Source organism: Saccharopolyspora hattusasensis, assembly GCF_050972075.1.
GTDB classification, from domain to species: Bacteria; Actinomycetota; Actinomycetes; order Mycobacteriales; family Pseudonocardiaceae; genus Saccharopolyspora; species Saccharopolyspora hattusasensis.
Map to the genome: position 1 here is coordinate 4608212 of NZ_JBPCDC010000001.1, position 53787 is coordinate 4661998.

A 53787-nucleotide genomic window follows, 5' to 3' on the forward strand; every position below is an offset into this window, starting at 1 on the left:
GCACCTGACCTTCACCAAGCCCCGGCAGCTCATCGTGGGCGGCTTGGCCGCGGCCGTCGTGGTCTACGTGCTCGCCAGGCTGGTGTACGGCGAGCTGCCGCCGCTGCCGCTGCTGGCCGGGGCGACGCTGCTGGTGATCGCGCTCATCGACCTGCTCCTGGCGTTGAACATGCGGCCGCGGGTCAAGCGCAAGCCGGGCACCGAACCGGTCGACGGGCTGACCGCCGCGCGCGCGGTCGCGTTGGCCAAGGCGTCGTCGCTGGCTGGCGCGATCATGGCCGGTGCGTGGGTGGGGCTGATCGCCTTCCTGCTGCCGCGGCTCGGCACCGTCGAGGCCGCCCGGGCGGACACCTTCGCCGCGATGATCGGGGCGATCAGCGCGGGCGCGTTGATCGCGGCCGGGCTCTGGCTGGAGAGCTGCCTGCGCAATCCGGACGAGCCGGAAGAGCCTTACGACGACGAGGAATGAGCCGAGTCGTTCGGCCGTTCGGTCGGCGGTGCGCTGCGCCACACCGACCAAAGTGGAGACCGGTCTCTTCCCTTGAGGTCTCGACTTGATAACCGCCCGGTACCGTGGTGGCTATGTCCGAACGCGGCAGCACCGAATCCGGATCCCGCAGGGCGCGATCGACAGCCTTGTGGGTGCTCGTGCTAGTGCTCGCCGCGGCCGCCACGGCGGTCCTCGTGCTCACCAACGACGCCCGCCTGCTGCGCCTCGGGCTCGTCGCCGCGCTGTGGTCGGCGCTGACCGGGGCCTTCGCGGTCGCCAAGTTGCGCAACCGCATGGTGGAGGGCGAGCAGCATGCGGCGGACAGCCAGCGCATCTACGAGCTCGAACTGGAGCGGGAGATCGCGGCCCGCAGGGAGTTCGAGCTGGAGGCCGAGGCCGAGGCGCGGCGCAAGGCCGCCGAGGAGTCCGAGAGCGAGATGCAGGCGCTGCAGGCGGAGCTGCGCCGACTGCGCGAGAGCCTGGAGAAGGTGCTCGGCGGCGACGTGCTGTTCGAGCGGGTCGCGCTGCGCGCCGAATCCACCCGGGTCCGCTCGCTGCCCGACCGCGGCAAGGTGGAGGGCCAGCTCGTGCCGCCGCCGGCGCGCGAACTTCCCGCCGCACCAACGCCTTCCAACGGTGCCCAGCCCAACACCGAGCTGATCACCAGGTTGTCCGGGGAGCAGCCGGAGCGCCGGCCCAAGCAGCGGCAGCGGCCCAAGCCGCAGCCGGCCCAAGTGCAGCCGGCCCAGGTGCACCCGGCCCGCCCCGCCGCGGCCAAGCGCCCGGACAAGCGGCCGGACAAGGCGCACTACGAGCGCGCGGAGGCGCCACGTCGCGCCGAGCCGTCGGCGCCGTCGAAGGCCAAGCCCGAACCGGTCGCCCCGCTGCCGGAGCCCGATCCGGCGGGCGCGCACGCCGAGGGGACCTCGGTGAACGACTTGCTAGCCGCGTACGGGGGTACCTCCGATGCGCAACGCCGACGCCGCCGACGCGCCTGAGAAGGTGACTATCCGGGCACCGGTCCGAGCCGTTATCTAGGGTTTTGTCCGTGTCGAGTCCTGATCTCCACAGACAGCCCGCCGATCTGTCCGGCGCGCGCAGGCTCCAGAGCCGCAAGCACCACGCCGTCGGATGGCCCGTCGCCGGCCTGATCGTGCTCGGAATCTGCGGGTTGGTGATGGTCGGCGTCACCACCTCGAAGGTCGGGGTGGCGCCGGCGCTGGTCGGGGCGGTGGCCGCCCTGCTGCCGGTGGGCGTGGTGTTCGCCGCGATCATCTGGATCGACCGCTGGGAGCCGGAACCGCCGATGCTGCTGCTCGGCGCGTTCCTGTGGGGCGCTGGCGGGGCGACCGCGTGTTCGCTGCTGCTCAACGACGCCATCACCGACCTCGGCAACGTCCTGTTCGGCCCGGACAACCGGTTTTTCCTCACGGCGGTGGCGGGCCCGCTGGTGGAGGAGGCGGCGAAGGCGCTGTTCGTCGTGGCGCTGTGGTTCCGCCGCCGGTCGGAGTTCAACGGGCTGGTCGACGGCATCGTCTACGCGTCGCTGACCGCGGCGGGCTTCGCCTTCACCGAAAACATCCTGTACTTCGGCAAGGCTTTCGCCGCCGGCGGGCTGGGCAGCGTAGGCGGCGGTGTCGTGGCGGTGTTCATCCTGCGCGGGGTGCTCGCGCCGTTCTCGCACCCGCTGTTCAGCTCGATGTTCGGCATCGGCGCCGGGTTGGCCTCGCGGACCGACAGCAAGCGGCTGCGGCTGCTGTACCTGCTGGTCGGGTTCGCCGGCGCGGTGCTGCTGCACGCGGTGTGGAACACGTCGACGCTGCTCGGCGGCACGGAGTTCCTGAACGTCTACTTCCTGATCATGGTGCCGATCTTCCTGGGCACCTTCTGGCTGGTGGTGTGGCAGCGCAAGCGGGAGCAGCGGATCGTCATCCAGCAGCTGCCGGTGCTGGAGCGGGCCGGGTTGATCGTGCGCAGCGAGATGGAGATGCTCGCGACGCTCGCGGGTCGGCGCGGCTGGCTGCGCAAGGTGCGGCGCAGCGCCGGGAACGAGGCGGCGAAGGCGGTGCGGGACTACCAGATCGCGGTCACCGAGCTGGCGTTCCTGCAGCACCGGGCCGCGCAGGGGCAGACCACCAGCGCGGCGCGCCGGGCTCGTCGCGAGAAGTTGATCGAGGACCTGAAGCAGGCGCGGCGGTCGGCGGCGGGCACCCACCAGGCGATCCAGACGGCCCGCATCAAGCTCACGGAGCTGACCAAGCACAACCTCCGGCGCCCGCCAGGCCCCAGGAACCCGAGGCCGCCGATCCAACGCTCCCGGGACTGACCGCGATTTCAATGGAAATCGGACCTTCGATTTCCATTGAAATCGCGGTCCTCCGGCGTGTCGGGCCACGACACGCCGGAGGATGTGGACAACTCCGTGCGATTTCAATGGAAATTGGATCTTCGATTTCAATGGAAATTGCGGACCCAGGGGTGTGTCAGGACCTGGATTGCGTGGTTCTCGCCACCTGGGGGGCACGGTGGCGGGATCGGCGGGCTAGTCTCGCGCTGCTGTCTGGTACCCGGTGGTTGGGACTGGAACGGTAGGGGAGGACGAGGTGGTAATGGCTGCTGGTCGCACGGGCCCTCGGCTGCGGGTCGGAGTCATCTCGGCCGGCCGGGTCGGTGCCGTCCTGGGCGCGGCGCTGCAACGCGCGGGTCACCAGGTCGTCGCGGTCTCCGCGGTCTCCGAGGCATCGCTGCGCCGGGCCGGGGAACTGCTCCCCGGGGTCGCCGTGCTGCCGCCCGACGAGGTGGCCCTGCAGGCCGACCTGGTGCTGCTGGCGGTGCCGGACGACGCGATCGCCGGGCTGGCCCGCGGTCTGGTCGCCACCGAATCCCTGCGCGCCGGGCAGATCCTCGCGCACACCTGCGGCGCGCACGGCGTGGACGTCCTCGCCCCGGCCGCCGACGTCGGCGTGCTGACCATGGCGCTGCACCCAGCCATGACCTTCACCGGCCGCGCGGAAGACGTCGAACGCCTCGCCAACGCCTGCATGGCCGTCACGGCGTCCGGTGTGGACGACGCGGGTTGGCACGTCGCGGAGGCGCTGGCGCTGGAGCTCGGGATGGAGCCGGTGCGGGTGCCGGCGGAGTCGCGCCGCCTCTACCACGCCGCGCTCACCCACGGCGCCAACCACCTGATCACCCTGGTCAACGAGTGCGCCGAACTGCTGCGCGGCGCGGGCATCGAAATCCCCGACCGGGTCATGGCACCGATCCTATCCGCCTCGCTGGACAATGCGCTGCGCCTCGGAGACCGCGCTATCACCGGTCCGGTGATGCGCGGCGACGCGGGCACGGTCCGCGCGCACCTGGCCGCGCTGAGCGGGGAGAACCCCGAAACCGTGGCCAGCTACCGCGAGCTGGCGAAGCGGACCGCGGAGCGAGCCGAGCAGGCCGGGATCCTGCGTGCGGACGGGGCCGCGGCGGTCCGCGAAGCGCTGGACGAGGAGCCGTCATGAGCAGCCCTGTGCAACCAAGGTCCTCCTCAACCGCACCCAAGGGGACCGTGACGCAAGCCAGCCACAAGAAACCACGAAACGCGAGGTTCGGGCTGGACGCAACCACCACTGCAAATCGCGGAGAGGCGGACCGGTCATGAGCGAAAGCCCGGGTTTCACGCGGGGCGAGCTGACCGTGCACCGCGAGCCCACCGAACTGGCCAGGGTCACCCGCGCCCTGCGGGCCACCGGCCGCCGGATCCACCTGGTGCCGACGATGGGCGCGCTGCACCGCGGCCACCTGGAGCTGATCCGCCGGGCCCGGGACATCAACGCCGTCACCGTCGTGTCGATCTTCGTGAACCCGCTGCAGTTCGGGCCGAACGAGGACTTCGACCGCTACCCGCGCACCTTCGAGGCCGATCTGGAAGCGTGCCGGGCAGCCGGGGTGGAGCTGGTCTTCGCGCCGTCGGTCGACACGATGTACGGCCCCGATCCGCAGATCACCGTCCACTCCGGACCGCTGGGCGTGCAGCTGGAGGGCGCCTCCAGGCAGGGGCACTTCGACGGGATGCTCACCGTGGTCCTGAAGCTGCTCAACATCGTGCGGCCGGACCTGGCGTTCTTCGGCGAGAAGGACTACCAGCAGCTCGTGCTGCTCCGCCGGATGGCGCGGGAGCTGAACCTGGACGCCCGGATCCAGGGCATCCCCACCGTGCGGGAAGCGGACGGCTTGGCGCTGTCCTCCCGCAACGCCTACCTCAACGCCGAGCAGCGCGAGGCGGCGCTGGTGCTCTCCGCGTCGCTGACGGCCGCGGCGCACGCCGCGGCGGCGGGAGCGGATGCGGCGCTCAAGGCCGCCGGTGCGGTGCTGGCCACGGAGCCGTCGGTGGATGTCGACTACCTGGAGCTGCGCGACACCGAGCTGGGCCCGGTCCCGGCAGAGGGTGAGGCGCGGCTGCTGGTGGCGGCCAAGGTCGGATCGACGAGGTTGATCGACAACGCGCTGGTGCTGCTGGGCAGCCCCGGCGTGTCCGAACAGAGGTGAAGCGGCGAACGCGCGGGTGCCCGTCGAGACGGATCGGGCGTCGCGCAAGATACGTCGGCAAACCGCGGTATCAGCAGTAGGAGGTCTGCGATGTTCCGCACCATGCTGAAGTCCAAGATCCACCGCGCCACGGTGACCCAGGCCGATCTGCACTACGTCGGTTCGGTGACCGTCGACGCCGACCTGATGGATGCCGCGGACCTGCTGGAAGGCGAGCAGGTCGCCATCGTCGACGTCACCAACGGCGCGCGGCTGGAGACCTACGTGATCACCGGCGAGCGTGGCTCGGGGGTGATCGGCATCAACGGCGCCGCCGCGCACCTGATCGAGCCCGGCGACATCGTGATCCTGCTGTCCTACGGCGTGATGGACGAGATGGAGGCGCGTTCGGTGCGGCCGAAGGTGATCTTCGTCGACGCGGACAACCGGATCCTGGAGCGGGGCGAGGACCCGGGCAGCGCCCCGGCGGGTTCGGGTCTTACCAGCGCGGCGGTGCTCGCCGACCCGACGGCCGAGACGGACGACGCCGCGAAGCTCGACGCCCTCCTGCAACAGCCGGAGCACTGAGCTTTGCGGGGCGGGTTCGTGGTCGGTTTGCGTGGCGATGCGGGTCGGGGAACCGTCCCGTGAGTGTTTTTGGGTGCTATGGCACCCAAAAACACTCACGGGCCCTCTCGACTACGGGATACCCGGTGTCCAATAACGCGGCTTCGGGGCTGCCCGCGTGATCGCTGACAACCGAAGGGACCAACGACGGTGCTGCTCGCCATCGACGTCGGAAACACCAACATCGTGCTCGGCCTCTACGCCGACCGGCCCGAGGTCGCGGACGCCGACGTCGCCACCACGCTGGTGCGGGACTGGCGGATGCGTACCGAGCCGCGGATGACCGCCGACGAGATGGCGCTGACGATGCGCGGGCTGCTCGGGGACTACGCGGACGAGATCACCGGCATCGCGGCGCTGTCCACAGTGCCCGCCCTGCTGCGCGAACTCCGCGTCATGCTGGGCCGCTACTGGGGTGACGTGCCGCGCGTGGTCGTCGAGCCGGGCGTGCGCACCGGGGTGCCGCTGCTGGTGGACAACCCGAAGGAGGTCGGCGCGGACCGGGTGATCAACACCCTGGCGGCGCACCACCTGCACGCCACCAACTGCGCGGTGGTCGACTTCGGCACTTCCACGAACATCGACGTCATCTCGGCCAAGGGCGAGTTCCTGGGTGGCGCGTTCGCCCCGGGCATCGAGATCTCGCTGGACGCGCTGGCCTCGCGGGCCGCGCAGCTGCGCAAGGTCGAGTTGGTCCGGCCGCGATCGGTGATCGGCAAGAACACCGTGGAGTGCCTGCAGTCCGGAATCCTGTTCGGCTTCGCGGGTCAGGTCGACGGCCTGGTGCGCCGCATCGTCGCGGAGCTGGAATCCACCCACGGCGGCCCCACCACTGTCATCGCCACCGGCGGCCTGGCCCCGCTGGTGGTGACCGAGTCGACGACGATCACCCACCACGTTCCGGACCTGACCCTCCTCGGCCTCCGCCTCGTCTTCGACCGGAACTTCCGCTGACACCGGAGGTCCCGGCTCGTCGGGATCCGCGAGGACTGGTCGTGCGCGAATCGGGGAGCCCAGAGCCGGGAAGGCGTCCGAGGTTCCAGCGCTCGCACCGCAGCGGGGCCGAGCGGAAACAGGTCAACTGCTGAAAGGGCTCCTGGTGGCGGGTGGTGGGAGGGCGAAACGTACCCTTGGAGGCCGTGACTGACCAGGACCTTCCCACCTCCCCGGCAACCAGCGCTGACGGCGTCGACGACCTGCCGGAACAGATGCGGATCCGGCGGGAGAAGCGGGAGCGCCTGCTCGCCGCCGGAGTCGACCCGTACCCGGTCAACCTGCCGATCACGCACAGCCTGTCCCAGGTGCGCGCCGCCCACCAGGACCTGGCGTCCGACACCGCCACCGGCGAGCAGGTCGGCGTCGCGGGCCGCGTGATGTTCTTGCGCAACACCGGAAAGCTCTGCTTCGCCACGCTGCGCGCCGGCGACGGCACCGAGCTGCAGGCGATGCTCAGCCTCAAACAGATCGGCGAGGATGCCCTGGCGTCCTGGAAGAGCGACGTGGACCTCGGCGACCACGTCTTCGTGCACGGCGAGGTGATCACCTCCCGGCGCGGCGAGCTGTCCGTGATGGCCGACGAGTGGCGGCTGGCGGCCAAGACGCTGCGCCCGCTGCCGGTGATGCACAAGGACCTCGGCGAGGAGACGCGGGTCCGGCAGCGCTACGTCGACCTGATCGTCCGCAAGCAGGCCGCCGACACGGTGCGCACTCGCGCCGCGATGCAGCGTTCGCTGCGCGATTCGTTCAATCGGCGCGGTTTCGTCGAGGTGGAAACCCCGATGTTGCAGACGTTGCAAGGCGGTGCCGCCGCGCGTCCGTTCACGACGCATTCCAACGCCTTCGACATGGACTTGTTCCTGCGGATCGCGCCGGAGTTGTATCTGAAGCGATGCGTCGTCGGCGGGATCGAGAAGGTTTTCGAGATCAACCGGAACTTTCGCAACGAGGGTAGTGATTCTTCCCACTCACCCGAGTTCGCGATGTTGGAGTTCTACCAGGCCTATGCGGATTACGACGACATGGCCGCGCTCACCAGGTCGCTGATCCAGGAAGCGGCCGAAGCGGTCGCGGGTTCGCAGGCGGTCACCTGGTTCGACGGGACCGAGTACGACTTGTCCGGCGAGTGGGCGTCGATCAGGATGTACGACTCCTTGTCGGAAGCGCTGGATTCGGAGATCACTCCGGAAACTTCGGTCGAGGCGTTGCGCAAGCACGCGGACTCCTACGGATTGCAGACCGATCCCGCGCACGGTCACGGAAAGCTCGTCGAGGAGCTGTGGGAACACCTGGTAGGGGATCATTTGACCGCGCCCACCTTCGTTCGCGACTTCCCGGTGGAGACCTCGCCGTTGACCCGGCAACACCGCAGCGAGCCGGGGTTGGCGGAGAAATGGGACCTGTATGTTCGCGGGTTCGAGCTGGCCACCGGATACTCCGAACTCGTCGACCCGGTCGTGGAACGCGCCCGGCTCGAGGAGCAGGCCGCTCTCGCGGCCGCGGGTGATGACGAGGCCATGCCGATCGACGAGGACTTTCTCCGCGCGCTGGAGTACGGAATGCCACCCAGCGGTGGGGTCGGAATGGGTATCGACCGGTTGTTGATGGCGTTGACCGGGCTGGGTATCCGGGAGACGATCCTCTTCCCGCTGGTCCGCCCGGAATGACCCGATCAGGGCGGACACCGGTGAATTTTCTGGCCCGGGTGAGTGCAATAAGGCAGTTACTGCGCTAACCTGAGCTCAGAATGTTCCGGTGACGGCTATTGACGTACTCGCAAGGGAGTTGCGCTCCTGGCGGATGGTCGCCGTCCCGCTATTGCACAATTTTGGCTCCGGGGAGGACTTCGAAGATGGCGCAGAAGGTCACTGTCACTCTTGTCGACGATCTGGACGGCGGGCAGGCCGACGAAACCGTTGAGTTCGGATTGGACGGCGTCGCCTACCAGATCGACCTTTCCGTCGACAATGCCGGCGAGTTGCGGGATGCCCTGGCGAACTACGTCACCAACGCGCGTCGGGCCGGCGGCCGCAAGAAGCCGGGGCCGCGCCCGAGTGCCGCGGCGCGTTCCGTCAGCGGTTCCACGAGTGCCGATCGCGAGCAGAACCAGGCCATTCGGGAATGGGCTCGCAAGCGCGGCCTGAAGGTGTCGGACCGGGGTCGTATCCCCGCCGACATCGTGGAGCAGTACCACCAGGCGAACTGAAGTAACCGCCGAGGGGCGTTTGCCGGGCTCACCAGCCGGTAAACGCCCCTCGTTGCGTTCGGATAACTCTATTCACCGCTTAGCGGGCGGAAAAGCGCGCGAGATCCTGTCCGATTGTCGCCGCCGTTGCCCTTTTTCCCGGATGCTCCCGGCGTCGGTCGGCGTCGGTCGGCGTCGGTCGGGCGCCGAGATGTGACATCGGACAATCCGCACCACCCTGTTGGTTCAGCCTTAGGTGGGCCTAACCTAAGTGCGGTCCGGACGAGTGGCAGAGGGAGTGGGACGTGAGTCGCAGCGTGGCCGTCGGCAGCCCTCGCGCATCCGGGCACGGTGCGGCACCCACGTCCGCCGACGGCACCCGCCTGCGACAACGCCGGCGCCGCCGGGTCATCGGCATCGCGGTCCTGCTGGTCGTGCTGGCGGTCGCCTGCGTGCTCAGCGTGGTGATCGGGGCCAAGACGATCCCGCTGCAGGAGGTGTGGGCCGGGCTGTTCGCGCCCACCGGTACCGAGAACGACCTGATCATCCGCGAGCTGCGGGTGCCGCGCACGATCGTCGGCGTCCTCGCGGGCGCGGCGCTGGGCCTGGCGGGCGCGCTGATGCAGGGCCACACCCGCAACCCGATCGCCGACCCCGGCATCCTCGGCATCACGCAGGGCGCGGCGCTGGCCGTCGTCCTCGCGGTCTACACCTTCGGCGTCACCACGCTGCTCGGCTTCATCTGGTTCGGCTTCGCCGGCGCGCTGCTGGGCGCGCTCGCGGTGTTCGCGATCGGCTCCCTCGGCCGCGGCGGCCCGACACCGGTGGCGCTGGCGCTGGCCGGCACCGCGATCAGCCACCTGCTGCAGGCCATCGCCTCGGCGCTGGTGATCTCCGACCAGCAGACCATGGACACCTACCGGTTCTGGAAGGTCGGATCCATCGCGATCACCGACACCACGGTGATCCCGCAGGTGCTGCCGTTCCTGGTGGTGGGCGTCGGGCTGGCGCTGGCCAACGCGTCCAGCCTCAACGCCCTGTCGCTGGGCGACGACGTGGCCCGCTCGCTCGGCCACCGCGTCGAGTGGGCGCGCCGGGCGGGCATCGCCGGGATCGCGATCCTGGTGGGCGGGGCGGTCGCGATCTGCGGGCCGATCGGGTTCGTCGGGCTGATCGTGCCGCACGTGGCCCGCTTCTTCACCGGTGCCGACTACCGCTGGCTGCTCCCATTCGCCGGGCTGCTGGGCGCGTCGCTGGTGCTGCTCGCCGACGTGCTCGGCCGGATCGTGGCGCGGCCGTCCGAGGTGCAGGTCGGGGTGATGCTGGCGATGGTCGGCGCGCCGTTCTTCATAGCGCTCGTGCGCCGCCGGAAGTTGGTGCGGTTGTGACCCGGGTTCTCGACAACGAGCAGTCAGGCATCGCCGGTCGCCGACCGGTCCGGCTCGGCCCGTTCTCCGGGGTGCTGCGCTGGCGGCCCCTGGTGGCGCTGCTGGGCGGCCTGGTCGTGCTGCTCGCGGCCTTCGTGCTCAACGTCGGCCTCGGCGAGTACCAGATCAGCCCGCCGGAGGTGCTCAACACGCTGGTCGGCGGCGGCGACCGGGCGCAGCAGATCATCATCTGGGAGCTGCGCTTGCCGAGGTCGCTGACCGGTCTGCTGGTCGGCGCCGCGCTCGGCCTCTCCGGGGCGATCATGCAGGCGCTCGCCCGCAACCCGCTGGCCAGCCCGGACATGCTCGGCATCACCTGGGGCGCGGGCACCGCCGCGACCCTGGTGATCGTGCTCGGCGGCACGGCGGGCAGCCTCGCGGGCGCGCTGGCGAACTACGGCCTGCCGCTGGTGGCGCTGGCGGGCGGGCTGATCACCGGCATCGCGGTTTACGCGCTGGCCTACCGCCGCGGCGTGGACTCCTTCCGGCTGGTGCTGGTCGGCGTCGGTGTCAGCGCGCTGGCGGGCAACGCGACCTACTGGCTGCTGACCGTCGGCGACGTCACCGACGCGAGCCGGGCCATGGTGTGGCTGACGGGCAGCCTCAACGCGCGCGGCTGGGAGCACGCGATCCCGGTGGCTATCGCCCTCGTCGTGCTGATCCCGCTGACGCTGATCGGCACGCACGTGCTCGGGGCGCTGCAGTTCGACGACGACACTGTGCGCGGGCTGGGCGTCCGGATGGACTTCTCGCGCGGCGCGCTGCTGCTGGCCTCGGTCGCGCTGGCGTCGATCGCCACCGCCGCGGCCGGGCCGATCCAGTTCGTCGCGCTGGCCACCCCGCAGATCGCGCTGCGCGTCGCGCGCACCTCGCGCCCGCCGCTGCTCACCTCGGCGGTGCTGGGCGCCGCGCTGGTCGTCGGCTCCGACGTGATCTCCCGGACCGCCTTCGGCGGCATGGAGCTTCCGGTCGGCATCATCACCGCCATCCTCGGCGCTCCGTACCTGATCTACCTGCTCGTCCGTCGGTATCGGGAGGTCCGCGCATGACCGCATCCGCCACGTCCAGCGAGAAGGCCGAGGACCAGCGCGCCGTGTCGACCAACGGGGAACGGCAGCGGCTGCACGGCAGCGACCTGCAGCTGGCCTACGGCGACCGCGTCATCGTCGACGGCCTGGACTTCGACGTCGTGGACGGCACCATCACCGCGGTGATCGGCCCGAACGGCTGTGGCAAGTCGACGCTGCTGCGCGCGCTGGGGCGCCTGCTGCACCCGAAGCGCGGCAGCGTGCTGCTGGACGGCAAGCAGATCCACAAGCTGTCCACCAAGGAGGTCGCCAAGGTGCTCGGGGTGCTGCCGCAGTCGCCGGTGGCGCCCGAGGGCCTGACCGTTGCCGACCTGGTCGCCCGCGGTCGGCACCCGCACCAGTCCTGGTACCGGCAGTGGTCCTCGGACGACGAGTCGGCGGTGGCCGAGGCGCTGGGCATGACCGGCATCGAGGACCTCGCCGACCGCACCCTGGACGAGCTTTCCGGCGGCCAGCGGCAGCGCGCCTGGCTGTCCATGGCGTTGGCGCAGGGCACCGACCTGCTGCTGCTCGACGAGCCGACCACCTACCTCGACCTGTCCCACCAGGTGGACGTGCTGGAGCTCGTCGGGCGGCTGCACGACGAGAGCGGCCGTACGGTCGTGATGGTGCTGCACGACCTGAACCTGGCCGCCCGCTACGCCGACCGGCTGGTGGCGATGAAGGGCGGCGCGATCGTCGCCGAGGGCGAGCCGGGTGACGTGCTCACCGAGGAGTTGTTGGCCAAGGTTTTCGAGCTGAACGCGCGGGTGATTGCTGATCCCGTGGCGGGTACCCCGATGGTGGTCCCGATCGGCGGCCGACGTGGTGCGTCCGCCGATCAGTCCGGCTAGTACCGGCTAGTACGGTCTGTTCGCGCTGAGCGGACAGGGCCATCCAATCGGTCGAAATCCGGAATCCCGCAGGCCAGCGGGTCGTTGGCCAGGGTGCCGGACAAGAATGTGGGCAGTAGGCCGTAGCGGGCACGGACCGCGACCGGGTGGGGCTACTACAGTGGTCCCCAAGAGTGCTGAACCCGTCGTGGGCATCGGCGATGCAGGAGCCGTGTCCCGGAACGAGACCGCCGGCGCAGCAGTCAGGGAGTGCGAATGTTCGAGAGGTTCACCGACCGCGCGAGGCGGGTGGTCGTCCTGGCCCAGGAAGAGGCCCGGATGCTCAACCACAACTACATCGGCACCGAGCACATTCTCCTGGGCTTGATCCACGAGGGTGAGGGTGTCGCCGCCAAGGCGTTGGAGTCGCTGGGTATCGCGCTTGAGGGCGTGCGCCAACAGGTCGAGGAGATCATCGGCCAGGGGCAGCAGGCCCCCAGCGGACACATCCCGTTCACCCCACGGGCCAAGAAGGTGCTGGAGCTGTCGCTGCGCGAGGCGCTGCAGCTCGGCCACAACTACATCGGCACGGAGCACATCCTGCTCGGGCTGATCCGCGAGGGCGAAGGCGTGGCCGCGCAGGTGCTCGTCAAGCTTGGTGCGGATTTGAACCGGGTGCGTCAGCAGGTGCTGCAGTTGCTGTCGGGTTACCAGGGCAAGGAGCCTGCTGAGGCCGGTGGCCGCGGTGAGGGCACGCCGTCGTCGTCGCTGGTGCTCGACCAGTTCGGGCGGAACCTGACGCAGAGCGCCCGCGAGGGCAAGCTGGACCCGGTGATCGGCCGGGAGAAGGAAATCGAGCGGATCATGCAGGTCCTCTCGCGGCGCACCAAGAACAACCCGGTGCTCATCGGGGAGGCCGGTGTCGGTAAGACGGCGGTCGTGGAGGGCTTGGCGCAGAAGGTCGTCAAGGGCGAGGTGCCCGAGACGCTGAAGGACAAGCAGCTCTACACCCTGGATCTGGGGTCGCTGGTCGCTGGTTCGCGTTACCGCGGTGATTTCGAAGAGCGCTTGAAGAAGGTGCTCAAGGAGATCAAGACCCGCGGCGACATCATCTTGTTCATCGACGAGATCCACACTCTGGTGGGTGCGGGTGCCGCCGAGGGCGCGATTGATGCGGCGAGCATCCTCAAGCCGATGCTGGCCCGTGGTGAGTTGCAGACCATTGGTGCCACCACGCTGGAGGAGTACCGCAAGTACGTGGAGAAGGACCCGGCGTTGGAGCGCCGGTTCCAGCCGATCCAGGTCGGTGAGCCGTCGTTGCAGCACACGGTGGAGATCCTCAAGGGTCTGCGGGACCGCTACGAGGCGCACCACCGGGTGTCGATCACGGATTCGGCGCTGGTGGCGGCGGCGAGTCTGGCCGACCGCTACATCAACGACCGGTTCCTGCCGGACAAGGCGATCGACTTGATCGACGAGGCCGGTGCCCGGATGCGGATCCGCCGGATGACCGCGCCGCCGGACCTGCGGGAGTTCGACGAGAAGATCGCTGATGTGCGTCGGGAGAAGGAGTCCGCGATCGACGCGCAGGACTTCGAGCGGGCCGCCCGCCTGCGGGACGAGGAGAAGCAGCTCCTCGGCCAGAAGGAGGAGCGGGAGAAGCAGTGGAAGGCCGGTGACCTGGACGTGGTCGCCGAGGTCGACGACGAGCAGATCGCCGAGGTGCTGGCGAACTGGACGGGTATCCCGGTGTTCAAGCTCACCGAGGAGGAGACGACCCGGCTGCTGCGCATGGAGGACGAGCTCCACAAGCGCATCATCGGCCAGGACGACGCGGTCAAGGCCGTGTCGCAGGCGATCCGCCGTACCCGTGCGGGCCTGAAGGACCCGAAGCGTCCGTCGGGGTCGTTCATCTTCGCCGGTCCCTCGGGTGTCGGGAAGACGGAGCTGTCCAAGGCGTTGGCCGAGTTCCTCTTCGGTGACGACGACGCGCTGGTGCAGATCGACATGGGCGAGTTCCACGACCGGTACACCGCGTCGCGGCTCTTCGGTGCCCCGCCCGGGTACGTCGGTTACGAGGAGGGTGGTCAGCTCACCGAGAAGGTGCGGCGCAAGCCGTTCTCGGTGGTGCTCTTCGACGAGATCGAGAAGGCCCACCAGGAGATCTACAACACGCTGTTGCAGGTGTTGGAGGACGGCCGGCTGACCGACGGTCAGGGCCGGACGGTGGACTTCAAGAACACGGTGCTGATCTTCACCTCGAACCTCGGTACGCAGGACATCTCCAAGGCTGTTGGTCTGGGCTTCTCCAGTGGTCAGGGCGCCGATTCCAACTACGAGCGGATGAAGAACAAGGTCAACGAGGAAATGAAGAAGCATTTCCGGCCGGAGTTCCTCAACCGCATCGATGATGTGATCGTGTTCCACCAGCTCACCGAGGCCCAGATCATCCAGATGGTTGATCTGCTCTCGGGCCGGGTGGAGAAGGCGCTCAAGGCCAAGGACATGGGCCTGGAGCTGACGGACAAGGCGAAGAAGTTGCTGGCCAAGCGCGGATTCGACCCGGTGCTGGGTGCGCGGCCGCTGCGCCGGACGATCCAGCGGGAGATCGAGGACAAGCTGTCCGAGAAGATCCTCTTCGGCGAGGTCCAGCCGGGCCAGATCGTGATCGTCGACGTCGAGGGCTGGGACGGCGAAGGAGCCGACGACAAGGCGCACTTCACCTTCCGCGGTGAGCAGAAGCCGTCGCTGGTCCCGGACGCCCCGCCGGTCGCGGTCTCGGCGAGCTCCGACGACAAGCAGGAGGGCACGGACACCGAGTCCGCCTGACGCACCACCAGAAGGCCCCGCTTCCCGCGCCCGGGAGGCGGGGCCTTCTGGGTCGGGTTCAAACCGATCGGGTGATCATTTCCCGGTTGGCCTCGGCGACGGCGTCGCGAAGCCTGGAGAAGCCGCGGCGGGTGCAGCTGAGCACGAGCTCGTCATTGCCTCGGAAGATCAGGTTCACCTCGTCGACGACCTCGTCGTACTCGTGCGTGACTTCCGCGGTCTCCGAGATCCCGACCAGCGTGGCGGTCTCGACCCCTTGCCCTCGGTACACAGTCGACTCCCCTCCGGGTACAAACCCCGAACTCGGTAAGGTTCACTTGACGGACTTTCTTAGGGGCCTAGGCCCCTTGAATGATTTAAAGGGACTAGGCTGCGTTGTGTAAGTCCCTGAACGGGTGGTTGGAGGCCGCAAGGTGAGCTACGGCCGACCGACGGTGGAGCGGCGACAGCTCGGGCTGATGCTGAAGAAGCTGCGGGAGCATAAGGGCGTCTCGCAGAACGACGCGGCCTGCGAGATAGGCAGGAAGCAGACCCGCATCAGCCGCGCCGAGCTCGGTGTCGGCTCCCTCGCGCCGGAAGAGCTGGCGAAGCTGCTCGACTTCTACGGCGTAGCCCAGGACGAACGAGCCACGGCGCTGGCCCTCGGAACCCAGGCCCGCAAGCGCCAACGCGGCCGGACGTACACCGACCAGCTACCGCGTTCCTTCGAGCGCCTGGCGGATCTCCAAGCCGATGCCAAGGCAATCGGGTTCTACGAGACCGGAATCGTGCCCGGCTTGGCGCAGTCGCCGGACTACGCGCGTGCGGTGATCTCAGCCTTTGACGGTGTGTGGTGGGAAACGTCGATGCAGGAAGTCGAGAGCCGCCTTGCCTTTCGTTTGGGGCAGCAGAGGCGCGTTCTGGAGGCAGATGAGCCGAAGGACATCTCCTTCGTGCTTACCGAAACCGCCCTTGACCAGGTTGTTGGCAGTGTTGCCGTGCTGCGTGGCCAGATCTTGCATCTGCTGCAACTGAGCGAACGTCCGAACGTGGTTGTTCGCGTTCTGCCGAGCAGCACGCCGCGCAACCCTCTCCTCGGCGGAGGGCTCATCACGCTCGATTTCGGGACTGCGGCGCCAAGAATCGTGTTTGTTCCAGTGCTCTACGGGCCATCGACATATCACGATCAAGAGTCAGATACTGCGCCAATGTTTCGAGCGTTCGAAGCAGCCGAGAAGCTTGTGCTACCTGCGGAGTCGTCGCGAACTCTGCTGATCGACAAACTGAAGGAGCTTGGCTCGTGAGCTACGACACCGGTTGGTTCAAGAGCAGCTGGAGTTCAGGCGGCAGTAACGCCTGCGTCGAGGTCCGATTAACGGACCGCACCGTCGCCGTGCGGGACTCGAAGGCACCTGAGGCTGGGCAGCTCGTCCTCGGTCATGCGGCATGGTGGGCGTTCTTGCGCCGCCTCCGCTGACCGGGGCTCTGGTCGTGATTTGCCTGCTGGTCCACTCTGAGGATCTTTCGCGATACGGTTGATGTGCTGGAACGCCCTCGCTAGGGTCTTGATCGCTGGACAGGCGAGGGGGATCACGTGGATGCGCCACAGAACTTAATGGCAGGCCTTGCGGGGGCCAGCGACGCCATGCAGGGCATCATCGACAGCTCGAAGAAGGGCGAGTTCCGGGTTCAGCCCGAGGCAGGCAACGAGCTGATCAGGACTTTCGAGGGCTTCCAAGACGAGCTGGATGGCATGGTCGGCGACATGGACTTCCTCAAGCGGCATACGCCGCTTGGGGACAGTCCGGCTGGTCAGGCGATCGCTGATTTCAACCAGCAGGTCGCGGCTGGTGCTGATGGTCGGTCGTATGAGGAGATGCTGCTCAGGTATCAGGAGCAGGTTCCACATGTTATCGAGGCGATCAAGAAGGGCATCCAGCTCTACCAGGAAGTCGACGAAGGTAATGCTGGCTTCGGCGGACAGGCTTAAGGAATGAGGGTCGTGCAGGTGCGTAGGTTGTTCCTGGGTGTAGGCGTCGCGGCCGTGGCCCTAGCGGTGTCGGCGTGTGGTGGTCCTGGGCGAACAGTGGAGCGATCCGAAACCGAAGGCGGCTCGACTGCGACTTCAGAAGCGCACCCGGGTGTTTTGGCCGGGGTTGATCCTTGCCGCCTACTGACGGAGAGCGAAGCACGCGAGCTTGGCTTGGATGCGCCTGGGGAGCGGCGCGATGTCTCCAAGACTTTGACCTGTCGATTCAAGCGAGCGGGCGAAATGCGGGGCCAGCTAGCAGTCGCGGTTACCCCGGACCGAGCCTTGGACCAGTTGAACTTCACCGGTGGTGATGTGCAGGAGACTGAGGTGTCCGGTCTGCGGGCGAAGATCGTTCGGGGCGCAACTGGTGACATCTGCACGGTGGCAATCGCTGTGTCGCCGACGGAATCATTGAGCACCGATGGGAACATCGGCGGGGATGTCGAAGCTGGGTGCAAGCTGGCGCAGCAGGCCGCACCTTTGGTGCTTGCGCATCTTCCGAAGTAGAAGCGGAGTTTCGATGTCTTCAGCGGGCGGTGGTCAGCATCCGGAGGTTCCGGACCCAGCAACGCGTGATTACAGCCTGCTGATGACTGAGGCGGAGCAGGCCCGGACACTGGGGGTGCTCACCGAGATCGAACACAAGCTGTGCCAGGCACTCCACGAAGCCCAGGCTGGGAACGCCTTTACCCGGTCGCTCCTCGATCAACAGGCGGCGGCGTGGCGTTCCTTCCTCACCTGCACCCGCGAGGCACTGCGCAATATCGTCACTGTGGAGGAGCGCATTGGGCATCTCGACTTCAAGTCCTGATCGCCGCTCAGCGGATGCGGATCACCACGAACGCCGCGACCGTCAGGATCGCCGTGATCAGGACCGCCCGAGAGAGCAACGCCTGCGTCGAGGTTCGATTAACCGACCAGGCTGTCGCCGTGCGGGATTCGAAGGCGCCTGGGGATGGGCAGATCGTGGTCAGCCACGCGGCTTGGCGCGGGTTCCTGAGCAAGGTGGAGCAGGGTTTCGGCTGGTAGGTGCCCGTGAGTGGTTTTAGGCGCTATAGCGCCTAAAACCACTCACGGGGCTTGAGCGGCGGAATGACATGCAACCTCCTCCGGCTTGCACCCACCAACGTCGACGAGGGTCCTGACCGGCCGCGCACAGCTCGCTGACAGGCTGGATGACGCGGACGACAAGGGGTGTCACATGGATCAGACGTTGTTGGCCGCGCCGGAGCAGGAGCACCGGCCGCGCCGAAAGCCCGGTGGGCGTGCGATCACGGTGCTGCTGCTGTTGGCCACGTTCGGCTTCCTGGGGTGGGCGGCGCTGCCGCTGGCCGGATTGGATGGCGACCGGTACACGGTCGCGCTGGTGGCGCTCACCCAGTACGCGTTGCTGACCGGCATCGTGCTGGCGTTGCTCGGCTTCATGCTGCGGCGCTGGTTGACCGCGCTCGTCGTCGGCCTGGTCACCGCGTCCCTGGCGCTTTCGGTCGTGCCCCGGGCGATTCCCAACACGACCCCGGCGCAGGGCGTGGCGCTGCGGGTGCTGTCGCTGAACACCTACTTCGGCGGCGCGGACGCCGCGCAGGTCGTCGGCCTGGTGCGGCAGAACCAGGTCGACGTGCTCAGCCTGCAGGAACTCACGCCCGAGATGGTGGCCGCGCTGGACGCCGCCGGGCTCGCCGAAGTGTTGCCGCACCGGGTGTACCAACCGGGGCCGAAGGCGGACGGCACCGGGATCGCCTCCCGCTATCCGGTGCAGGAACTGGCGCTGGTGCCGCAGACGACGCTGGCCCAGCCTTCGGCGCGGGTGCAGGTGCCGGGGGCGCGGGACTTCGAGATCGTGGCGGTGCACCCGCTGTACCCGATGGGCCGTGACACCGCCGAGCTCTGGGCCCGCGACCTGCGCGCGCTACCAGGCCCGGCCGCCGACGGCACGCCACGGATGCTGGCGGGCGACTTCAACGCGACCCTCGACCACACCCGCCTCAAGTACCTGCTCAACCAGGGCTACACCGACGCCGCCGAGGTCACCGGTGCCGGCCTGCACCCGACCTGGCCGGGTCCGGGCTCCTGGTTCCCGCCGCCGGTCACGATCGACCACGTGCTCACCACCAAGGGCATCGCCGCGCAGTCCTACCGGACCTTCGACGTGGCGGGCGCCGACCATCGCGCGATCCTCGCCACGCTCGTCCTGACGCGCTGACGCGCTGACGCAACCAGCAGGACCAGCGTTCGCTGGGTCAGGCGCCCGGGTGGGACTCCTGGACGACCTCGAACTCCAGGAGGCTGGAGCCGGTTGCCACCGGGTTCTTGGCCTCACCGGCGTGCGCCGCCTTGGCCGGGCCGCTGGCCCACGCCTGGAACGCCTCCTCGGACTCCCACTTCGTGTAGACGAAGTACCGGTTCTCGCCCTTGACCGGGCGCAGCAGCTCGAAGCCGAGGAAGCCGGGAGCGCTGTCCACGGAGCCGTGCCGCGAAGCGAACCGCTTCTCCAACTCCGGACCGGAGCCCTCGGGAACCTCGATAGCATTGATCTTCACAACAGCCATGTAGCCAGCCTACGAGCCTGAAGGGGTGGCCTGCGACCGCGTGGCAAGAGGTCACAGGCGAAAGCTACAACTCGATTTGCGGGTGCAGGCGGGCGATCGTCCAGGACCGCTGGCGTTGCACCGCCAGCGTCGTCAGGGCCAGGAAGACCACCAGGAATCCGGTCAGCACGGCGACGTCGCGCACCAGGTGCTCCGTCATGCCGCCGGAGATCGTCACCCGCAGCCCGTCCACCAGGTAGCTCATCGGCAGGAACGGGTGGATCGCCTGGAACGGCACCGGAGTCGTCTCCATCGGGTACAGGCCGCCGGAGGCGGTGAGCTGGATTATCAGCAGCACCAGCGACAACAGGCCGCCGACCGTGCCGAACGCCGTGCGCAGGAAGTGGTCGATCGCCACGAACGCGACCGCGGCGAGGGTCACCAGTCCGATCGTCCACCAAACGTGCACCGGGTCGAGCCCGAGCCCGAAGTCGACCACTGCGTACAGCACGAGCCCGCCGAGCACGCTCAGCACCGCCGCGGGCAGGAACCCGGCGAACGCGATCGTGAACGGCCCGACGCGGTCCGCGAGCGCGCGCAGGTTCACCGGCTTGAGTAGCAGGTACGCGAACAGGCCGAACACCCAGAGGGCGATCGCGAAGAAGAACGGCGCCAGCCCGCGCCCGTACACGTTGGCCGGGTTGATGTTCTCGGTGTGGATCTCGGTCGGCGACCCGAGGACGTCGGCGGCGTTGGCGACCTCGGTGGGGTTCGTCGGCGGGATCTTGCCCAGCGTGTCGTCGACCAGTCCCAGCAGGTTCTTCGCGCCGTCGTTGAGCTGCCCGGCGCCGGTCTCCAGCACCCCGCTGCTAGCGGCCAGCGTGTTGAGGCCGTTGGTGATGCCGTTGGAACCACCGGCGAGCTCCGCGGCGCCCGCGCGCAGCGTGTCCGCCGGGGCCGTGATCGCGCGGATCTGGTTCTGCAGCGGACCGACGTTGTTCTGCAGGGCCAGCGCTTGGCCGTTGGCGTCCTGCGCGGTCGTCAGGGCCTGCTGGGCGTCCTTTTCGGCGGCGGCCGCCGAGTCGGCGATCTTGCGGGCGTTGTCCAGCGCTCGCTGGTACGCGGAATCCTGCGCGATCTCGGAATGCTTCTGGCCGAGTTCCTCGATGGCCGTGCGGCCTTCTGCCGCGCGCTGGCTGAGGAAACCGGTGGTGGCCTTGATCGTGCTCAGGCTGTTGACCGCCACGTTGCTGGCGTTGACCAGGGCGTTGACCGCGCCCGGCAGCCGTTCGGCGGTGAAGTTGCTGATCGTGCGCAGCTGCTGATCCAGCTGCGCGGTCGCGTCGGAGATGCTCTGCACGCCGCGCGAAACCTCGCCGGTGCCGTCGCGAACCCCGTTGAGGCCCTTGGAAAGCGCCGCGGTGCCCTGCTTGCTCAGATCGGTGCCCTCGACGAGCTGCTTCGACGCTTCCGAAGCGAGCTGCAGCTTCCCGCGCGCCTGGTCGAGCTCGCCGTAGAGCGCGCGGGCGTAGGTGGCGTGCGCGGCGGCGTTGATCTGGTTCTGCAGCTCGGTCTGCACCGTGTCGGCCATAATCCCGGCGATGTAGCCGTTGGCGTCGTTCTTGACGAACTGCAACGAGGCGCGCTCCGGGCCGCGGTCAGCCGCGGTCGCCAGCTTCGTGCTGAAGTCCGACGGGACCTCGATCGTGAAGTAGTACCGGCCCTCCTGCAGCCCGTGCCGGGCCTCGGCGGAGTCCACGAAGTTCCAGTCGAAGATGTCGGTGGCCTTGAGCTGCTGGACGAACTGCTCGCCGGCGTTGATGTGCTCGCCGCGGCTGTCCACCGGCTGGTCCGAGTTGACCACCGCGACCGGTACCCGGTTCAACCGGCCGTAGGGGTCCCAGTTCGACCACAGGTACAGCGACCCGTACAGCAGCGGGACCAGGACCAGCACGAGCGGCACGAAACGGCGCAGCGGTCCGCGGAAGCGCCGCACCTCCAGCCAGGCGAGCTTGAACGCTTTCACCTGATCTCCAATCTGCGGATGCCCCGTCCTTCAGGCTGGGGAGGAGCAGATCTCGCGTGTCGGTCGCGTAGCGACCGCTGATAGTCTTGATTTCGGTAGGTGAGACCTACCACTCCCACGCAAGTGGGAACACCCGAGCAAGTACGTGGGTACCGCTGGTCGAGCGGGAACCCGGACCACCCCGGTCCGAACGCCTGAGTGAGATCGTGTGAGACCGAACCGCCACGGTGGGGACGCTGCGGTCGTTGAAGCAGGAAACTCAGTCCGCGAGGACTGAATCTCCTTCCTTCAGGGAGGAGAGAAGTCAACGGGTGACCTCTTCCTGCAGGTCGAGCACCTTCGTGGGGCGGTCGGGTTCGCGCGCGGGCAGCGGGATCACGTCGACGTCGCCGGACGGCGGATCGGTGGCGCTGGCCAGCACTGTCATCCCGGTGCGGGCCACCTCGCGCAGCCCCGCCCACACCTGCGCCCGCCCAGACATGGGGAGACCGGCGTCCACGTCGTCGACGAGGATCCCGGCGGGCTCGGCGGCGACCGTCAGGGCCACCGCGAGCAGCAGCCGCTCGGCGGGGTGCAGCTCGTTGATCAGCGCGGTGCGGTCCGGGGCGATCCGCACCTTGTCGAGCGCGGCATCGATGGAGCGCTCGGAGACGCCGCTGATCAGGCGGCGTTCCACGATCGCCTCGCGGACCCGGTGTTTGGCCTCCAACTCGTAGCCCGGGCGCAGCCGGGCCGGGCGGATCAGCTGCCGCACCGCCTTGGCCTGCGCGGGCAGCACGTGCCCGGAGACGTCCAGGTGCCCGGTGATCAGCGGGAGGCGGCCGGACAGGGCGAGCAGCAGCGAGGTGCGGCCCGTGCCGGAGGGCCCGGCCACCACGGCGAGTGCGCCGGGTTCGACGCGCAGGTCCAGGTCGGCGAAGATGATGCCCTCGGGGCCCCTGGCGGCGATTCCGCGGGCGAGGATGGCCACACCGTCGACGTCCATTCACCCTCCTGAGCGCATGACTGTGTCCAAAGTGGCGGCTCGCGCGGATCTCGGCAACTCATGTCCAAAGTGGAGCGAGGTCGACATTGCGCCTCGTGCCAGGTGGGTCGGTCTTGCCGGAAATCCGCACCTTCGGCGTGTCCGGTCCGCGGCAGCGGGCTACGCGGAACCTGCGATCAGCGGGTGATGATGGTTTCGGTGTCGCCCGTTCGCGTGTCGACGATGGCGATCTCGCTGATCCCGGCTCGTACCGGCTCCGGCGGTTGCAGGGCCCGGAAGCCCACCGCCAGCTGGTCGTCCGTGATGCCCTGGGCGAGCGTGCAGTGCGGGATCCAGGCACCGGGGAAGTAGTAGGCGGACGGGTGCTGCACGCGCCCGGCCAGTGCGTCGTGCACCGCCGAGTGAACCGCCAGCAGCTCGGTGTCCACGACCGCTCCCAGCAGCAGGACCCGGTCCTCGCCGGGGAACGTCCCCAGGGCGTGCAGCCAGAGGTCCGGAATGGACAGCAGCTCCAGCTCGGTGCGCAGCGCCTTGCGCGCGGCGGTGGGGATCCCGGCTGCCGCCGCGAAGGTCACGTGCGGACGGTGCTTGCCGCCGGATCGGGTGGCGATGCTCGGCACCCCGGCGTCGTCCAAGCGACGCCACAACGCCCGGATCCCGGATTCCGCTGCGTCGTCGAAGAACGACACCAACGCCTGCGCCATCAGTGCTCGCCGGGGAGCGCGAAGCGGCCGTCGTCGGTCTGCTCGACGAGCCCATCTACTAGCAGGGAGTCCAGACACCGGTCCCGCTGCCCGGCGTCCGACCACACCGCGTCCAGCTGCTCGCGCAGCACCGGGCCGGTCGAACCGCGCAGCACGTCCAGCAGCTTGCCGCGAACCTGGCGATCGGTGCCGGCGAACTTCTGCACCTTCTTCGGCGGCCCGGCGTAGGCAGGTCGGCCCGCGTGCTGCCACGCGCAGTCGTGCGCGATCGGGCAGGCCTCGCACCGCGGCGACCGGACGGTGCACACCACCTGGCCGAGCTCCATCAACGCCGCCGACAGCTTCGCGGCGCTGGCGTCGTCGGCCGGGAGCAGGACGTCGACGTCGTCGAGATCGCGCTTGGTCGACGGCGGACCGGCATCACCGGCGCCGTGCACGGCGCGCGCTACCACCCGCCGGACGTTCGTGTCGACCACCGGCGCCCGCTTGCCGTAGGCGAAGGCCGCCACGGCCCGGGCGGTGTAGGCGCCGATGCCCGGCAGCGCCAGCAGGGTGCCGACGTCGGACGGGACGACATCGCCGTGCTCGGCGGCGATGGTCGCGGCCGCCTCGTACAGCCGCAGCGCCCGGCGCGGGTAGCCGAGCTTCCCCCAGGCGCGCAGCACCTCGCCCTGCGACTCGGCGGCGAGGTCGGAGGGACGCGGCCAGCGGCGCATCCACTCCTCCCAGATCGGCTGGACCCGGTTGACCGGGGTCTGCTGCAGCATCGTCTCGCTGACCAGCACGCCCCAACCCGTCGTGCGGGGCGCGCGCCACGGCAGCGGTCGGGCGGTCGCGGCGAACCAGTCGATCAAGTCGACCGGGTCCAGGGGCGGGACGGTGGGATGCACGGCGGTGGTCTTCATGACACGACCGATCCTGCCAGGTCCCCGAACCCTCGCGGAACCGCGTCCGAGCCCGTCACCTGGCGCCGCCCCGCCCGCCGTACGGAGTTCCACTCGACTGGAACCGAACGGCCTTGGCTACCTGCAAAAATGCCCCTCGCGCGCTGCGGGGGGCGCGGTTTCGCGAGAAACCGCCGGGCACGCCGCGCCGCCGCGAAACGGCGTGCTCGGGTGCGAGGCCGGGATCGGTGGTCGGCGGGTCGCGGGATCGGGTGCCGTAGGCATGATCGAATGCGATACGCCCAATTGGGTGATCGCTGGTAACGCTGTTCGGAGTAGTCATCGAGTTACTGTCGTGCCGTGCTTGATCCGACCGGGCCGCTTCCGCCCGCGGTGTACTGGCGTCGCCGCGCGGTGGCGATTGGTGCGGCCGTGCTCGCAGCGGTCCTCATCGGCTGGGGTGCGATCGCCTTGATCGGCGGCGCCTCGGAGCCTCAGGCGGCCCAGGCACCGCCGCCGGGTCCGCCGGTCGCGGTGGCGGCCGACGCCCCGCCGCCGCCGTGCGCGGACCAGGCGATGCGCGTCGTCGCCGAGGTGGCCCGCCCGGAGTTCAAGGTGGGCGAGCGGATCGGCATGAGCATCGTGGTGACCAACGCGGGCGACCGGGCGTGCGTGCGGGACGTCAACCGGATGCTGCGCGAGCTGACCGTGTCGACCCCGGGCGGCAAGCACGTGTGGTCCAGCAACGACTGCTACTCGGAGTCGACCAACGAGCAGCCGCTGCTGCAGCCGGGGCAGTCGGTGCGCAACGACGTCCAGTGGTCCGGCCAGATGTCCACAGCGGGCTGCCGGGACCAGCCGGGGCGCGCACCGGCGGGCGACTACCAGGTGGTGGCCAGGGTCGCGGCGCTCAACAGCTCGCCCACCCCGTTCCGCCTGACCGTCGCCCCCTGACCGGCGGAAGCCCGGAGCCCGGGCGAAATCGGAGAGCCTGCAACGGCTTTAGGGGAACCGGTCCACTATGGATGATTCGGCGAGCCGGGAGAGGCCTTCCCGGACCAGGCTCGCCCGCGTGTCGCCGATCGACTCCACCGCGCGCAGCTCGTCCACCGTCGACGCGAGCAGCCGTTGCAGCGAGCCGAAGTGCTCCACCAGCTGCCGGCGGACGGTGGCGGGCAGCCGCGGCACCCTGGCGAGCAGCCGGTAGCCGCGCGGGGTCAGGTGCTGGTCCAGCGCCTCCGGCGTGTCCGGGTAGCCGAAGGCGCCGGCGATCGCGGTCAGGTCCAGCAGCTCCGTGCCGTCGAGCTTGCGCAGCGCCGTCTCGACCTGCTCCGAGGTCGGCATCGCGCCGCTGGTCGGCAGGTACTCCTGCACGATCAGCTCCCGGTCCAGGTCGATGCCGTCGCGGGCGTGGCCCCGGCGGTCGCGCGCCTCCCGCGAGGAGCCGACCAGCTCGTCCAGCTGCAGCTCGATTAGCCGGCCGTCCTTGCCCAGCTCGACGACGTCGCCCTCGATCTCGTCGGCGATCCGCCGCACCATCTCCATCCGTTGCACGACGGTCATCGCGTCGCGCAACGTCACGTAGTCCTCGATCTCCAGCGCCGACAGCGTCTGCGCGACCTCGGCCAGCCGCGCGGTGTAGCGCTCCAGGGTCGCCAGCGCCTGGTTCGCGCGGGACAGGATCTCCGGCGAGCCGATCAGCACGTGCCGGTGGCCCTGCGTGTAGACGCTGATGATGCTCATCGACTGGCTGACGGACACCACCGGGTAGCCGGTCTGGATCGCGGTGCGCTCCGCCGTGCGGTGCCGGGTGCCGGACTCCTCGGTGGGGGTGCTGGCATCGGGCACCAGGTGCACGTTCGCCCGCATGATCCGCTTGGCGTCCGTGGACAGCACCACCGCGCCGTCCATCTTGGACAGTTCGCGCAGCCGGGTAGCGCTGAACTCGATGTCCAGGTGGAACCCGCCGTCGCAGAGCGCCTCGACCGCCGGGTCGTAACCGAGCACGATCAGGCCGCCGGTGCGTCCGCGCAGGATGCGCTCCAGCCCGTCCCGCAGCGCGGTTCCGGGAGCCAGCCGGGCGAGCGTGCCGCGCAGCTGCTCGTGGCTCATTTGCACCTCACGATCGTGAGCGCTTCGCTGAGGTTCGATACCACCGTGGCGCGCACGCCTTTCGGCAGCGGGCCCGCGTCCGGCGGCACCAGCGCCCGGTCGAAGCCGAGTCTGGCTGCTTCCGCCAGCCGCCGCCCGACGCCGCTGACCCGCCGGATCTCCCCGGCCAGCCCCACCTCACCGACCGCGATCAGGTTCGACGGGAGCGCCTTGCCCTTCTTCGAAGAGGCGATGGCCAGCGCGATCGCGAGGTCCGCGGCGGGTTCGTGCACCTTCGTGCCGCCGACCGTCGCGGCGAACACGTCGCAGTCGCCGGTGTGCACCTGGCCGTGCTTGCCCAGCACCGCGAGCATCATCGACACCCGCGCCGAGTCGAGGCCGCTGACCGAGCGCCGCGGCATGGCCATCTGGGTCTTCATCACCAGCGACTGGACCTCCACCAGCAGCGGGCGCTTGCCCTCCACCATCACGGTCACCGCGGTGCCGTCGACCTGCGTCTCCTGGCGGTTGATGAACAGCCCGGAGGGGTCCGGGACCTCGGCGATGCCGTCGTCGCGCTGCTCGAAGCAGCCGACCTCGTCGGCGGGGCCGAACCGGTTCTTCACGCCGCGCAGCATCCGCAGCGCCGAGTGCCGGTCGCCCTCGAAGTGCAGCACGACGTCGACCAGGTGCTCCAGCACGCGCGGACCGGCCACCGTGCCGTCCTTCGTGACATGCCCCACCAGCACCACCGGCAGGCCGCGCTCCTTGGCGAGCGCCACCAGCGCGGTGGTCACCGCGCGGACCTGCGTGACGCCGCCGGGGCTGCCGTCGGCCTCGGGCGACTGCACGGTCTGCACCGAGTCGACGATCAGCAGGCCCGGTTTCACCGCGTCGACGTGCCCGAGCACGGCGGAGAGGTTGCTCTCGGCGCCGAGGAAGAGCTCCGGGTGCACCGAGCTGGTGCGCTCCGCGCGAAGGCGCACCTGACCTGCGGATTCCTCACCGGTGACGTAGAGCGACGGGCCGGGTGAGGCGCCTGCGGCCCACCGGTGCGCGACCTCCAGCAGCAGTGTGGACTTGCCCACACCTGGCTCGCCGGCCAGCAGCACGACCGCGCCCGGCACGATGCCGCCGCCCAGCACCCGGTCCAGCTCCGCGATGCCGGTGGACACGGCGCGGGCGGAGTCGAGGTCGACCTCGGCGATGGGGCGTGCCGGTGTGGCGGGTGCGCCCGCCGCGACCTTCGTCAGTACCGGGCGGGCGGCGGCCATCTCGTCGATGGTGCCCCACGCCTGGCAGCTCGGGCAGCGGCCGACCCACTTGGCGACCTCGTGGCCGCAGTCGGCGCAGCGGTATGCGGGGCGGGCGGCGCGGGCGTTCTTCGGGGGCACGCCGCGAGGCTATCCGCCCGCGACGACAGGCCCGATCACCGGCATCGCGGCAACCTCGCGGATTCCCCACCTTCGAGTGGATCAAGCGGCGGGCAGGTCCCGTGGCCGACGCAATTTCAATGGAAATCGGACATTCGATTTCCATTGAAATTGCGCCAACCCAGCCGGGCAGCCTGGGGGAGCCAGCGCCGGTATCAGTCGCGCGAGTCGCGGCGCGCAGGACATCTCGCGCAGGGCATCTGAAGTGCGAAATCGGGCCGCCCCTGAGCGGGGACGGCCCGATTCCGGTGAAGCCTGCGGTCAGTGACCGCCGCCCTGCTCGGCACCCGGCAGCGGGCTGCCGTGCTCGGGGCGCGGCGTGTGGTCTGGGCCCACCGGGACCTGCACGGTGACCGAGCCGGCCTTCTCGAAGACGAAGGTCACCGGGACCGTCACGCCCGGCGTGATGTCCTGCTTGAAGCCGTTCAGCGTGATTTGCACCTCGCGGTCCGCGGACGTCTCGCCCTGCTGGACCGCCGCGGACTGGCCGACGGAGTGCAGCGCGGTCCGGCTCGGCACGTCGGTGATCCCGCCGAGGGTGGCCGACGCGGCGTAGGGGCTGGTGACCTGGACCAGCTTGTCGTCCGGGCCCTCGTTGGTAATCACCAGCTGGACCGGGGCGGAGGAACCGGCCGGGTAGCGGGCGTCGGAGGTCGGGAAGGTGAACGTGGCGTTGCGGATCGCGATCTGCTTGAGATCGCCGCTGCCACCGTTGACGGCGGCGACCTGGGTGTCGGTCTCGGTCACCTGACCGGCACTGCACCCAGCGAGGGCGACGACGGCGCCGAGCCCGATAGCGGCCGGGATCAACCGCAGGCGGACGGCCTTGAGATGCTGAGGGCGGCTCACGGTTGCAGCGTCCTTCCTGATTGCCGGACAACCGGGGGAAGCTTAATCCCCGCCTGCACATGCCGTTCCAGGGGCTAGCCGAACTACCTATTTCGGGGTCACCGGGCGCCGCCGCGACAACCCCATCGGAGTGTCCATAGTGGACGGTTTCAGTGGGCCGAAAGGTGCGTCCTTGCACGTCCGGGGCATTGTTGTCAACCCCTGTTCACGGCCTGACCTGCGATTACGGATGGTGAGGTGGTCGAGGTCCAGTTGCCCCACGTGTTAAAGTGGGCGTAGCGAAAGGGGCAGAGGACACATGGTTTTCAAGGTCGGAGAGACCGTCGTCTACCCGCATCACGGTGCCGCGCTCATCGAAGCAATCGAGACTCGTGTGATCAAGGGCGAGGAGAAGCAGTACCTCGTCCTCAAGGTCGCGCAGGGCGACCTGACCGTGCGCGTTCCCGCGGACAACGCCGAGTTCGTCGGCGTCCGGGACGTTGTCGGCCAGGAGGGACTCGATCGGGTCTTCGACGTGCTGCGGGCCCCGCACACCGAAGAGCCCACGAACTGGTCTCGGCGGTACAAGGCCAACCTGGAGAAGCTCGCCTCCGGCGATGTGAACAAGGTGGCCGAAGTGGTGCGCGACCTCTGGCGACGCGAGAAGGATCGCGGACTGTCCGCAGGAGAGAAGCGGATGTTGGCGAAAGCGCGGCAGATCCTGGTCAGCGAGCTGGCATTGGCCGAGGGTACCGACGAAGGCAAAGCGGAAACCCTGCTGGACGAAGTCCTCGCCGCCGCAGTGTGATCATCGGGAACAGACGAGCGTGAGCGTAGTTGCGCTGGTCCCCGCGGCGGGTCGCGGGGTGCGCTTGGGTGCCGGGATGCCGAAGGCGCTGGTCCCGGTGAACGGTGAATCGTTGTTGTTGCGCGCGGTCCGCGGCTTGTTGGCCTCGGGCCGCGTGCACCACGTCGTGGTCGCGGCACCGGCCGATCAGGTCGAGGTCGTGGCCGCGGAGCTGGCCGCGCTGCCGTCCGCGCACGTGGTCCCGGGGGGAGCGGAGCGGACCGACTCCGTGCGGCGCGCGCTGGAGACGGTCGAGCGGGTGGCCCCGGACGCGCGGGTGGTGCTGGTGCACGACGCGGCGCGGGCCTTCACCCCAGCTTCGATGATCCGGGACGTCGTGGCCGCGGTCGAGCGGGGTGCTCCCGCGGTGATCCCGGTGCTGCCGGTCACAGACACGATCAAGCAGGTCGACGAGGCAGGTGACGTCGTTTCGACCGTGGACCGCTCACGGCTGCGGGCGGTGCAGACCCCGCAGGGCTTCGCCATCGACGTGCTGCGGGAGGCCTACGCCGCGGCCGGTGATGTGGCAACCGATGACGCCGGGCTCGTGGAGCGGGTCGGGGGCAAGGTGCACACCGTCGACGGGCACCCGCACGCCTTGAAGATCACCACCGCCTTCGATCTGGCCATCGCCGAGTCGGTGCTGGCCGTGGTCGGCGTGACTTCGGATGCGGGTGTTGCGAACGACACTGGAGAACTCGAGTGACCGAGCTGCTGCCCCGCGTCGGCCAAGGCGTCGACGTCCACCCAGTCGAAGCCGGGCGCGACTGCTGGATCGCGGGCTTGCTCTGGCCGGGCGTGGACGGCTGCGCCGGGCATTCTGACGGCGACGTCGCGGCGCACGCGCTGTGCGACGCGCTGCTGTCGGCGGCTGGGCTCGGCGATCTTGGCGCGGTGTTCGGCACCGATGACGACCGCTGGGCGGGCGCCCATGGGGTGGACTTCCTGGCCGAGGTGCGAGACCGGGTCGCTGCGGCGGGTTTTCGGATCGGCAACGCGACCGTGCAGGTGATCGGCAACGCGCCGCGCATCGGCAGGCGCCGCGAGGAAGCGCAGCAGGTGCTCTCGGCGGCGATCGGCGCGCCGGTCTCGGTTTCCGGCACGACCTCCGACGGCCTGGGCCTCACCGGTCGCGGCGAAGGCGTCGCCGCTGTCGCCACCGCCCTGGTCGTCCCGACTGCCTGAGTCCGTGAGTGCTTTTCGGCGCTACAGCACCGAAAAGCACTCACGGGCACCGATCAGCGGCTTCTGGAGTAACGGACATGTACCGGGGTGTAACGGGTAGGCGGAGTCGGGGAAAACTCAGGGCTCGCGGTCTGGAATGCCAGGGTCGGTGCGCGCCATGCTCGACACATGGAGATCGAGCGGAACCGGTGGGTGCGTCGGCTGCTCATAGTGCAGCCGGTGCTGGCGTGGCCGATGTCGTTCGTGTTGTGGTCCGAGGGCGACGGCCTCGGGCTGGCGGCGGCCGTGATCCTGTTGTGGGCAAGCGCGGCGATCTGCATCGCGGGCATCGTCGTCCCGATGCGAAACCACCAGACCCCGCGCTGCTGACCGCACCGCAGTTTCAATTGAAACTGCGGTGGGGACCTCGCGGTTCACAGTTTCAATTGAAACTGTGAACCAACGGGCCAGGGGCGGGGCGGCGTCGTGAGCTTGGACGCATGTCGGTGCCCGGCCCGGTTCAGTCCACTTACCGTGGATCCCGTGACTCTGCGCGCGGTGCTCTTCGACTTCTCCGGCACGCTCTTCCGGCTGGAGGAGGACGAGTCCTGGTTCTCCGACCTCGCCGACGCCGACGGCACCCCCTTCGACCTTGCGGCGCAGGCCGAGGTCATGCGCCGGATGACCGCGCCGGTCGGCCAGGTCGTGCAGCTCGGCCCCGAGTTCCAGGACGCCTGGGAGAACCGCGACCTGGACCCCGCCCTGCACCGCAAGGTCTACCTGGAGGTGCTGCGCAGCTCCGGCGTGCTGGACGGCCAGGCCGAGGGCCTCTACGAGCGGCTGATCGACACCGACTTCTGGACGCCGTACCCGGACGCCGCGGACGTGCTGCGCCGGGTGCACGAGGCGGGCATCAAGATTGGCGTGATCAGCAACATCGCGTTCGACATCCGCCCTGCCTTCGAGCGGATCGGTGTCACCCGGTACGTCGATGAATTCCTGCTCTCCTACCTCGAAGGCGTGATCAAGCCGGATTCGAAGATCTTCCTGCGGGCCTGCGAGCGGCTCGACATCGCGCCCGGCGAGGCGCTGATGGTCGGCGACAGCGAGGAGGCCGACGGCGGCGCGGCCGCGGTCGGATGCCAGGTCGCGATCGTCGACCCGGTGTCCACCACCGAGCGGCCGGACGGACTGCTGACCGCCGTCCGCGACGTGCTGCGCTGACGATCACTACCCCTTGACTCGCCAGGCCCTGTCGTGATTGGGGGTCGACCTGCCCCCGTACCATCAGGGGCGTGAGCCTGCACCTGCATGACACCGCGACCCGCACGACGCGCGAATTCCACCCGCGCTGCGACGGAGTGGCGTCGATCTACGTCTGTGGTGCCACCGTGCAGGGCATTCCTCACGTAGGACACGTCCGCAGCGGCCTGAACTTCGACGTGCTGCGCCGCTGGCTGCAGCACACCGGCCAAGACGTGCGCCTGGTCCGCAACGTCACCGACATCGACGACAAGATCCTCACCAAGGCGGCCCAGGCCGGTCGCCCGTGGTGGGAGTGGGCCGCGACGCACGAGCGCGCCTTCGAGCGGGCCTACGACCAGCTCGGCTGCCAGCCGCCGTCGGTGCTGCCGCGCGCGACCGGGCACGTCACGCAGATGGTCGACCTGATCCAGCGGCTGATCGACAAGGGACACGCGTACGCGGCGGGCGGCGACGTCTACTTCTCGGTGACCTCCTACGCCGACCACTACGGCAAGCTCTCCGGGCAGCGCCTCGAAGAGGTGCAGCAGGGCGAGACCCTGGCCAGCGGCAAGCGCGACCCACGCGACTTCACGCTGTGGAAAGGCGCCAAGCCGGGCGAGCCGAGCTGGCCGACGCCGTGGGGCCACGGCCGGCCGGGCTGGCACCTGGAGTGCTCGGCGATGGCCACCTTCTACCTCGGCAGCGAGTTCGACATCCACGGCGGCGGCCTGGACCTGGTGTTCCCGCACCACGAGAACGAGCTGGCGCAGTCGAACGCGGCCGGGGACGGCTTCGCGCAGTACTGGATGCACAACGCCTGGGTGACCATGAGCGGCGAGAAGATGTCGAAGTCGCTCGGCAACACCCTGTCCATCCCGGCCGTGCTGCAGCGCGCCCGCGCGGCCGAGCTGCGCTACTACCTGGTCACCCCGCACTACCGGTCCACGATCGAGTTCTCCGAGGCGGGGCTGGCCGAAGCGGTCGCCGCGTACCGCCGCATCGAGTCGTTCGTCCGCCGCGTCGGCCAGCGCGCCGGCAGCGTCGAACACGGCGCGCTGGCCGCGGAGTTCACCGCGGCGATGGACGACGACCTGGCGACGCCGCAGGCGATCGCGGCGGTGCACAACGCGATCCGGGAAGGCAATGCCGCCCTGGACCGCGGCGGCGACGAGGCGGCCCGGGACGCGGCAGCGTCGGTGCGGGCCATGACGGACGTGCTCGGGTTGGACCCGCTGTCCGAGCAGTGGGCCGACGACTCCGGCGCGGACGACGCCGCGCACCGCGCGTTGTCCGACCTGGTCGAGGCACTCCTGGAACAACGCCAGCAGGCCCGCAAGGAGCGCGATTTCGCCACCGCCGACCTGCTGCGCGATCGGTTGCAGGACAGCGGGATTGCCGTCGAGGACACCCCCGACGGTCCGATGTGGACATTGAAAGACGGGTAACACGTGGCCGGCAACGACAAACGCCGCGGCGGCATGCGCAAGAGCAACAAGAAGGGCATGGTCGTCGGATCCGGCGGGCAGCGCCGTCGGGGGCTGCGCGGCAAGGGCCCGACGCCGAAGGCGGAGGACCGGGTCAGCCACCCCGCGAAGAAGCGCGCCGATTCCCGGAGCAAGACGGAGCAGCAGCGCGCGAAGCGCCGGGCGCAGCAGGACGCGCAGCCGGAACTGGTGGCCGGGCGCAACCCGGTGGTGGAGTGCATCCGGGCCGGCGTGCCGGCGACCGGGCTGTACGTGGCGCAGGGCATCGACATCGACGACCGGGTCACCGAGGCGGTGCGGGAGGCGAAGTCGCGCGGGATCTCCGTGGTCGACGTGCCGCGCATTGAGCTCGACCGGATGACGAACAACGCGCTGCACCAAGGACTTGCGCTGCAGGTGCCGCAGTTCAGCTACGCGCACCCGGAGGACGTGCTGACGGCGGCCGGCGATTCCGGGATGCCGCCGCTGATCGTCGCGCTCGACGGCGTGACCGACCCGCGCAACCTCGGCGCGGTGATCCGGTCCGCGGCGGCGTTCGGCGCGCACGGCGTGATCGTGCCGCAGCGGCGCAGCGCCGGGATCACGGCGGTCGCCTGGCGCACCAGCGCGGGCACGGCCGCGAAGCTGCCGGTGGCCAAGGCGGTCAACCTCACCCGCACGTTGAAGGACCTGAAGGACGCCGGGCTGATGGTCATCGGTCTGGACGCCGACGCCGACATCACCTCGGACGAACTGGAGCTGGCCACGGAGCCGCTGGTGGTCGTCGTCGGCTCGGAGGGGCGCGGGTTGTCGCGGCTGGTCCGGGAGACCTGCGACCAGACGGTCTCGATCCCGATGGCAGGCGGCGTGGAGTCGCTAAATGCCTCGGTCGCCGCGGGCGTGGTCCTCGCCGAGGTCGCCAGCCGCCGCCGGCGGTCCTGATCACCAGGCCCCACCAAACCGCAATTTCCATTGAAATCGGACCTTCGATTTCAATGGAAATTGCGGTCGTTGTCCACATCCTCCGGAGTTGTCCACATCCTCCGGAGTTGTCCACATCCTCCGGCGTGTCGTGCCCCGACACGCCGGAGGACTGCAATTTCAATGGAAATCGGACCTTCGATTTCCATTGAAATTGCGGGTTACCGTTGGTTCTGGCTGAGGATCGTGTCGACCGTCAGGGCTGATGCAACGACCATGCTCAGCAGCGGATCCGCCAGCGGCCGATGGATCTGCAGGACGTAGTTGTCCGCCGTGGTGAACGCGGCCTTCGCCAGGCCCTGCCAGGTCTTCGTGATCCGCCCGATCTCCGCGTCGGCGTGGTCGAGCACCTTGATGTCCCAGGCGCGCAAGTTCTCGGCGTGCAGGCCGCCGATGCGCTGCCCGTTGACCTCGAAGTCGAATCGGGCCTTTCCCCAGACGTTCGTCAGCTTGATGTCCCCGACCGGCGACTGGTCCGGTCGCTGCACGTGGACCGTGCCCTTCCACATGGTCGCTGGGCGGGTCAGCACCAGGACTGGGCGGCCGGTGATGTCGCGGATCTCCAGCGTCACGGTCATCAGCGAGTCGAGCTTGGTGAGCATCCGCAGCGCCTTCTGCGCGCCGCTCTGGCCGACCTGCATGACCGAGCCGAGCTGGCGCCCATGCTGGTCGTAGACCACGTACTCGTTCGCCACCTCGATCAGCTTCGCCTTCTGGTTGATCACCAGAACCGGCTCGGTGAACAGCGTGCCACCGCCGCCTGCGACCGCGCCTCCGACGGCGGCCCGCTGCTGCACCTGGTGCTGGATGGACGCGGCGTCGCCGGTGCCGCCCATCGCGAGCTCGATGGCGGACGCGTCGTTCTGCTGCGCTGCCGAGTGCTGCTGGACGTATTGCTGCGGGTGCTGCTGAGCAGGCTGCTGGGCGGGCTGGACGTGCTGGGTCCACTGCCTGCCGTCCCACCAGCGCACATAACGCTGATCTGTCTGGTCCGGGTACCAACCGGGCGGCGGCGGAGCGTTCATGAACCCCAGGCTAGGTGATCGCGGGACCGGCTGTCCGGGATTCGTACCCGTCGCATTCCGGGCCGGTGACGTTCGGGGCTCGGCTAGAGTCCGACGAGCAAGAAAGCTGAACCCCGCTCAGAAGGGGAGGCGCGGGCCTCCCGCACCCCGAGGCCCCCGATGTCGTTCGCAAGTCCGCTGTTCCTCTGGTACTTCCTGCCGGCCGTGCTCGCGGCCGTGGTGATCGCACCCCGCAGCGGACGCAACGCCGTGATCGCAGTCGCCAGCCTGCTGTTCTACGCCAGCGGCGCGGGCGGGACGACGCTGCTGCTGCTGGCCTGCATCGTGGTGAACTACTTCGCCGGGCGGCACCTGGAACCCGACGAGTGGGGCGTCGAGCGGAACCGGCGGAAGTGGTTGCTGATCGGCGCCGTCGCGTTCAACCTGACGATCCTGGCGGTGTGGAAGTACGCCGGGTTCGCCACCGCGCAGCTGGCGGTGCTGAGCCAGTGGTTCGGCGGCGACTTCCCGGTGCTGCACCTGGCGCTGCCGATCGGGATCTCTTTCTACACGTTCCACCACATCTCCTACGTGGTGGACACCTACCGCGGGGAGCGCCCGGCGCTGCGCGACCCGGTCTCGTTCGTCACCTACATCGCGATGTTCCCGCAGCTGGTGGCCGGTCCGATCGTGCGCTACCGAGAGATCGCCGACCAGTTGCCGCAGTGGCGCACCCACCGGCTCGACGACATCGCGGCGGGCTTCCCCCGGTTCGCGTGGGGCCTGACGAAGAAGGTCGTCATCGCCGACACGCTGGCGCCGATGGTGGACGCCTGCTTCGCCACCCCGAACCAGGACATGACCTTCGCGATCGCCTGGCTCGGTGCGATCGGCTACGCGATGCAGCTGTACTTCGACTTTTCCGGCTACTCGGACATGGCGATCGGGCTGGGCCGGATGCTCGGGTTCCGGCTGCCGGAGAACTTCGCCCGGCCGTACTCGTCGGTGACAATCACGGAGTTCTGGCGGCGCTGGCACATGTCGCTGTCGCGCTGGTTCCGGGACTACGTCTACATCCCGCTGGGCGGCAACCGCCGGGGCACCGCGCGCACCTACCGGAACCTGGCGATCATCTTCGTACTGACCGGTTTCTGGCACGGCGCGGCGTGGACGTACCTGGTGTGGGGGCTTTTCCACGGCGCGCTGCTGGTGGTCGAGCGCGCCTTCGGCTGGTCGCACGCGCCGAGCGGCATCCGGGCCCGCCTCGGTCGCCGCGCGCTGACGCTGCTGCTGGTGGTGGTCGGCTGGGTGTTCTTCCGGTCGCCGGACCTGGGCAGCGCGTTCGTGATGCTGCGCCACATGCTGGTGCCGGATTTCGCGGGCCTGACGGACATCGTGTCGGCGTCGGTGACGAACCAGCGCCTCGTGTTCCTGCTGCTGGCGCTGGTGGTCGTGGCGCTCCCGGCGAACTCGGGCACCGGCCCGTTCCTGGAAGCGGTCCGGACCCCGCAGGCCTACGCCCTCCGGATCGGAGTCCTGACCCTCGGCCTCGGCTACGCGGGCCTCCTCGTCGCCACCGGCTCCTTCAGCCCTTTCCTGTACTACCAGTTCTGAGCAACGGGGTTCGTCACCAGCGGATCGCCGCCGGGCATGCCATCTACCAGCAAAGACGGTGCCGGTCGGTGACTGTTGTTGACGGCCTGTGAGGGGTGCCGTGTGCCCACATGTGCCCTAGCAATGTCCACAGTGGGCACGCAGCAAGGCTTGATCACCCCGGCTTGCGCTGTTGGCCGGCGGGGGCGCTGGCGGTAGGCACATGGCGGGGGCTGTCGGTTGGACAGCCCCCGCCATGATCAGTAGGTGTCCGCGCCGCTTGGGGAATGCTGTTCAGCGCGGGTCGAACTCTCCGGCCTTGACGTCAGACAGGAAGGCTGTCCAGGCCCCGAGGGGGAACGGCAGGATCGGACTTGCGTCACCCAGCTTGCTATCCCGGACGCCTGCCGCGTTCACCACTCGCGCGACCTCGACGCAAGCACCTCCAGTGTTCCCGCTGCGGCTGCTCTTGCGCCAGTGCGCTTGGCTGAAGTCTGGGGCGCGCATCGTAGCTCCCTCGTTGTGGTCACAGCTCCCCGGCGATCTTGCTGATGAGCTCAACCGACTCTGCCGGGCTCAGCGCCTGCTCTTCAAGAGCGCTGTAATGCAGGTTATATGAAGCAATTTCGTCGGGGTCCTCGATGTAGACGCAGCCCGTGAGGTACTCCGCGAAGGGAACATCCGGATCTTCCGGCTCTGGGAAGCTCAGGATGATGAAGGGAGCCTCCATCGAGGGGTAGGCGCCGGCGCTGAACGGGAGTGCCCGAACGGTCACGTGGTCGAGCTTCGTCATCTCGATCAGCAAGGTGAGTTGTTCACGCATGACTTCCGGACCGCCGACGAGGGTTCGAAGCGCAGCCTCGTGGATGATCGTGCTGAGCAGGAGAGGATCAGCTTCGTGAAGACGTGCCTGCCTCTGCATCCGTAGGTCCGCACGTTCGGCAACATCGTCGATGCCCGGCGATGCACGCATGATCTCTTTCGCATAACGCGACGTCTGAAGAAGCCCAGGGATCAACTGGTGCGTGAACTCGCGGACATGGCTGGCTACGCTGGCCTTCCAAGCGCGGCAGAAGGACTGGTGGCAGCGCTACGGCAAGGGAATTCTCAAGAAGGACTTCGACGAGTACGTTGGTTTGGAGTCCGAACTCTTGGAACGCCGTTCACCGTGCTTTACCTCGCTGACCCGGTGGCGACATATGCCTACCTCGAAGGGCTGACGGATGCCGACCACCGGGACCGCCCCAGTCATACCAGCGTGTACGTCCAGGCATTCGATAGGCTGAGGTTGCTGCTCTCGATGACAGAGAGTCGGCGCGAATACTCGAACAACGAGCCAGTGAGCTTTAGTGAGGGAGCAGTATCATGCGTGCCCCTGACCTGGGACCGGTGACCTGGCGCAAGTCAAGCCGCAGCAGCGGTAACGACAACTGCGTCGAAGTTGGCGAAGCGCCTGCGGTGCGGAGGGTTCGTGACTCCAAGCTCGGTGAGGCAAGTCCGATTCTGGCGTTCAGCCTCGACACCTGGGCTGCCTTCATCTCCGACGCGAAGTCAGGCCGTTTCGACAGCTGACCGAACGACAAAGGCGGCCGTGAGCCACACGCGGGCGAGCAGTCGCCGGTCCCGCGCTTCCCGCTCGTACTCACGAACCGTGCGGCGGGAGACCGAGCAACTCCATCACCACGTCAGCAACGGCGCCTCGGGCATGCCATAACGGCGGCGGTGAAGCGTGGAACTCCAGGTCTTCGACCCGAACCCACGCCGCCAAAGCGTCGAATACCGCCGTGCATGCCATCTACTAGCAAAACGGTGCCGGTCGGTGACTGTGTTGGACGGCCTGTGAGGGGTGCCGTGTGCCCCACATGTGCCCCAGTACTGTCCACAGTGGGCATTCTGCGCCCGAGAGCGGAGACGGATATGTGATCATTCGCGAGCAGGTGCAGGCCGCCCACGCTGCCGGATACACCGCGGATACGCCCTGCAACCACCGATGCCGAACCCTATGCGGGCGTGCCGCTGCGGCCGTGGGAACGGGCGCGCGTGCGAAATGACGAGCTTCGTCGATACGAGCGGGAAGCACGGGACCGGCGACTGCTCGCCCGTATCCGTTGACAGACGGCTTGGCGCAAAGGGTTACAGGCTGTCAACGGACGTTTGGTAGTCCGGATGGGTGGACAGTTGGCCCCCGGGGTGGTGGACATCGGTGTTCCGGGTTGATGGACAGCGGTTCTCCGGGGGGTGGTCAGTTCAACGGGATCACCCCCTTGCCGGCGAGTGCTTCGGCGAGTCGGTGGGAGTCGCCCTTGGTGGTGACGAGGTGTGCGTGGTGCAGTAGCCGGTCGACTGTCGCGGTGGCGAGGGTTTTGGGCAGGATCGAGTCGAAGCCGCTGGGGTGGATGTTGCTGGTGACTGCGATGGAGCGGCGTTCGTAGGCGGCGTCGGTGATCCGGTAGAACGCTTCGGCGGCGTCTTGCCCGGTGGGCAGCATGCCGATGTCGTCGATGACGATGAGGTCGCAGCCGCAGATCTTGCTGATGGCGCGCGCTATGGTGCCGTCGACTTTGGCTTTGCCGACCGCGGTGGTCAGGGTTTCCAGGGTGAACCACGCGACGCGCATGTCGTTTTCGATGGCCGCGTGTGCCAGGGCCTCGACGAAGTGGCTCTTGCCCGTGCCGGAAGGTCCCGCGACCGCAAGATTCTCTTGCCTGCCAACCCATTCCAGAGTGGACAGGGCGTTCTGGGTGGCCTCGGGAATCGAGGATTTCTCGGGCCGCCAGGAGGAGAACGTCTTGCCGGTGGGGAAGTTCGCGGTCTTGCGGCGTTGCCTGCGGGTGGCCGAGGCTCGCCCGGTGACTTCTTCGTCGAGCAGGACACGCAGGACTTCAGCGGGATCCCAGCGCTGGGCGCGGGCGGTGGCGAGCACGTCGGGTGCGGCTTTGCGCAGGTAGGGCAGCCGCATCCGGCGCAGGATACGATCCAGCTCGTCGGGGATGGCGGGTGCTTTGGGGCTGCTCATGCGCCGAACACCTCCCACCCCCGGGTGCCGGGCTGGACCGAGTGGTTCTCGTCGGCCCGGATGACCGTCTCGGCCGGTCCGCGGGCGGTGATGTGGTCACAGATCGAGGCGAGGTCGTCCTCGGCGAACCTGCCGGCGATCGCGGCCAGCCCCAGCGCCTCGTCGACGCGGTCGGTGCCGAGCAGGGCGGCGAGCTCGACCGCCCGGGCCATCTTGGCGCGGATGCGGGTCACGCCGGTCGCAGCCGCCTCGACCAGCCAGCGTCTGGCCCCTTCGCCCACAGCGAGGAACGCGACCTCTTCCGGGGTGCGGGCGCGCACCTTGGGCGTGCGGGGCAGGTTCCCGCCCGGATGGTGCGGGTAGTGGGCGTCGGCGATGCGCGGGTTGCCCGGGGTGGACAGCTCGTGCCGGGCGATCTCGGCCGGCCCGGCCGGGCTCCGGCCGGTGATGACCAGCTCGTCGCCGGTCACCCGGACCCATACCTTGCTGCCCTGATATCCGTCCGGGGTGGAGTAGCGCACCGACCCGAACCGGATCGTCTGATCGGTGTCCACCAGACGTTCCTCGCCCAGCGCGATCGCGTGTGGTTCGGCGGGTAGGACATGCAAATGCTGCCGTTCGGCCGCCAGCCGCTGCACCGGTGCCGTCCCGGTCTCCCGGTGCGGGCGGGCGTTGACGCGTTCACACCACTCAAAGCACGCATCCGCGAGTTCGGTGAACGAGGAGTAGTCCGGCAGCAGGTTCGCCGTCGTGGGCACCAGGTCCGCTTTAGCGATCTTCACCGTGTGTTCTGAGCCGCCTTTGGACTCCGGGTCGAACGGCTCGCATGTCTCGACCTTGCAGCCGTAGTGCCGGCCCGCGGCGACGATGTCGGGATGCCGCACCGGTACCCCGGCCACCCTGTCAATCGTCACCGTCCTCGGATTGTCGGTGAGCAGATAGGTTGGTGCGCCACCGATCCTGCGGAGCATCATGTCCACACAGGACACCAGGGTGCCCAGAGTCTGGTCCCACACCGGCAGCACCACCCGGTATCGTGACCACGACAGCCACGCGCAGAACAACTGAGTACGGCGGCCACCGACCCGCGGGCCTTCGCCCCAGTCGAACTGGCACCACATGCCCGGCTCGGGCACCCACGGCCGGTACTTGCGCCGGTGCCCGGCCCGAAACGCCGCTTTCGCCTCGGCCACCGCACGCCGCGTGGAGCGGTCGGTGCCGGTGAACCCCATCGCCACCAGACGCTGGTGCACCACATCCGCGCGCACCCTGCCCTGGGATGCCTCCACCAGCTCCTCGAGCTTGCCCACAAACGGGTCGATCGAGCGAGCCCGGCGAGTTCGCACCAGCGGATCCCGCCCGGCATCGCGGATCGCGACGTAACGCGTCACGGTCTTCTCATCCACCCCAGCCAACTGGGCAGCGGAGTGCGCGCAGCGGGTGAGGTCGAACGCTTCCAAAATCTCCATGATCTCCCTGTCAGACTTGGTCACGGGATCCCTCCAGGACGACGTCGGCATTGATCAGCAATCAGAGCCAACCCCGCCGGAGGGATCCCTCCCCGCATTACTGCTCAGGCGTGTCCCGGAGATCACACGTCCGCACACCCGGAAATCTCATGTCCGCCGATCCGGACCAAACTGTCCACCCACCCAGATTTTTCCGTGTCCGCTGACACAGGCGTTCGCCGCTAAGCGTCGTGGTGCACAGCAGGAGTGGCGGGGCACGTAATGGCAGTTGACCTGTGCAGGTTTCCCGTTTGGGACACCTGCACAGGTCACACAGGTCACCGAATACGCAAACCTGAGTGCAACAACGAAGCGGGGGCTGCTCGGTCGGCAGCCCCCGCTTTCGTCGCTCGGTCAGCGGTCGAAACGATCTGACTTCAGATTGGAGACGAAGGCAGCCCAGGTGCTGCGGTCGAACGATAGAACCGGGCTCGACTCGCCGAGCTTCGAGTCACGAACCCCACGAGCTTGGGGAGCCTCGCCAACCTCGACGCACTGCTGCGGGTTTCCGCTGCTGCGGGTCGACTTGCGCCAGTTGGTGAACGCTGCGGCGTTCATGCTGACCCTCCTTGGGGACGATTGATCACAGATAGTTGTCCGCTTCGCGGAGCAAGTACTCACGAGAGGCCACCGGATCGAGTGCTGCCCCTGTGAGCCGTGCCCACAAGTGACTGTACGTCTCAACGTCGTCCTGCTCGTCGAGGTATCGGCCATCGTGGAAGTCTTCGAGGTAGACGAACTCCAGCGGACCGGCCTTGCCCGGCGACGGGATGCGGAACGTCGTGAATGGGTAAGTGCAAGCAGGTGGATAGGTCCGGGCCTTGAATGGCAGGATCTGCAGCTGTACGTTCGCCAGCGTGGCCACCTCCGCGAGGAGGAGCAGCTGCTCCCGCATCACCTTGGCGTCGCCGACCTGCCGACGCGCGCACGACTCCGACATCACGAACCCGATCTCGGGCGCAGAAGAGCGATCGACGATCTTCTGCCGCTCGAGCCGCGCCCTGATGGCGTTGTCGATCGACTGATCGAACACCCGCGGACCGCCCTCGGTGAACATCGCCCGCATGTAGTCCTCGGTCTGGAGAAGCCCTGGCACGAGCTCGGCTTGGTAGCAGCGGATTGTGCTGGCGTCCTGCTCAAGGTCGACCGCCATCCGGAAATGCTTCGCGTAAACGGATCGGTAGCCGGACCAGCGCCCGCGTTGGTTGCAGTGCTTCGCGGTCTCCAGCGCCCACGCCTTCTCCTCGTCCGTCGCCCCGTACCTGTCGAGAAGGACCTGGATGTCGAGCGTGCGGACGCTGCTCTGGCCGCGTTCCAGCCGGCTGAGCTTGGTCTCCTTGTTGCCCAACACCTCGACGGCCTCGGCGAGAGTCAACTCGCGTTCCTCGCGGAGTCTCTTCAGCTCCTTCCCGAGTTGCAGCTGAAGCACTGTCGGTGTCGGCATGTCGATCAGCCTTCCATGTTCCTGGTCACACAGGTCTCGGGCGGATGTGACATGTCATTGAAGCAACGCTCTGTGACATGTCGATGATCCGTCCGGCTGAAAGTTGCCGGTGACATGTCATCGTAGGATCTCGTTCTGATAGAAACCTACCGTGACATGTCACCGACAACTTTCGGGGGTCGACGTGGTTGCGAAGGATCTGAGTCCCGAGCCCTGGTTGCGGCCTCACCTGGCGGCGCTTGAGGCGAGCGTGACGGCCGGCTTTCGGTTCGTGCATCTGCCGGGGTTCGACGACGTGCTCGCGGTTCAGGGCTGGCGAGTTGACCACGGTGCGATGGACATGTTCTTGGTGCGAGCGCCGTTGGACGCGTTGGCGTCGAGGGTTCGTGTCGAGGACCTGAACTTCGCCGGGGCGTCGCCGACGCTGTGGGAAAAGAGCGGCGCGGTCGCCGACGTGGTTATGGAGTTGCTCGGGCTTCCAACACACGGCTCACCCGGGGCACCGATGTTGGCGCAGTCGCGGTCGCTTCTGTGGGTGCCTGGCGATGCCCTGTCGTGACTGGCGCGGAGCCGAGCGAGGTGTGGCCCGGGCTGTTCACCGCCCTGTTGCACCGGGTTTCGCCGGTCAACGCCGGGCGGTTGTCGTTCGGGCCGAAGCGGGTTCGGCTCGGGCTTGCTGATTGCGGTGCTTTGTGTACGCCGCCGCATCCGTTTGTGGTTGGACGCCTGCCGAGGTGTCCGCATTGTTTCGGAAGGGATTGAACTGGGGTGTCTCATTTACTGCTGTTCCTCGCGGGCATGGTGCCCGCTCTCGCGTTGCTCGTGCTTGTTGCCTGGCGGATGTACGCCGCCGAGCCTGCGGGCCAGCACACGTGTGCCGGTGAGGGCGCGTTGACGGTCGCCCATCTCCTCAGCCGGGTCGAGCGCGAGCGCAGCGAAGTCGCGAGCACGGGGCGGCATGCGTTGCGTGAGGACGTTGCGGCCAGGATCGCGGCGATTGTGGGGGCGGTGTAGCTGTGTCGACTCGACTTCTTGGGGGCGCGGTTCCTCGTATGCGGCCGAGTTATCAGCGTCCTGAGGATTACGAACCGGCCGAGCGACTCGTGGAGGCGTACCGCTGTCCCCGCGGTGAGGCTTTCACGGTGACGTTCGCCGTCGATAGTGCGGTGCCGGAGACGTGGGAATGCCGGCAGCACGGGCTGTATGCGCTGCGTGTCGACCTGGCCGCCTCTGTTGCCGACATGCACGCCCGCGGCCGCTGGGGTGTTGGAAGGGCGCCGCAGGGGCAGCCGTGGAAAACGCACCTGGAGCAGGTGCTGGAGCGCCGCAGTCCCAGGGAGTTGCAGGAGCTCGTCGACGAGCGGCTCGGCGAGCTCGCAGCGGCACGGGATGGGGCATGACGAGCCCGCTGCACGGGCCACGACTGCCCACTTGGGCCGAACATGATTCGTTGCATCCGTCGAATCCGTTGTCGTCGAGCGGGAACCGTCGTTACGTCCTCGACGACTACGACGAAGATCACGGGTTTTGCTGGCGTTGCCGGATGCGAGTGCTCCGCCTTTCGACGCGCTACCGCGTTCATGTTTCTCAAGCGATCAGGAGGAAGTCTTGCTATGCGGAAGATCAAACCTGGCACCCGGCTCAAGCCTGCTGCGCGCGAAAGCTCGCGCGCGTCCTCAAAAGTAAGTACGAGAAAGGCGCGAGTATTCGGCAACTCTGCAAGGAGTCCGGGCGGTCTTACGGGATCGTGCACCGCATGCTCGCCGAGGCCGGTGTCCAGTTCCGGCCTCGCGGCGTAGCCGGCAAAGCCGCCGAAGAGGCCGCGCCGCAGTTTGACCAGCGCTCCGCGCCGATCCTGTCTCGCACTGCGCTATGAGTACGACCGGGCCGAAGCGGTTCCTGCCGATGGCGTGGCGTGTCGAACGGGTCTCGTCGACCGAGGTCTACACGTTCCGCTGGGGTAGGGGTGCTGGCTTTTTCACCGTGCATCGCGGCGATATCGGCAGCGCGCATGAGGACGATCACCTCATCGACACCATCCATATTGGACGCGGCTGGGTTGATGAGTCGGACGTCGCTGCGCAAGCGCGGTCGTGGTTGCGCTCGCGGATCGGTCCGCGCCGCCGTGGTGCCTGAGTTTCCAAGACTGCTCGATGTCGATGTCCCCGATCGTTGGCATCGAGCTCGGCCGGTCGGGGCGGGCTTCTCTCTCTCAGGGCGCCGACCGGCCACCCAATTCCGTCGATGCCCGAAAGGAGCCACCGCATGCCCGACCCGCGTGACGATCAGCCCGAGGTGACCGGGCCACCGATTCCGACGTCCGTTGAAGTCGACCCCGTAGCCACTGGAATCGGAAGCAAGGTCGAGCACAACCAGGACGAATCCGACAACGATGGCTGAGTAGTTCTTCGCTGTTCCAGTCCGAGGTCGGCGCGGTCGAGAAGATGGCGCGCCGGCCGTTGTCGTGTGTGCGCCGTTCGAGTGATGTGTCGCGATGACCACCGGCACAGAAGATCATCTCGGTATCGTGCCCAGCTGGGAAAAACCGCCGGACGAGGGGGAACGCTTGGCTTACGGAGACCGCTACGTGCTCCGGGATCACGACGACGTAGCGCCGTCGGTGATCGGTGCTGAATTTGTTGCACCGCTGGATGGTGACGAGGAGCTGCCGGCGACCGTGTACCTGCCGACCGAGCGGGTCAACAAGGGCGACAAAGATGTCACGCTGGAGCTTCGCGACACGGCGGACGGCGACCGGGCGCTTCTTGCGTTCACGTCAGTGAAGCGGCTCGTCGACGGATGTGGGGACGGTCAGCCGTGGGTCGCTGTGCAGGGCGAGCAGGTCGCGGACATCAAGAGCCGTAGCGGAGCCGACGTTGTCTTGTGGGATGCCGCATTGCCGCCCGAAGAACGTCGCACGAGATTTCAGCAGGGGGACTGAATGACAGACCTGAACGCGGACCCGGCGCTGCTGGAAGCGCTGGCAAGCCGACTCCGCAACGCGAGCGCGGACCTGGAAACCCAAGCAGCGCCCCCGCCGGATCCGCAGGCCGGAGTCGTCACCGGCGCCGTGCAGGGCGCGCTTGCGCTGTTGACTGACGCTTTGGGCAATCTCTCGATCGGCATGGGCGCGATCGGTGACGCGACGGCCGAAAGCCAAGCCCTATACGTCGAACACGACTACGAGCACGCTGTCGCTATCCAGGCAGCCGAGCTCGACGCCGAGCAACCGCGATAGACCTCACTGTGGGAAAGGTCACTGAACACATGTCGCTGGATACCGAAGTCAAGGGAGATCCAGACAGCCTGACTGCCGTCTGCGACTGGGCGAACAAGCAGTCTGAGGGTGCGGAGGAAGCGGCGCGGCAAATCCAGCTCACCAGCGCAGAGTCGGAGTCGGGTTGGCTCGGGGCCGCAGCGGACGGTTTCCGCGCCGTGTTGATTGCGGCAGGCATGATGGCCGACACCGAGGTCCGGGCGCTGCAAGACATCTGCTGCGCGCTGCAAACCCACGCCGACGACCTGAACACGGTCAAGGCGATGATGCAACGAGCACAAGATGTGGCCGCCCTCGGCGGCCTTCTGGTCCACGGCTTCAAGATCGAAGAGCCGGGGCCTGCGCCGGCTGATCCGACGCCATTGCCCACAGGGCGGCCGGCCAGCCCGGAGGAGACGCAGGAGCATGTGGCGGCGGTCGAAGCGCAAAGGGCGTTTGACCGGAAGGCGCAGGCGTACGCAGAGGCCAGCCAGATTGTGAAAGAGGCGCGGGATAAGGAATCGCAGTCCCAGCACGTACTTGTGCGGTTCCTGTCGGGTGTCCTCGACCCGGCGAAACTTTCGCTCACGCTCACCGACATCTCCGGGGGCTTCATCGGCGCAACCGCGGTTCGGAACAGCCAGTACAAACAGTTCGCCAACGACGCAATGACGAAGGCCGAGCGCGCCGCGAAACTGACAACAAGCCAGAACTTGAGCTTGGCCAACCGCGGCAAGGCCACGGCGATTCAGATCACGAACGACCTGAAGGCCAAGGACGCCCTCGATCAAGCTGTGGCTACACGCGCGGCGCGGGTGATCGACCGGTTTCCGCCCAGGGTGCAGGCCACACTCCGTGGGCTCGACGTGAAGCTCGTTCCCAAGGGGTTCACGCCTGCTAGTCCCTGGCTGCAAGGTGCGTCGAAGTTCGGAAAGATCATTCCTGGGCTGGGGCTTCTTGCCACAGCTGGCGGCGTCGGTTACGACATCAGCCAGGGCAAAGACCCGACCATCGCGGTTGCCAGCGGAACGGGCAGCTTGGTGTCCGGGGCGATCGTCGGCGCGGCGATCGGCGGCCCACCCGGAGCTATCGTGGGCGGCGTCGTCGGTATCGGTGTCGGTTTCGGGATCGACGAGTTCGGCGACAACATGATTAACATCGGCAAGCGTCTGGAAGACATCAACCCGAAGATGACCAGGTAAGGAACGTGACCACCTCACTCCCCCCGCGCCCCCACTCTCAAACCGGTGACCCTCGGCCGCCGACGGCGCCCCGGATCACCGTGTGGACGAAGCTGCCGCGCAGATCGTCGAAGCTGGCTCGGTGCCCGAAGGCGCCAGAAGGCAGGGGGCCGGTGCTGGAGTGGTACCAGTCGACGATCGACTCGGCGATCCTGTCCGGCCTGGTGGTATCGGCAATCATGTTCGGCCTGATGTGCCTCCGGGACTGGGGCTTCGACTGGATGAGCACATGGTGGCTGTGGATTTTCGTCGTAGCACCAGTGATTCTCTGGCCGCTGTGGATTCTCGCTGTCCACTCGTCCGGGATATCAGCCGGCGCGGACTGGCTCGCGGTCAAAAAGGGCTACATTGACACCTACGAGCTCACCGAGGTCAGAGTCGAAGGCTCCAGCGGAGGGCTTGCGTGGACGCTGGAAATCACGGACAAGAAGGGCGCCGAGCTGTCAATCGACGCAGCCGACATCGAGGCCAACCAAGCACTATGGGACCTCGTCTACAACGGCATCCTCTACTCCGTCCAACGCCGCAGCGCCAAGACCAACCCCCGGGCAATCGACAAGCTGAAACTCCGGTAAGCGATGTGGCGGATTACATAAACACACATTCGGATTCCAAATCGCTATGCGACACGTATATCGTGGCGTGATTCTTGCTTGTGGAGAGTGCATAGGTGGGCGTATCACTAAAAGCAGTCCAACGGATACGCTACCTGAGCTTGAGTGGCTTCGGGTGGATGTTGGCGGCTGTCGGCATAGGTGTTCCGGCCGTAGCTTTGCCAATTCTCGCATGGCTCAATGCGAAGAACGATGACGTCTTCAATAAGTTTGTCGGTTGGGCAAATATCTTAGCGTTTACGGCAGGCGCAATCGGGGTAATTCTGGTGCGCAATCGGGGTAATTCTGGTGATTGCCGATAGGATCGGAGCGTTGCGAACTCCGTCAGATGAGCGCTTGGTTCACGCAGCCAACTTATTGTCGGCAGAGAGCTTGCGTCAAGGAACGTTGCTGTTAGCGCAACTAACTAGGAACAGACTCTCTTGATGCAAGGCCGGCACAAGCACGTTTCTCCCCATCTCGAAAAACCATTAGCATAGAGGGCAAGAAACGAGCCGTTCGGCAGGCGGCGAGAGACCTTCGAGAAGTCGTCGATTTCTATTTGACTGAGACCCGCGGCCGCATGATGATACTAGGTGCTCCTGGATCAGGTAAAACAGTCCTGGCAGTGTGGCTCATGGTCGAGCTTGCAAAGAGAAGAAATAAGGATTTGCGACCGGCAGAAACACATCCGGTTCCTATGATTTTCGATCTACAGTCATGGGACCCGACCGGAACAACCATCACAGAGTGACTCGAGTCTGAGATTGTTAAACGATTTCGGGTCGGGGCAAAATTGGCTGCTGGCTTAGTGTGCGGCGGGTTGATTCTTCCTATTCTCGACGGCCTCGACGAGATGGATTCTTCAGACGGCAGAGTTCGCCTACTTCCTACACAGGCGGAACTGGCGCGTGTAAGTGCGAAACATGGAGTATCTAATTACCTCGATCGACGGAATCAACTGCGCAATGCGTCCATTCCGGGCTGGACGCCACGGGCATCTTTACTCACTCAGTGTGAAGCCCTGACGCCGCTAATTGATTTTGGCCAGAGTTGCTCGCTGAAATTCCCCACTCGGGGGCGGTGGTTAGCGTAGCGGTTGGTGGGTGCCGGTGGTGGTTTTGCGGAGCGTGTCGGCGCGGGCTTGGTGGTCGCGGAGGCGGTAGGAGTCGCCCTCGAGGGTGAGCACGACGGAGCGGTGCAGGAGCCGGTCGAGCAGGGCCGCGGCGACGGTGGTATCGCCGAGGACCTCGCCCCAGGATCCGACGCCGCGGTTGCTGGTCAGGATGATCGAGGTCTTCAGATAGCGTTGGGAGACAACCTGAAACAACGCGGAGGCGGCCTCGGCGGGCAGCGGGAGGTAGCCCAGCTCGTCGATCACGAGGAGGGCCGGGCCGTTGAAGAAGCGCATGGTGGTGGCCCAGCGGCCTTCGATCGCGGCGCGGTGGCAGCGGGCGGCCAGGTCGGCGGCGGTGGTGAAGTAGGTGCGGTAGCCGGCTTCGGCGGCTTTGCGTGCCAACCCGACGGCGAGGTGGGTTTTGCCGAGGCCGGGCTGGCCGATGAGCAGGACGTTGGTGGCCGACTCGATGTAGCGGCAGGTGGCCAGCTCGGCGATGAGCTTGGGATCGACGGTGGGGGCGGCGTCGTAGTCGAAGTCCTCCAGGGTGGCGGGGGTGGGCAGCGAGGCGAAGCGCAGCCTGCCGGCCAGGCGGCGGGCCTCGGTCGCGGACACCTCGATGGAGCAGAGCCGTTCGAGGGCGGCGGTCAGGGTGAGACCCTCGGCGGTCGCGGACTCGAGGACACCGGGCAGTGCCTCGGCGGCGGCGTGCAGCTTGAGCGTCGCGAGGTGACCGCGCAGCTGCTGGTAGAGGCTGGCCTGCGCCGGTGTGGACGGGGCAGCGTCGAGGGTCGTGTTCGAGGTTGTTTTTGTTGCTGTCACTGTGTTTTCCTCTCTCGTTGTTACTTCTCGTCGGCCGGGTCGGCCGGGGGCAGGGTGGTGCGGGCGGCGGCTGCGGCGGCGTAGCGGGCGAGATCGATCACGACCTCACCACTGGCGTCCACGCCGCTGGTCGGCGCTGTGTCGGTGCGCTGGGCGCGCAGGGCGTCGGCGGCTGCTCGTGCGTCCGGTCCGGGTGGGATGCGCTGCTTGCTGCGGTGCGGCCGCGCGGTGGTGGTGGCGGCCAGGGCGGCTTTCTCGAGCGCTAGGACGTGGCCGTGGTCGCGGACCATGACGCCGGCGCCCTCGGGTGCCAGGGTGTGGCGGGCGATCACCGTCCCGGACTCGGTGGCGACATCCACGTGGCCGGCGCCGAGCCGGTGGGAGACGGTGACGGTGGCGCCGGCGAGTTCGGGGGCGACGCTGTAGCGGTTGCCGCGGAAGGACACCAGCGCCTGCGCCGAGACGATCCTGGTGACCGTCAGGGTCGCCGGGAACGGGTCCGCGGGTGGGGTGCGCAGCGGCTCGGCCGCGGCGACGGTGGCCACGCTGGCTTTGCCATCCGCGGTGGCGCGCAGCCGGGTGTCACCGCGCGTGGAGCACCAGGCCTCGAGCCGCTGCTGGGCCTGCTCGGGCGTGACATCGTCAGGCAGGGTGCGCCAGAACCGTTGCGCCGCAACATGATTAGCTTTCTCCACGACTCCCTTGCGGTTACCTCGCCGCGGTGGGCATGCCCGCACCGCGACACCATAATGCTTGGCCACGGCCGAGAACGAGGCCTGCACCCGACCGGACTCGGGGTTGATGACGGTGGCCATCCGGTCGAACCGCCACGCCCGGGTCAACCCGCCCAACGCGCGGGTAACCCGGTCCAGCCCATCGATCAGGTGCGGCTGATCAGTACTCGGGCACAGGACACCGCGCCACCGGCTCGAGTGCGACAGTGCCCCCACCAGCAGATGCGCGCATCCACCCCACCCCCAGTGCTCGGGTGGGTCGGGCAGATCAAGCCAGTCCCACTGCGTCTCATCCCCCGGTGGGTGCTCGATCACCGCCACCGCCCGGCCCTTCGCCGGTCGGCACGGCTCACACGCCGGACGCAAACCCCGGTCGCGGATCTGGCGGGTCAGCGTCGGATACGAGTGCGCATAGCCCAGCTCGTGCAGCTCGTCGTAGAGGGTGGTGGCCCACAGATGCGGGTCCTCGGCCAGCCGCGCCGAACAGTAGGCCACGAACCGCTCGAACGGATCCGGCCTCGCGCGGGCACGCGCCCCCGCCTCGCGGACACCGGACAGATAAGCGCGGATGGTCTTGCGGTCCCGCCCCAGGTGACGGGCGATCGCCGAGATCGTCCAACCCCGGGCACGCAGGGCGTGCGCGTCGATGTCTTCCTCCCGTGTGAGCATGAGACGTGGGGCTCCTTCGAGCTGGTGTGTGGTCAGAGACCGCCAGACTCGAAGGAGCCCCGCCCGTCTCGGCGGAGCCACGCCGGGTGGGGAATTTCAATGAGCAGGTCTGGGGAGATTCACCTGAGCGCCGTCAGCCCGGGTCGAAGTGCCCGAGGTAGTCGGACAGCGCCTTGAACACACGCACCACGATCCACCGCATCGTCTGCGGAGCCGGTGGGGGACAGGCGTGCGTCGGCCGCTACTTGCCGGTGCGCTCGCGGTGTTTGCATCCGGGCCAACAGCAGGGCCGACGTTTGCCTTCCGCCAGCTCCTCCTGGGTCCGGCGAATACGGCCTGTACTACCAGTTCTGAACAACGGGGATCGTCACCAGCGGATCGCCGCCGGGCATGCCGTCTACCAGCAAAGACGGTGCCGGTCGGGGACTGTGTTGACGGCCTGTGTGGGGTGCCGTGTGCCCCACATGTGCCCCAGCAATGTCCACAGTGGGCACACGGCGAGATCGAGAGGAAGCGCGTGATCACTCGCGAGCAAGTGCAAGAGGCTCACGCGGCCGGGTACGCGGCCGGACGCGCCTTGCAGCCGGCGATGCCGAACCCGTCGGGGGTGCCGCTGCGGCCGTGGCAGCGGGCACGCATGGATGCTGACGAGGTTCGTGAGTACGAGAGCGGGACCGGCGACTGCTCGCCCGCGTGTGGCTCGCGGCCTGGCGCAATGGGCTCGACGCCCACGCCGCGGAACGTGGCCTGGCTCGTCATCGCGACCTCCAGGTCGACGACTCGGCTTGATCACTGACCCGACGGGGTGTGGTCGCTTGGCCGTAGGTACACAGCGGGGGCTGCCCGGTCGTCAGCCCCCGCCTTTGTCGTTCGGTCAGCGGTCGAAACGGCCTGACTTCGCGTCGGAGATGAAGGCAGCCCAGGTGTCGAGGCTGAACGCCAGGACTGGGCTTGCCTCACCGAGCTTGGAGTCACGAACCCCGCGAGCCGCAGGCGCCTCGCCAACTTCGACGCAGTTGTTGTTTCCGCTGCTGCGGCTCGACTTGCGCCAGGTCATCGGTCCCAGGTCGGGGGTGCGCATGGTTCTGCTCCCTCACTCAAGCTCACTGGCTCGTTGTTCGAGCATTCGCGCCGACTCTCTGTCGTCAAGAGCGGCGACCCTCAGCCTATCGAATGCCTGGACGTACACGTTTGTGTGATGAGGGCGATCCAGGTAGTCGGCGTCGGTCAGCCCTTCGAGGTAGGTATAGGTCGCCACCGGGTCAGCGAGGTGAAGCACGGTGAACGGCGTTCCAAGAGCAGCGTGCTCGCCCTTGCTGTACGGCAGGATCTGAACCGTGACGTGACGGAGTTCTGTGAGCTCCCGGATGTGCCGCAGCTGCTCGCGAAGTGCGTCTCGCCCGCCGACCTCGCAATACAGCACGCCTTCGCCAAAGACGACCGAGATCTCTCGACTGCTGTTCCGGACGATCGTTTCGCCGCGTCGGGCACGTTCGGCCGCTCGCTCGTAGATCTCGGGCAACGGTGTGACCAGCGAGGTAGAAAGGATGGCGCTGGCGTACGCCTCGGTCTGCATGATGCCCGGCGCGAGGTCTGCCGTGTACGCCTTCACCTCCGCTGCCGCAGCTTCGAGGGCGGCGTAGGTCTTCGCCCAGTCGGGCACGCGACTTGGTCGATCTCTCTTGCGAGCGTCCGACGCCAGCTGGCGCAGCTTGTTGGCCTCGTCTTCGTCCGTGATCCCGAAGTGGTCGATCAGGACGTCCATTTCGGCCGCGGCGACCGTGAGCTCACCCTTCTCGACACGTGTGAGCTTGCCGGGGTACCAGTCAAGCCGGTCGGCGATCGTCTTTGCCTTGACGTCGCATCGCTCGCGGAGTTCGCGCAGCAGTAGGCCCAGCTGGACACGTCGGACTGCTGGGTTGTTCTCCGGGGTAACCATCGCTCCCTCTCGTTATGTCGTCGGGTCGCATCCTGCCGTGCTCGCTCGTCGCCATCCTCCAAGATCCCTCTTCTGGGGTATTACAAACCTTCAATTGCAACTTGTAGTTTGAATCTTGTCGTATGGTGCTCCTGTGTCTGGTGGGACGACAAAGCCGAGAGCACCCACGGCCCGGGTATTGGCGGAGTCCGAGCGACGAGGGGATATGTGATGGTCGGGGAAGGGCAGATCGATGCGTGGCCGGAGCCGTGGTTGCGTCCGCACTTGGACGTCCTGCGGCAGAGCGTGCAGGTGGGTTTCCGGTTCCTCCACCTGCCGAGGTTCGACAACGTCCTCGCAGTGCAGGGGCTGCGGGTCAGCCACGGGGCGATGGACATGTTCAAGGCGAGTGCGGCCGATGACGCGATCGCGGCCCGGTTTCGGGTCGAGGATCTGGAACTCGGCTCTCCTCCTGCGGTCTGGCACAAGCACGGTCGAGTCGATGACGTGGTGACGGCGTTGTTGGAGCTTCCGCCGCATGGAGCACTGGGTGCGCCGAGGTTGGCGCGGTCGCCGGTTTCGGACCTCTGGGTACCTGGCAATGCCCTGTTGTGACCGAGCCGGGCGAGGTGTGGCCGGGGTTGTTCACTGTCCGGCTGCACCGGGTTTCGCCGGTCAACGCCGGGCGGTTGTCGTTCGGGCCGAAGCGGGTT

63 protein-coding genes (1 of these 63 running past the window's edge) are annotated in these 53787 nt (G+C 67.9%); 42 read left to right on the top strand and 21 right to left on the bottom strand.

The genetic code is table 11. The features are described 5' to 3' along the window. From ACRXBZ_RS21735 to ACRXBZ_RS21795, 13 genes are all read left to right on the top strand, one after another. On the top strand, window positions 1-469 hold the 3' portion of the coding sequence (locus ACRXBZ_RS21735) for a DUF3180 domain-containing protein (protein ID WP_433880650.1). Its footprint begins 20 nt before the window's first position; 469 of the gene's 489 nt are visible here — the last part of the coding sequence; its start codon lies off the left edge, out of view; its stop codon occupies window positions 467-469. A 113-nt stretch (window positions 470-582) separates the two neighbouring features. Then, window positions 583-1488, top strand: coding sequence for a DUF6779 domain-containing protein (locus ACRXBZ_RS21740; protein WP_433880651.1), 906 nt, complete (start codon window positions 583-585; stop codon window positions 1486-1488). Window positions 1489-1538: 50 nt separating this feature from the next. Continuing rightward, window positions 1539-2816: a PrsW family intramembrane metalloprotease gene (locus tag ACRXBZ_RS21745; RefSeq protein ID WP_433880652.1), complete on the top strand. Its 1278-nt coding sequence runs from the start codon at window positions 1539-1541 to the stop codon at window positions 2814-2816. A gap of 283 nt (window positions 2817-3099) precedes the next feature. After that, the gene (locus tag ACRXBZ_RS21750) at window positions 3100-3999 is read left to right on the top strand and encodes a Rossmann-like and DUF2520 domain-containing protein (protein WP_433880653.1); all 900 of its coding nucleotides are present in this window, start codon (window positions 3100-3102) and stop codon (window positions 3997-3999) included. A gap of 136 nt (window positions 4000-4135) precedes the next feature. After that, window positions 4136-5026: a pantoate--beta-alanine ligase gene (panC, locus tag ACRXBZ_RS21755; RefSeq protein WP_433880654.1), complete on the top strand. Its 891-nt coding sequence runs from the start codon at window positions 4136-4138 to the stop codon at window positions 5024-5026. A 90-nt stretch (window positions 5027-5116) separates the two neighbouring features. Then, window positions 5117-5593 carry an aspartate 1-decarboxylase gene (gene panD / locus ACRXBZ_RS21760; RefSeq protein ID WP_190819249.1) on the top strand — a complete coding sequence of 159 codons (477 nt, stop codon included), beginning with the start codon at window positions 5117-5119 and terminating at the stop codon, window positions 5591-5593. Window positions 5594-5782: 189 nt separating this feature from the next. Beyond that, window positions 5783-6586 (top strand): type III pantothenate kinase, encoded by an 804-nt coding sequence (locus ACRXBZ_RS21765; protein ID WP_168586227.1) that lies wholly within the window; start codon window positions 5783-5785, stop codon window positions 6584-6586. A gap of 254 nt (window positions 6587-6840) precedes the next feature. Further along, on the top strand, window positions 6841-8295 hold the full coding sequence (lysS, locus tag ACRXBZ_RS21770; RefSeq protein WP_433883940.1) for a lysine--tRNA ligase: 1455 nt from the start codon (window positions 6841-6843) through the stop codon (window positions 8293-8295). A 185-nt stretch (window positions 8296-8480) separates the two neighbouring features. Further along, a complete protein-coding gene (locus tag ACRXBZ_RS21775) occupies window positions 8481-8834 on the top strand; it encodes a histone-like nucleoid-structuring protein Lsr2 (RefSeq protein ID WP_433880655.1) in 354 nt (117 codons plus the stop codon). Window positions 8835-9118: 284 nt separating this feature from the next. After that, on the top strand, window positions 9119-10201 hold the full coding sequence (locus ACRXBZ_RS21780; RefSeq protein ID WP_433880656.1) for a FecCD family ABC transporter permease: 1083 nt from the start codon (window positions 9119-9121) through the stop codon (window positions 10199-10201). Further along, the gene (locus ACRXBZ_RS21785; protein ID WP_433880657.1) at window positions 10198-11289 is read left to right on the top strand and encodes a FecCD family ABC transporter permease; all 1092 of its coding nucleotides are present in this window, start codon (window positions 10198-10200) and stop codon (window positions 11287-11289) included. Before ACRXBZ_RS21780 ends, ACRXBZ_RS21785 begins: the two co-directional genes overlap by 4 nt. Further along, on the top strand, window positions 11286-12161 hold the full coding sequence (locus ACRXBZ_RS21790; protein WP_433880658.1) for an ABC transporter ATP-binding protein: 876 nt from the start codon (window positions 11286-11288) through the stop codon (window positions 12159-12161). The genes ACRXBZ_RS21785 and ACRXBZ_RS21790 overlap by 4 nt, the downstream gene beginning before the upstream one ends. A 255-nt stretch (window positions 12162-12416) precedes the next feature. Then, entirely contained in the window at window positions 12417-14969 is a 2553-nt protein-coding gene (locus ACRXBZ_RS21795; protein ID WP_168586231.1) for an ATP-dependent Clp protease ATP-binding subunit, read from the top strand. A gap of 58 nt (window positions 14970-15027) precedes the next feature. Here the strand turns inward: ACRXBZ_RS21795 and ACRXBZ_RS21800 are convergent, their stop codons facing one another. Continuing rightward, a complete protein-coding gene (locus tag ACRXBZ_RS21800) occupies window positions 15028-15240 on the bottom strand; it encodes a hypothetical protein (protein ID WP_433880659.1) in 213 nt (70 codons plus the stop codon). Window positions 15241-15382: 142 nt separating this feature from the next. Between ACRXBZ_RS21800 and ACRXBZ_RS21805 the strand changes: the two genes are divergently transcribed. The 7 genes from ACRXBZ_RS21805 (at window position 15383) to ACRXBZ_RS21835 (ending at window position 19183) form a co-directional block, all read left to right on the top strand. After that, the gene (locus ACRXBZ_RS21805) at window positions 15383-16252 is read left to right on the top strand and encodes a helix-turn-helix domain-containing protein (RefSeq protein ID WP_433880660.1); all 870 of its coding nucleotides are present in this window, start codon (window positions 15383-15385) and stop codon (window positions 16250-16252) included. Next, window positions 16249-16425, top strand: a complete 177-nt coding sequence (locus ACRXBZ_RS21810) for a DUF397 domain-containing protein (protein WP_433880661.1) — start codon at window positions 16249-16251, stop codon at window positions 16423-16425. The genes ACRXBZ_RS21805 and ACRXBZ_RS21810 overlap by 4 nt, the downstream gene beginning before the upstream one ends. 117 nt (window positions 16426-16542) lie before the next feature. Continuing rightward, window positions 16543-16938 (top strand): hypothetical protein, encoded by a 396-nt coding sequence (locus ACRXBZ_RS21815; protein WP_433880662.1) that lies wholly within the window; start codon window positions 16543-16545, stop codon window positions 16936-16938. Between the two features lie 3 nt (window positions 16939-16941). After that, window positions 16942-17487, top strand: a complete 546-nt coding sequence (locus ACRXBZ_RS21820) for a DUF3558 family protein (RefSeq protein ID WP_433880663.1) — start codon at window positions 16942-16944, stop codon at window positions 17485-17487. Between the two features lie 13 nt (window positions 17488-17500). Further along, window positions 17501-17791 (top strand): hypothetical protein, encoded by a 291-nt coding sequence (locus ACRXBZ_RS21825; RefSeq protein WP_433880664.1) that lies wholly within the window; start codon window positions 17501-17503, stop codon window positions 17789-17791. Between the two features lie 53 nt (window positions 17792-17844). Continuing rightward, entirely contained in the window at window positions 17845-18009 is a 165-nt protein-coding gene (locus ACRXBZ_RS21830; protein ID WP_433880665.1) for a DUF397 domain-containing protein, read from the top strand. Window positions 18010-18181: 172 nt separating this feature from the next. Continuing rightward, on the top strand, window positions 18182-19183 hold the full coding sequence (locus tag ACRXBZ_RS21835) for an endonuclease/exonuclease/phosphatase family protein (protein ID WP_433880666.1): 1002 nt from the start codon (window positions 18182-18184) through the stop codon (window positions 19181-19183). Between the two features lie 37 nt (window positions 19184-19220). Here ACRXBZ_RS21835 and ACRXBZ_RS21840 read toward each other — a convergent pair whose 3' ends face one another. From ACRXBZ_RS21840 to ACRXBZ_RS21860, 5 genes are all read right to left on the bottom strand, one after another. After that, window positions 19221-19529, bottom strand: coding sequence for an antibiotic biosynthesis monooxygenase family protein (locus ACRXBZ_RS21840; protein ID WP_168586235.1), 309 nt, complete (start codon window positions 19527-19529; stop codon window positions 19221-19223). Window positions 19530-19593: 64 nt separating this feature from the next. After that, window positions 19594-21534 carry a YhgE/Pip family protein gene (locus tag ACRXBZ_RS21845; protein WP_433880667.1) on the bottom strand — a complete coding sequence of 647 codons (1941 nt, stop codon included), beginning with the start codon at window positions 21532-21534 and terminating at the stop codon, window positions 19594-19596. Window positions 21535-21838: 304 nt separating this feature from the next. Beyond that, the gene (locus tag ACRXBZ_RS21850) at window positions 21839-22519 is read right to left on the bottom strand and encodes an ATP-binding cassette domain-containing protein (RefSeq protein WP_433880668.1); all 681 of its coding nucleotides are present in this window, start codon (window positions 22517-22519) and stop codon (window positions 21839-21841) included. Between the two features lie 176 nt (window positions 22520-22695). Beyond that, the gene (locus ACRXBZ_RS21855; RefSeq protein WP_433880669.1) at window positions 22696-23223 is read right to left on the bottom strand and encodes a 2'-5' RNA ligase family protein; all 528 of its coding nucleotides are present in this window, start codon (window positions 23221-23223) and stop codon (window positions 22696-22698) included. Further along, window positions 23223-24128 (bottom strand): HhH-GPD family protein, encoded by a 906-nt coding sequence (locus ACRXBZ_RS21860; protein ID WP_433880670.1) that lies wholly within the window; start codon window positions 24126-24128, stop codon window positions 23223-23225. Before ACRXBZ_RS21860 ends, ACRXBZ_RS21855 begins: the two co-directional genes overlap by 1 nt. Before the next feature lie 339 nt (window positions 24129-24467). On the opposite strand from ACRXBZ_RS21860, the gene ACRXBZ_RS21865 reads away from it, so the two are divergent. Next, window positions 24468-25061, top strand: a complete 594-nt coding sequence (locus tag ACRXBZ_RS21865) for a hypothetical protein (RefSeq protein WP_433880671.1) — start codon at window positions 24468-24470, stop codon at window positions 25059-25061. A 48-nt stretch (window positions 25062-25109) separates the two neighbouring features. Here the strand turns inward: ACRXBZ_RS21865 and disA are convergent, their stop codons facing one another. From disA to ACRXBZ_RS21880, 3 genes are all read right to left on the bottom strand, one after another. Further along, window positions 25110-26219, bottom strand: coding sequence for a DNA integrity scanning diadenylate cyclase DisA (gene disA, locus ACRXBZ_RS21870; protein WP_433880672.1), 1110 nt, complete (start codon window positions 26217-26219; stop codon window positions 25110-25112). Then, on the bottom strand, window positions 26216-27592 hold the full coding sequence (radA, locus tag ACRXBZ_RS21875) for a DNA repair protein RadA (RefSeq protein WP_433880673.1): 1377 nt from the start codon (window positions 27590-27592) through the stop codon (window positions 26216-26218). Before radA ends, disA begins: the two co-directional genes overlap by 4 nt. Window positions 27593-27892: 300 nt before the next feature. Then, the gene (locus tag ACRXBZ_RS21880; protein ID WP_433880674.1) at window positions 27893-28480 is read right to left on the bottom strand and encodes a copper chaperone PCu(A)C domain-containing protein; all 588 of its coding nucleotides are present in this window, start codon (window positions 28478-28480) and stop codon (window positions 27893-27895) included. Window positions 28481-28778: 298 nt separating this feature from the next. On the opposite strand from ACRXBZ_RS21880, the gene ACRXBZ_RS21885 reads away from it, so the two are divergent. From ACRXBZ_RS21885 to rlmB, 7 genes are all read left to right on the top strand, one after another. Next, a complete protein-coding gene (locus ACRXBZ_RS21885) occupies window positions 28779-29267 on the top strand; it encodes a CarD family transcriptional regulator (protein ID WP_433880675.1) in 489 nt (162 codons plus the stop codon). A gap of 19 nt (window positions 29268-29286) precedes the next feature. After that, window positions 29287-30012: a 2-C-methyl-D-erythritol 4-phosphate cytidylyltransferase gene (gene ispD, locus ACRXBZ_RS21890; protein WP_433880676.1), complete on the top strand. Its 726-nt coding sequence runs from the start codon at window positions 29287-29289 to the stop codon at window positions 30010-30012. Continuing rightward, entirely contained in the window at window positions 30009-30491 is a 483-nt protein-coding gene (ispF, locus tag ACRXBZ_RS21895; RefSeq protein ID WP_433880677.1) for a 2-C-methyl-D-erythritol 2,4-cyclodiphosphate synthase, read from the top strand. Before ispD ends, ispF begins: the two co-directional genes overlap by 4 nt. A gap of 168 nt (window positions 30492-30659) precedes the next feature. Beyond that, the gene (locus ACRXBZ_RS21900) at window positions 30660-30860 is read left to right on the top strand and encodes a hypothetical protein (RefSeq protein WP_433880678.1); all 201 of its coding nucleotides are present in this window, start codon (window positions 30660-30662) and stop codon (window positions 30858-30860) included. Between the two features lie 153 nt (window positions 30861-31013). Next, window positions 31014-31694: an HAD family hydrolase gene (locus tag ACRXBZ_RS21905; RefSeq protein ID WP_433880679.1), complete on the top strand. Its 681-nt coding sequence runs from the start codon at window positions 31014-31016 to the stop codon at window positions 31692-31694. 71 nt (window positions 31695-31765) lie between these two features. After that, entirely contained in the window at window positions 31766-33160 is a 1395-nt protein-coding gene (gene cysS / locus ACRXBZ_RS21910; RefSeq protein WP_433880680.1) for a cysteine--tRNA ligase, read from the top strand. Between the two features lie 3 nt (window positions 33161-33163). Continuing rightward, on the top strand, window positions 33164-34120 hold the full coding sequence (gene rlmB, locus ACRXBZ_RS21915) for a 23S rRNA (guanosine(2251)-2'-O)-methyltransferase RlmB (RefSeq protein WP_433880681.1): 957 nt from the start codon (window positions 33164-33166) through the stop codon (window positions 34118-34120). A gap of 200 nt (window positions 34121-34320) precedes the next feature. On the opposite strand, the gene ACRXBZ_RS21920 is transcribed toward rlmB, so the two are convergent. After that, complete coding sequence (locus ACRXBZ_RS21920) at window positions 34321-35184, bottom strand: phospholipid scramblase-related protein (RefSeq protein ID WP_433880682.1); 864 nt, start codon at window positions 35182-35184, stop codon at window positions 34321-34323. Window positions 35185-35343: 159 nt separating this feature from the next. Here ACRXBZ_RS21920 and ACRXBZ_RS21925 point away from each other — a divergent pair, with 159 nt between their 5' ends. Then, window positions 35344-36777, top strand: a complete 1434-nt coding sequence (locus ACRXBZ_RS21925; RefSeq protein WP_433880683.1) for an MBOAT family O-acyltransferase — start codon at window positions 35344-35346, stop codon at window positions 36775-36777. 273 nt (window positions 36778-37050) lie between these two features. On the opposite strand, the gene ACRXBZ_RS21930 is transcribed toward ACRXBZ_RS21925, so the two are convergent. Together ACRXBZ_RS21930 and ACRXBZ_RS21935 are read right to left on the bottom strand one after the other, a co-directional pair. Then, complete coding sequence (locus tag ACRXBZ_RS21930; protein WP_433880684.1) at window positions 37051-37263, bottom strand: DUF397 domain-containing protein; 213 nt, start codon at window positions 37261-37263, stop codon at window positions 37051-37053. Window positions 37264-37282: 19 nt separating this feature from the next. Continuing rightward, a complete protein-coding gene (locus ACRXBZ_RS21935) occupies window positions 37283-37774 on the bottom strand; it encodes a DUF5753 domain-containing protein (RefSeq protein ID WP_433880685.1) in 492 nt (163 codons plus the stop codon). Window positions 37775-37781: 7 nt separating this feature from the next. Here ACRXBZ_RS21935 and ACRXBZ_RS21940 point away from each other — a divergent pair, with 7 nt between their 5' ends. Together ACRXBZ_RS21940 and ACRXBZ_RS21945 are read left to right on the top strand one after the other, a co-directional pair. Beyond that, on the top strand, window positions 37782-37976 hold the full coding sequence (locus ACRXBZ_RS21940) for a hypothetical protein (RefSeq protein ID WP_433880686.1): 195 nt from the start codon (window positions 37782-37784) through the stop codon (window positions 37974-37976). Between the two features lie 145 nt (window positions 37977-38121). Next, window positions 38122-38328 carry a DUF397 domain-containing protein gene (locus ACRXBZ_RS21945; RefSeq protein ID WP_433880687.1) on the top strand — a complete coding sequence of 69 codons (207 nt, stop codon included), beginning with the start codon at window positions 38122-38124 and terminating at the stop codon, window positions 38326-38328. A 670-nt stretch (window positions 38329-38998) separates the two neighbouring features. On the opposite strand, the gene istB (ACRXBZ_RS21950) is transcribed toward ACRXBZ_RS21945, so the two are convergent. From istB (ACRXBZ_RS21950) to ACRXBZ_RS21965, 4 genes are all read right to left on the bottom strand, one after another. Continuing rightward, complete coding sequence (istB, locus tag ACRXBZ_RS21950; RefSeq protein WP_433879554.1) at window positions 38999-39772, bottom strand: IS21-like element helper ATPase IstB; 774 nt, start codon at window positions 39770-39772, stop codon at window positions 38999-39001. Next, window positions 39769-41241: an IS21 family transposase gene (istA, locus tag ACRXBZ_RS21955; RefSeq protein WP_433883877.1), complete on the bottom strand. Its 1473-nt coding sequence runs from the start codon at window positions 41239-41241 to the stop codon at window positions 39769-39771. Before istA (ACRXBZ_RS21955) ends, istB (ACRXBZ_RS21950) begins: the two co-directional genes overlap by 4 nt. Window positions 41242-41634: 393 nt before the next feature. Then, a complete protein-coding gene (locus ACRXBZ_RS21960; RefSeq protein WP_433880688.1) occupies window positions 41635-41838 on the bottom strand; it encodes a DUF397 domain-containing protein in 204 nt (67 codons plus the stop codon). 25 nt (window positions 41839-41863) lie between these two features. Beyond that, a complete protein-coding gene (locus tag ACRXBZ_RS21965) occupies window positions 41864-42724 on the bottom strand; it encodes a helix-turn-helix domain-containing protein (protein WP_433880689.1) in 861 nt (286 codons plus the stop codon). Window positions 42725-42974: 250 nt separating this feature from the next. Between ACRXBZ_RS21965 and ACRXBZ_RS21970 the strand changes: the two genes are divergently transcribed. The 10 genes from ACRXBZ_RS21970 (at window position 42975) to ACRXBZ_RS22015 (ending at window position 47796) form a co-directional block, all read left to right on the top strand. Then, window positions 42975-43283 carry a hypothetical protein gene (locus ACRXBZ_RS21970; RefSeq protein WP_433880690.1) on the top strand — a complete coding sequence of 103 codons (309 nt, stop codon included), beginning with the start codon at window positions 42975-42977 and terminating at the stop codon, window positions 43281-43283. A gap of 209 nt (window positions 43284-43492) precedes the next feature. After that, window positions 43493-43738, top strand: a complete 246-nt coding sequence (locus ACRXBZ_RS21975; RefSeq protein WP_433880691.1) for a hypothetical protein — start codon at window positions 43493-43495, stop codon at window positions 43736-43738. Window positions 43739-43776: 38 nt separating this feature from the next. Continuing rightward, a complete protein-coding gene (locus tag ACRXBZ_RS21980) occupies window positions 43777-44124 on the top strand; it encodes an RNA polymerase-binding protein RbpA (protein WP_433880692.1) in 348 nt (115 codons plus the stop codon). Then, window positions 44121-44600: a helix-turn-helix domain-containing protein gene (locus ACRXBZ_RS21985; RefSeq protein WP_433880693.1), complete on the top strand. Its 480-nt coding sequence runs from the start codon at window positions 44121-44123 to the stop codon at window positions 44598-44600. The genes ACRXBZ_RS21980 and ACRXBZ_RS21985 overlap by 4 nt, the downstream gene beginning before the upstream one ends. Beyond that, entirely contained in the window at window positions 44597-44860 is a 264-nt protein-coding gene (locus ACRXBZ_RS21990) for a hypothetical protein (RefSeq protein ID WP_433880694.1), read from the top strand. Before ACRXBZ_RS21985 ends, ACRXBZ_RS21990 begins: the two co-directional genes overlap by 4 nt. 129 nt (window positions 44861-44989) lie before the next feature. Next, complete coding sequence (locus ACRXBZ_RS21995; protein WP_433880695.1) at window positions 44990-45124, top strand: hypothetical protein; 135 nt, start codon at window positions 44990-44992, stop codon at window positions 45122-45124. A gap of 94 nt (window positions 45125-45218) precedes the next feature. Next, window positions 45219-45665, top strand: a complete 447-nt coding sequence (locus ACRXBZ_RS22000; protein WP_433880696.1) for an SAV_915 family protein — start codon at window positions 45219-45221, stop codon at window positions 45663-45665. Further along, window positions 45666-45962: a hypothetical protein gene (locus tag ACRXBZ_RS22005; RefSeq protein ID WP_433880697.1), complete on the top strand. Its 297-nt coding sequence runs from the start codon at window positions 45666-45668 to the stop codon at window positions 45960-45962. It begins immediately after the preceding gene. A gap of 29 nt (window positions 45963-45991) precedes the next feature. After that, a complete protein-coding gene (locus tag ACRXBZ_RS22010; RefSeq protein WP_433880698.1) occupies window positions 45992-47182 on the top strand; it encodes a hypothetical protein in 1191 nt (396 codons plus the stop codon). A gap of 152 nt (window positions 47183-47334) precedes the next feature. After that, window positions 47335-47796, top strand: a complete 462-nt coding sequence (locus ACRXBZ_RS22015; RefSeq protein WP_433880699.1) for a hypothetical protein — start codon at window positions 47335-47337, stop codon at window positions 47794-47796. 1105 nt (window positions 47797-48901) lie between these two features. Here the strand turns inward: ACRXBZ_RS22015 and istB (ACRXBZ_RS22020) are convergent. From istB (ACRXBZ_RS22020) to ACRXBZ_RS22040, 5 genes are all read right to left on the bottom strand, one after another. Continuing rightward, the gene (istB, locus tag ACRXBZ_RS22020) at window positions 48902-49753 is read right to left on the bottom strand and encodes an IS21-like element helper ATPase IstB (protein WP_433880700.1); all 852 of its coding nucleotides are present in this window, start codon (window positions 49751-49753) and stop codon (window positions 48902-48904) included. Window positions 49754-49773: 20 nt separating this feature from the next. After that, window positions 49774-51156 (bottom strand): IS21 family transposase, encoded by a 1383-nt coding sequence (istA, locus tag ACRXBZ_RS22025; protein WP_433877707.1) that lies wholly within the window; start codon window positions 51154-51156, stop codon window positions 49774-49776. 546 nt (window positions 51157-51702) lie between these two features. Then, window positions 51703-51915: a hypothetical protein gene (locus tag ACRXBZ_RS22030; protein ID WP_433880701.1), complete on the bottom strand. Its 213-nt coding sequence runs from the start codon at window positions 51913-51915 to the stop codon at window positions 51703-51705. A 115-nt stretch (window positions 51916-52030) separates the two neighbouring features. Next, window positions 52031-52237, bottom strand: a complete 207-nt coding sequence (locus ACRXBZ_RS22035; RefSeq protein WP_433880702.1) for a DUF397 domain-containing protein — start codon at window positions 52235-52237, stop codon at window positions 52031-52033. A gap of 12 nt (window positions 52238-52249) precedes the next feature. Then, window positions 52250-53095, bottom strand: coding sequence for a DUF5753 domain-containing protein (locus ACRXBZ_RS22040; RefSeq protein ID WP_433880703.1), 846 nt, complete (start codon window positions 53093-53095; stop codon window positions 52250-52252). A 210-nt stretch (window positions 53096-53305) separates the two neighbouring features. Here ACRXBZ_RS22040 and ACRXBZ_RS22045 point away from each other — a divergent pair, with 210 nt between their 5' ends. Beyond that, window positions 53306-53689 (top strand): hypothetical protein, encoded by a 384-nt coding sequence (locus tag ACRXBZ_RS22045; RefSeq protein ID WP_433880704.1) that lies wholly within the window; start codon window positions 53306-53308, stop codon window positions 53687-53689. Window positions 53690-53787 lie beyond the last annotated feature (98 nt).

Excerpts from the sequence above, each read along its gene's own strand:
- ACRXBZ_RS21740 (WP_433880651.1), top strand. The coding sequence starts at position 583 with ATGTCCGAACGCGGCAGCACCGAATCCGGATCCCGCAGGGCGCGATCG.
- ACRXBZ_RS21750 (WP_433880653.1), top strand. The coding sequence starts at position 3,100 with ATGGCTGCTGGTCGCACGGGCCCTCGGCTGCGGGTCGGAGTCATCTCG.
- panC (WP_433880654.1), top strand. The coding sequence starts at position 4,136 with ATGAGCGAAAGCCCGGGTTTCACGCGGGGCGAGCTGACCGTGCACCGC.
- panD (WP_190819249.1), top strand. The coding sequence starts at position 5,117 with ATGTTCCGCACCATGCTGAAGTCCAAGATCCACCGCGCCACGGTGACC.
- lysS (WP_433883940.1), top strand. The coding sequence starts at position 6,841 with ATGCGGATCCGGCGGGAGAAGCGGGAGCGCCTGCTCGCCGCCGGAGTC.
- ACRXBZ_RS21775 (WP_433880655.1), top strand. The coding sequence starts at position 8,481 with ATGGCGCAGAAGGTCACTGTCACTCTTGTCGACGATCTGGACGGCGGG.
- ACRXBZ_RS21790 (WP_433880658.1), top strand. The coding sequence starts at position 11,286 with ATGACCGCATCCGCCACGTCCAGCGAGAAGGCCGAGGACCAGCGCGCC.
- ACRXBZ_RS21795 (WP_168586231.1), top strand. The coding sequence starts at position 12,417 with ATGTTCGAGAGGTTCACCGACCGCGCGAGGCGGGTGGTCGTCCTGGCC.
- ACRXBZ_RS21820 (WP_433880663.1), top strand. The coding sequence starts at position 16,942 with ATGAGGGTCGTGCAGGTGCGTAGGTTGTTCCTGGGTGTAGGCGTCGCG.
- ACRXBZ_RS21825 (WP_433880664.1), top strand. The coding sequence starts at position 17,501 with ATGTCTTCAGCGGGCGGTGGTCAGCATCCGGAGGTTCCGGACCCAGCA.
- ACRXBZ_RS21835 (WP_433880666.1), top strand. The coding sequence starts at position 18,182 with ATGGATCAGACGTTGTTGGCCGCGCCGGAGCAGGAGCACCGGCCGCGC.
- ACRXBZ_RS21840 (WP_168586235.1), bottom strand. The coding sequence starts at position 19,529 with ATGGCTGTTGTGAAGATCAATGCTATCGAGGTTCCCGAGGGCTCCGGT.
- ACRXBZ_RS21850 (WP_433880668.1), bottom strand. The coding sequence starts at position 22,519 with ATGGACGTCGACGGTGTGGCCATCCTCGCCCGCGGAATCGCCGCCAGG.
- ACRXBZ_RS21855 (WP_433880669.1), bottom strand. The coding sequence starts at position 23,223 with ATGGCGCAGGCGTTGGTGTCGTTCTTCGACGACGCAGCGGAATCCGGG.
- ACRXBZ_RS21860 (WP_433880670.1), bottom strand. The coding sequence starts at position 24,128 with ATGAAGACCACCGCCGTGCATCCCACCGTCCCGCCCCTGGACCCGGTC.
- disA (WP_433880672.1), bottom strand. The coding sequence starts at position 26,219 with ATGAGCCACGAGCAGCTGCGCGGCACGCTCGCCCGGCTGGCTCCCGGA.
- ACRXBZ_RS21885 (WP_433880675.1), top strand. The coding sequence starts at position 28,779 with ATGGTTTTCAAGGTCGGAGAGACCGTCGTCTACCCGCATCACGGTGCC.
- ACRXBZ_RS21900 (WP_433880678.1), top strand. The coding sequence starts at position 30,660 with ATGGAGATCGAGCGGAACCGGTGGGTGCGTCGGCTGCTCATAGTGCAG.
- ACRXBZ_RS21920 (WP_433880682.1), bottom strand. The coding sequence starts at position 35,184 with ATGAACGCTCCGCCGCCGCCCGGTTGGTACCCGGACCAGACAGATCAG.
- ACRXBZ_RS21925 (WP_433880683.1), top strand. The coding sequence starts at position 35,344 with ATGTCGTTCGCAAGTCCGCTGTTCCTCTGGTACTTCCTGCCGGCCGTG.
- ACRXBZ_RS21930 (WP_433880684.1), bottom strand. The coding sequence starts at position 37,263 with ATGCGCGCCCCAGACTTCAGCCAAGCGCACTGGCGCAAGAGCAGCCGC.
- ACRXBZ_RS21945 (WP_433880687.1), top strand. The coding sequence starts at position 38,122 with ATGCGTGCCCCTGACCTGGGACCGGTGACCTGGCGCAAGTCAAGCCGC.
- istB (WP_433879554.1), bottom strand. The coding sequence starts at position 39,772 with ATGAGCAGCCCCAAAGCACCCGCCATCCCCGACGAGCTGGATCGTATC.
- istA (WP_433883877.1), bottom strand. The coding sequence starts at position 41,241 with ATGGAGATTTTGGAAGCGTTCGACCTCACCCGCTGCGCGCACTCCGCT.
- ACRXBZ_RS21960 (WP_433880688.1), bottom strand. The coding sequence starts at position 41,838 with ATGAACGCCGCAGCGTTCACCAACTGGCGCAAGTCGACCCGCAGCAGC.
- ACRXBZ_RS21965 (WP_433880689.1), bottom strand. The coding sequence starts at position 42,724 with ATGCCGACACCGACAGTGCTTCAGCTGCAACTCGGGAAGGAGCTGAAG.
- ACRXBZ_RS21980 (WP_433880692.1), top strand. The coding sequence starts at position 43,777 with ATGCGGCCGAGTTATCAGCGTCCTGAGGATTACGAACCGGCCGAGCGA.
- ACRXBZ_RS21985 (WP_433880693.1), top strand. The coding sequence starts at position 44,121 with ATGACGAGCCCGCTGCACGGGCCACGACTGCCCACTTGGGCCGAACAT.
- ACRXBZ_RS21990 (WP_433880694.1), top strand. The coding sequence starts at position 44,597 with ATGAGTACGACCGGGCCGAAGCGGTTCCTGCCGATGGCGTGGCGTGTC.
- ACRXBZ_RS21995 (WP_433880695.1), top strand. The coding sequence starts at position 44,990 with ATGCCCGACCCGCGTGACGATCAGCCCGAGGTGACCGGGCCACCGATT.
- ACRXBZ_RS22000 (WP_433880696.1), top strand. The coding sequence starts at position 45,219 with ATGACCACCGGCACAGAAGATCATCTCGGTATCGTGCCCAGCTGGGAA.
- ACRXBZ_RS22005 (WP_433880697.1), top strand. The coding sequence starts at position 45,666 with ATGACAGACCTGAACGCGGACCCGGCGCTGCTGGAAGCGCTGGCAAGC.
- ACRXBZ_RS22010 (WP_433880698.1), top strand. The coding sequence starts at position 45,992 with ATGTCGCTGGATACCGAAGTCAAGGGAGATCCAGACAGCCTGACTGCC.
- istA (WP_433877707.1), bottom strand. The coding sequence starts at position 51,156 with ATGCTCACACGGGAGGAAGACATCGACGCGCACGCCCTGCGTGCCCGG.
- ACRXBZ_RS22030 (WP_433880701.1), bottom strand. The coding sequence starts at position 51,915 with ATGACGAGCCAGGCCACGTTCCGCGGCGTGGGCGTCGAGCCCATTGCG.
- ACRXBZ_RS22035 (WP_433880702.1), bottom strand. The coding sequence starts at position 52,237 with ATGCGCACCCCCGACCTGGGACCGATGACCTGGCGCAAGTCGAGCCGC.
- ACRXBZ_RS22040 (WP_433880703.1), bottom strand. The coding sequence starts at position 53,095 with ATGGTTACCCCGGAGAACAACCCAGCAGTCCGACGTGTCCAGCTGGGC.
- ACRXBZ_RS22045 (WP_433880704.1), top strand. The coding sequence starts at position 53,306 with ATGGTCGGGGAAGGGCAGATCGATGCGTGGCCGGAGCCGTGGTTGCGT.